Raw genomic sequence first — 57,671 nt, 5'->3', positions numbered from 1 at the left:
TGAGGAGGTCCCAGTTCACGCACTAACTTGTCCATTTGGTTCACCTCATTTAAAAAAGATCGATTACAAACCGTACAAATAGCTGTCAGGCGAAGACGTTTTAGATCAAGTTCCATTTCCTTCATCTTTTTATAAACACCGTCCAACTTTTTTGCCATAGCTGTAAAAGCACCTTCATAGGGACATTCTTCACCACAGGACATAACAATGATGCCGCTTATCCCTTTTTTAAAGCAGTCAAAATAAAAAGATTCAGGGAAAAGCACAGGCGCCCTTACTCTTAAAATATAAGTATTTGAAGGGTAAGTCGAATGGGCTTGTCCCACTGAATCTGCTCCAGGATAGGCACAAGTTTCTGTGGCCAATATCAGAATTTTGTTCTCTTGTTTTTTTGCCTGGGGTGACATAACCACCTGCCTATTTATTTCTAGTTACAAAGTGCCTGTCATAACCGTCAGCTTCAAGATACCCGAGATATTCATGTCCTACTTTCCCAGCCCAGGCAGGGATATCAGTTCTTGTCCCGGAATCATTGGACAGGATTTCAATAATCTGGCCAACCTGAACTTTGCCAATTCCTTTTTTTGCTTCAAGAAGGGGTCCTGGACATGCACTTCCTCTTGCGTCAACCTGATTTGCAGCTTCAATTGAATTTAAATCTGTCATTTTTTTATCCTCCGTTTAGGGTTTGTGATGCATCTTTAATAAAAACATTCAGATGCGGTGTTATTCTTTTATAATCAGCTAAGAGCAAGGTTGGTGCCAAAACCGACAAAGTCGGAAACAAACAGAATGGCAGTGATTCATAATGCCTGTAAATTCAGGAGGTTTTGTTTTTTAATGGATGAAATAAAAGGGCTGGTATTTGTATCAAATCGTTACCAAAACAAAACAGTAACGTTATGGTTGCGCTACTTATTGGGAACGACGTTACTTTGAATGGAATAAAACCGTTTTATAAAAAAAACATTTTCCCAAAACCAGTATGGCTTTAATGATAAGGCGGGGTCACTGATGGTAATGGAACAGGTTGGCATTAAATATGCATTTTAATTTTTCAGTTATCAGATAAAGTAAGCATTTACTTACCTCCAGAATCTGATTAACCACCTCACCGTCATCCGGGGCAGCTTAAATACCGCCAGTAGCTGTCCCGGATTTTTTTCTGTGAACTCATATTTATTCAAGGCTGAAGTGGTATGTCCCACTTTCTCATATACTTCCAGATAGATGCCCGGCTTAATTTTACACGTCTGGCCACCTCAGCCTTATTCCATTCGCTGTCATGGAGAAGTTCAATCAATTTTTCCCTGGTCAAAGGAAAAAGTTGTTGACTTGGTTTTTTATTATCAAAAGCATTTTCTTGTTCAACAGGCTGGAAAATTATATCAGATTCCCTGATTTCAATGGGAAGGTCGGACAGATCAATTTGCCTGCCGGAACATAAAACAAAGGCATGTTCAATGGCATTGGCTAATTCTCTTATATTCCCCGGCCATACATAATCCATAAACGCTTTTAAAGCTGTTTTTGCAATTCCTTTTACTTTAATTGTCGATTTTTTATTGTTTGTTTTAATAAAGTGGTTGACAAGAAGAGGGATATCTTCTTTCCTGTTTCTCAAGGGTGGCAGGTAAATGGGAAAAACTTTAAGCCGGTAATAAAGATCCTCTCTAAAGTGTCCGGCATCTACCCGGGATTTAAGATCTTTGTTTGTGGCAGTGATGATGCGAATATCAATTTTACGTTTTCTGGATTCACCCACCCGTTCTATCTCTTTTTGCTGCAAAACTCGAAGCAGTTTTACCTGTATGTAAGGCGTAATCTCTCCTATTTCATCTAAAAATATAGTGCCGCCGTCCGCCTGTTCAAATCGTCCGATACGGTCCTGGCTGGCACCGGTAAAGGCACCTTTTACATGACCGAAAAGCTCACTTTCAAGCAGTGATTCCGAAAGGGCACTGCAATTTATGGTTATTAAAGGCTTATCCCTTCGTTCTCCGATGGAATGAATCGCGCCTGCTACAAGTTCTTTCCCGGTTCCGCTTTCTCCCTGAACGAGTATGGTTGCATCACTTGCTGCCGAGGCTTTAATAAAGGTAAATACATTTTGCATGACCTGACTTTTTGCAATAATACCCCCCAGACGATTTAATTCTCCGAGACGGCGAGTGGCCTCTTCCATTTTTAAGCGGGCATTTTTCAATTCTGTTAAATCGGTAACCGCTTCAACAATTCCAATAATTTTATTTTGCTTATTTTTTATCACTCTGGCATTTTTAGTTACACAGAGAGCATGCCCTTCTTTATGGCTCAATAAACATTCTGTGGGTTCTACCTTTCCATATGTTAAAATACCACAATCTTTCATGTCTGTTGGACAATCCTTATCAAAGCACTGATTGAAATTCAGAATTTTACAGGGCTGTCCTTTTATTTCGTCGGCAGAATAACCGGTTATTTTTTCCATGGCCGGATTCCAGGCAATGATCATTCCATGGGTATCAAGCACAAAAATACCATCCCCAATGGATTCTAGCAGTAATTTGACAAATTCATTATTTTTTATTTCAAATTCTATATCTTTCATGGAGGGTCTCCTGTTTACTCGATCTCGGCGCCACTGGTGGCGCCACTTTGTCTGGGTGTCATCATAAGTAACAGGGCAACCCTTTGTCAATATTTAATATTTTTGTGAAAAAAATTGGGTAAATATAAAATTTTTATCTGCAATTATAGGTGGTTATAAACTTGAAAATAATTTTGTCCAATATCTGGCATAGTTATTGAAATAATAGTTTTCAACTCAGTTTTAGAATGCGCATTCGCTGGGAAAATAAAAACAATAAAAAATTAATAAAAAGGAGAATGACAATGAGTAAACTCAATAAATATATGATGGTTCATAACACCCCTGGTGTCGATTGCAACGAAGTGCAGGCCAATTGGAGGAAACTGGCCGAAGTTGAAGCCGGTACATGGATAAGAACATATTTCAATGAAGGCAAAGGGGTTCGTTATTGTATCTGGATGGCACAAAGCGAAGAAGATCTTAAAAATATTTTTACAGAAATCGGCATCAGCTGGGATTCCATTATTCAAGTTGAAGAGACTGTTCCTGACCTTTGGGGAGAAAAATGGAATGAGCATCTTAAAGAAGAAGCAACCGCTGATACTCTTGGTAACTGATGTTGAATATATGAAGTGTAGGCTGCAATTATTGGGGCCTGCACTTTAACCCATCGATTTTCAAGACAACGCACCATGCAAAAATAAGGAGGCCACTTATGTATGCATTAATATATGATGATCATAATTTGGATCAAATCAAAAAAAAAGTTATTTCAGTTCATGGAACCAGGGATGGATCAGACAAGGCTCTGATACAAAGACAAAACAAACTTGGAAGAAAAGTCTATGAGTGTAATACTCGCATTGTCTGGACAGATAAAGCTGTGGCTGTCGATGATGTGCTTGAAACAGGCGAATTTGTAACCTGGCATCCCGATGAAGATATCCCTGAAGGTGAATTAAACAGTGATTCAGATTAATTATGTTATTTAGGAGGTTATCGTGGGAGAGCAATCATTTAAAGATACTGCAATAGTGGCCTGTGGAACCATGAGCCCTGAAATCAACCATCTTGTAAAAGAAGGTTTTCTTGATACCCGGCACATTTTTTATACAACACCCGGACTTCATCAGGATATTCCTGAACTTGAAACTCAACTTATAAAATTTATAGAAAAAGCCAAGACCGTTTCCAATGGGGTGGTTGTTGTCTATGGTGGAAAGTATTGCTATGTCAATCCAGATAACCCAACCCGGTTAATGCAGACAATTATCGAGGAACAAGGGTTGAAAGTTGCCAGAGTTGAGGCCACTCACTGCATGGGAATGCTTGCCAGTGATGATGAGATGAAACAGATAACAAATGAACTTGCCGGCGGCGAACCAGTCTGGTTTATGACACCAGGCTGGGTAAAATATCAAAAACAAGTCTTCAAGGGCTGGGATAAAGCAATCGCCAATGAAAATTTTCCGAGACATACAGGGGGCGCCGTTGTTCTCGATGGTATCGGATATCTGGATCAATATATGGAGGAAGACCCAGAGGGATTTCTTGAGTATTGTGACTGGATGGGGATTCCCATGCAACCCTATCCCATAACCCTGGACCGGTTTAAGGGTCTGCTTATGGATCAATTGAAAGTATTGAAAAATAAAACAATATAATTTACCATGCCATTACATATACACCTGTTCTATTTAAAACAGGGATACAAATAAAAATGGAGACGGTATGAAATTTGTGATTATTGGTGGTGATGCCGCAGGCATGAGTGCTGCAAGCAGGGCAAAAAGAAAAAATCCAGATATTGATATTATTGTATTAGAGCAAACCCATGATGTTTCTTACAGTGCTTGTGGTATGCCCTATAATATTGCTGATCCAGAAAGGGATATGGAAAAACTGGTTGTAAGAAGGGCTGAAGTGTTTATTGAAAAAAATAAAATAAATCTTCTGACAGGCCATAGAGCCACGGCCATCGACCGTTCAGCAAAAAAGGTGTCCGGAAAAATCATTGGAGGGGAGTCGTTCAGTTTTGATTATGATAAGCTGTTTATTGCAACGGGTGCCTCTCCTGTGATTCCTGAACTGCCGGGATTTGATCTGCCCCAGGTGATGTCCTTAAAAAGCCTTGAGCAGGGCAAACAGATAAAATCTTATATCCGGGAGAACAGAATCAAAAAAGCGGTGATCATCGGGATGGGATACATCGCTCTTGAAATGTGTGAAGCCTTTGAGAAAAGAGGTGTAAAAGTGAGTATGGTTAAACCGGGACCTGTTTTTCTGCCCTGGCTGTCTCCCGGCCTTTCAGATGTCATTTACGATGAGCTAATTCATAAGGGTGTCGATATCTATTCAGGGCATGCCATTCAGAAAATTGAGTCCCTGGATAACGGCGTTCAAGTTGTATGTGCAAATTTGACCTTAGAGGCAGATATGGTCCTTGTGGCAATGGGGGTAAAACCCTGTAGCAAAATGGCGGACGAAGCCGGTCTTGACCTGGGAATTTCTCATTCCATAGCTGTGGACAGGTATTTGAAAACATCAGATAAGGATATTTATGCGGCAGGAGACTGCGCTGATACATATCATGTAGTGACAGATCAAAAATGCTGGATTCCTTTGGCATTGATAGCCAACAGGGCAGGGTGGGCCGTTGCTGATAATGTTACCGGAACTCAAACCCGTCTTCAAGGTATTGCAGGCACATCTGTCTTCAAAGTTTTTTCCCTTGAGGTTGCCAGATCCGGGTTGAATCTTAAAGAAGCAACAGATGCAGGATTTGAGCCTGTGGAAAACAGCGTTAAAACAAGATCCCGAGCCCATGGACAGCCGGGGTCAACGCCGATTCACATCAATATGACGGCAGACAAAAAGACCGGCCGCCTGCTGGGGGCTCAGATGGTGGGAAAAGAAGGGGTGGCCCACAGGATTAATTCCATTGCCGTGGCTTTGCATAATAAAATGACGGTTGAGGATTTTTCCCAAACGGATCTGGCCTATGCGCCCCCGTTTGGACCGGTTTGGGACCCTTTGTTAACAGCAGCCAACCAACTGGTGAAAAAAATATAATTTTCTAATTGTTTTTAAAAAAATAGGGCTATCCAAATGCATCCCTGCATTGGTCTGCCCAGGCAAACAGTTCAGGGGTGCCGCCGGTATGCCAGAACAATACGGTCTGGTCTTTTGTAAAATAATCTTTTTGAATCAGGTCCAGAAAACCACCCATGGCCCGGGCCGTGTACACCGGCCCTAAAAGGATTCCTTCATGGAGTGCGAGATCTCGAATCGCATTGAATTCCAGATCCCCGGGCATAGCATAGCCTGCTCCCAGGTAGTCACAATTAAGAGAAAAATCCGATTCCGTCATCCAGATGTTTGATCCGATCCTTTCAGCAGTGGCGTTCGCAATTTGGGTCAGAACAGGAGGGAAAGGATCAGGGCCAGTCTTTGTCTGGTCAATGCTTATTCCCAGGATATCACCGTTGAATCCGGTGATTTTTGCTCCCAGGGTCAAACCTGTCTGGGTGCCTCCGGAACTGGTTGCAAATACAATGGCATCGGGTGTGATATCCATATCATCCAGCTGCCTGGAAAGTTCCAGCATGGCACTAACATAGCCTACAGACCCAGTGCTGTTTGAACCACCCACAGGAATAACATAGGGTTTCTTTCCAGCTGTTTTCAATTCGTCCGCCACCTGGAACAGTCTTTTATCTCTATCTTTTCTGTCGCAGAAATAAACCTTGGCCTTGAAAATTTTATCCAGCAGAAGATTGCCGTTGGGAATCTCCGGCGGGGTGCCGTTTAACACCAGATGACAGTCAAGACCGGCCTTTCTTGCGGCAGCAGCCGTCAGGCGACAATGATTGGACTGAATCCCGCCGGCAGTGACCAGAGTGTCTTTCTTCTGTTCCAGGGCTTCTCCAATAAGAAATTCCAGTTTCCGGGTTTTGTTTCCCCCCATGCCAAGGGATGTAAGATCATCCCTTTTCATGTAGATCTCAGGCCCGTTGTACGCCTTAGAAAGAGTTTCAAGGTGATGAATCGGTGTTGGAAATTCAGCCAGACGAAAACGGGGCAGACTTTCTAATTTCATGAGGCTCCTCCTTTTTTAAGTTGTTCAGTATTATACTTATGAGATTAGCAGTTTCTAATCCCTTGGTATATAAAATTCGTCAATGTCACAAAATCAAAGACAGGTCGACCGGTAGCTTTTCGAACAGCATTGGAAAAAGGAGGAAGATCAGTACATTCCAATACAAATGCTCCGATATCTGACAATTCCATCATTGAGCATGCCCTGGAGACAATATCATTTTCTACCATAGAAATATCTATATCTTCATCAGGTGAAGAAAAAATTTTATTCCATTCTGTGCAGGCTTCCATGCCTTGGATCTGGATTGGCATCTGTTTATTAACTCCAGCATTTTTCAAATGTTGTTCAGAAAGAGCAGATTTTTTGGCAGTAATAACGCCGATAGCCTGTTGTTTTCCCAGCATATTCTGCACAAGCGGGATTTGCATTAGACTGGATGTAAACACGGGTATATTAATGGAGTCAGCCCGTTCTCTCTGAAAAATAGAGTTAAAACCACAGCTCGTTGTAATTGCCTCAATTCCTTGTTCTTCCATTTTGTGGGCTTCAGTGATCATGGATTGCAGGACTTCTTGGCAGGGATTTTCAAGAATTGTATGGATATTTGCTCCCTTTACTCTTGAATATTTTACGGGGAACTCAAAAGTTTCCGGATTAGTACTGTTACCTGGAAGTTCTTCAAGTTGTACCAGGCCGCGAGGGCTGCAGCCTTCTTCCCAGCATAAAATACCTATCAATGGAGTTTTCATTCTCGTATTAATGGGTCAGAATCATGCTAATAAAATTGGCTGCCCGATCGGTTTTCGGGTTGTCAAAAAATTTATCAGGTGTACCGGTTTCAACAATCGCTCCTTCATCCATAAAAAGAACCCGGTTTGCCACTTTTTTAGCAAATCCCATTTCATGGGTGACCACACACATGGTCATGCCCTCGGATACCAGATTGACCATAACATCTAGGACCTCACCAATCATTTCCGGATCCAGTGCAGAGGTGGGCTCATCAAACAACATGATTTTAGGAGACATGGCAAGCCCCCTGGCAATGGCTACACGCTGCTGCTGACCACCGGACAACTGGGCCGGGTGCACACCAGATTTCTCAGTCAGGCCCACCTGTTCCAGCTTTTTCATGGCAATTTTTTCAGCTTTAGACTTGGCAATTTTTTTCACATTCACCGGTGCCAGCATGACATTCTCTAATACTGTCATATGGGGATAAAGGTGAAATTGCTGAAAGACAAATCCAATGTCGGCCCGAAGTTTTGTCAGGTTGGTGGCTTTATCATGGACAGGAACATCGTTGACAATAATCTTACCTTTCTGGATGGGCTCGAGCCGGTTGATGCACCGGATCAGGGTAGATTTTCCAGAGCCACTGGGGCCACAGATGACCAACACCTCGCCTTTGGGTATTGTAAGGTTGATATCATTCAATACATGGAGCTTTCCAAACCATTTGTTCACATTTTTAAATTCAATCATGTTTCTTTAAGTCCTTCCATATTATTAAACCGCCATTCTTCGTTCCAGATAATTGGAGAGCAGAATCAGGGGATATGAGATCATAAAATAGAGTGCACCGACCAGTGTAAATACCATAAGTCCCTCGGGAATCCTCACAACGGTCACCCACCCCACCCGGGTCAGGTCCATGACACCTATTACCGATACAACAGAGGTGTCTTTAATCAGCAGGACATACTGGCCCACTAACGGGGGTAAAATTATTTTCATGGCCTGGGGGATGACGATCAGGCGAAGCTGCTGAAGATTGGTAAGCCCGGAGGAAGCTGCCGCCTCCCATTGGCCCTTGGGAATGGCAGCTATCCCGCCGGCCACAATTTCGCAGATAAAGGCAGAGCCCATGATGGCCATAGCAAGAAGGGCTGCAGAGAAAGCTTCCAATTGAATTCCCCATTCCGGGAAAATAAAAAAGATAATAAAAATCTGAACCACAAAAGGAGTTCCTCTTACAAAAGCGACATAGACTCCTACGAGATGTCTTAAAATAATACTATTACTGGATCTGAAAATTCCCAGGACCAAACCAATCAGGGTACATGAAACAAGGCTGATAAAGGCGATCTTACTGGTCATCCATAACCCTTTTAAAAAGAATGGGAAGATTTCAACGAGTTGGCCAAAATAAAATGCCATCATATCAATATACCTCCCTGAAAATCAGTTTTCGCTGGGACCAGTCTGCGAAAGTCTTTAAGCAGAAATAAATGCACATATAGAAAAAAGCCACTGTTAAAAATGCTTCTGCGGGCATGAACCGCTCGGATGTCATTGTCTGACCAGATCGGGTTAATTCCACGACAGATATCAGGGATAGCAGGGCTGAATCTTTGACCAGGACAATATTTTGGCCTAACAGCGGTGGAATGGTAACTCCCAGCGCCTGGGGTAAAATGATAAATCGCATCCTTTGGACATAGTTCAAGCCGGAGGAAATCCCAGCCTCGATATGCCCCTCATCCACAGAATTGATTCCTGCCCGGATAATTTCTGCAATATAAGCACCTGAATTGAGCATCAAAGCCAGGATTCCGGTCTGCAGTTCAGGAACTCTTACGCCCAAAGTGGGAAGCCCGAAATAGAGAAAATAAATCTGGACCAGAAGGGGGGTGGACCGGATAAGCTCAATATAGGCTATGGCAGGATACTTTAAAATCTTGATGCCCGAAATCCTGCATGCACAGGCAATGATTCCGGTTATAAGGGCAAGGGTGATGGATACAGCGGCAATGAAAGCAGTGGCTCTGACCCCGGTTAGAAACAGGGGCATATACTCCCATATAACTCTGAAATTAAAATCAGTCAGCATGGTATTATCCATTCTTTATTATGGGTGCGCACCCATAATAAAAGATGCACACCATTATTTGATTTTATTTACACTCTAATAATCTTTTTTCCACTCAGTGCCTTTAAGCCAGTATGAAATAGTTTTATCATAGTCGCCACTGGATCGGATGGTTCCAAAGTACAGGTTGACCCACTGTAAAAGATTTACAGAATCATGACGGACGGCAAAGGCAAGAGGATCTTTACCCTGGCCCAAACGTTTGTCTAAAAGACGAACAGAGTTGGGTGGATAATCCGGGAGAACAGTGAGAACCGCCAAGTCATCATTAACGCCGGCATCTACATGTCCGGCCAACAGCGCCTGAACAATCATCCTGCCACCGCCCTTATAGGATTTAATCTTGGCTTTGGGCAGGTATTTTTTAGCAATGGTTTCACCGGTGGATCCTAAAAGAACGCCCACGGTTACCTCGGGTTTATTCACATCTTCAAGTACCTTATAGCTGGCGCCGTTTTTGGTAAAGACGCAAGGTTGTACTTCAATCCAGGGGTCAGCAAAAGAAATTTTTAACGCCCGTTTCAAAGTAGGTGTCATGTCGGCAGCCAGGATGTCGGCTTTGCCGGACAACAGAGCAGGGATCAGGCCGTCCCAGTCAAAATCCAGAACCTTTAGTTTAACACCCATACCCTCTGCCATTCCCTTGGTAAAATCGACCATGGCACCGGCATGTCCGTCTTTACCAATGAAAGCATAGGGTGGCGCACCAGACTGTACTGCCACACGAAGTTCTCCCCTTTTCACAATTTCGCTCAGGGTTCCGGCAGAACAGATTCCGGTAAAAAAGACGGCCAAAGACACGGCAAAAAGCATTAATACAAGTTTTTTCATTTTTTTCTCCTCATTATACGATTATTAATATTAAACCACGGCCTTTTTATTTATTCTTCAAGAATTGTGGTTTCCTCTTTAATCTGTATTCCTCTTTTCTTTAACTCGTTCATGAATTTTTCAACAGGGATATGATTCATTGGAGACAGGACTCCTTTTTCTTTGATATCGCCTCTGACAATCATCCTGGCGGCAATGGCTGCGGTATAGCCCACACCTTTACTCATAGCCATGATTCCTGTTTCAAGATCGCGCTCAATGAGCATGCTGGAGGTAAAGCGAATTTTTTTATTGTCTTTTATACCTTCAAAAATATTGATCATGGCGACAAGATCTTTTTCGTCATCCTGATAGGCCAGTTGGGGGCCTAAATGTTTGTCCATGAAATCCATTGGTGATACGGTGCCGTCAAGGCCCTTAACCGGGTCTTCACTTAAAAATCCCAATGCCTTGAGAGGCCGCCAGAAAGCACTCCATCCGGGCCATCTAAGGGAATACCTGCCCGTGTTAACAATCGTTTTTGTCAGGCCCATGCGATCAGTGAAGAAAACCGCATCCCCGTTGGGAATAGCCTCCAGGGTACCAAGGTCCGGGAATTCGATTTCATGGACAAAGGATTCATCATGTTGTCTGGCACTGGGGATTGCAATAATCTGCCGATCCTTGATGATCCTTCCATCCCGCATGGTGGAGCTCAAGACCCCCCGCCAGATCCAGGACAGCTTGTAATTCATGGGATTGGTGCAGGCCTTTCTTTCCGGGAATCCACCGCAATAGGATTTAATCGATGACAGGCTGTCAAACCGGGTTTGCGCATCTCCATAAATCACAAGGTCTATTCCAGGGTCCAGACCGCACTCGGGCATGATGGCAATTCCGGCTTCTTTTGCCGCTTTGTCCAGAACTTTTGTGTCATACATATAATTGGTGTTCACCACAGGAACCTTCGCTTCCAGTGCTGCCTCATTGACATGGGTCTTAAAGTCTTTTGGCAGAAGGTCAATGACCACATCCACTTTTTTATACAGGTTCAAGAGATCTGATCTGTTTTGGGCATCAATTCTGGCAGTGGTAATTTTTTCCATATCCATAAAGTCGCTAATCTTTGATAATTCGTCAAACCGGATATCTGCGCAGATAATTTGTGAAACATGCGAATCTGATGCCAGATCGCATAAGGCGGTTCTTCCCTGAATGCCGCATCCGCCAAGAACAAGAATTTTCATGGTTTCCTCTTTTTGGATTTTTTTATTTTATACGCTGTAGGGCAAAGTCTGTATGCGTTACTGTATACATTGATAATTGTTATTTTTTTGTCAAGCATTTTTTATCTAAACTGGCGAATACTGAAAGGGATGATATTTTTCCCATACTTTCCTTGACAAGACAAGAAAAAAGTTCTTATTCTAAATTCACAGTTTTGCTTATTAACTTAAAAAAAGGGGGCGATAATTTGAAAAAATTAATGGTTATTACGGCTTTATCATTTATTATGATGGTTTCTACAGTCTGGTCCGGTACGCTTGAAGATATCCAGAAAAAAGGATTTCTAACTTGTGGTATCAGTGAAGGTGTTCCGGGTTTTTCAATTCCCGATTCCACAGGACAGTGGAAAGGGTTTGATGTTGATATGGCAAGGGCTGTGGCCGCCGCTGTTTTGTCAGATCCACAAAAAATAAAATTTGTTTCTTTGGCATCCAAACAAAAAATTATTGCCGTATCTTCCGGCCAGGTAGACTTAACTTCCAGAACAACCACATGGACTTTGAAAAGAGATGCAAAACAAGGTGTTGATTTCACTAAAATTGTTTTTTATGACGGCCAGGGATTCATGATTTCCAAATCTTTAGGTGTGGACTCGGCAACAAAAATTGATGGTGCTACCGTATGTGTGACAGCCGGCACCACATCCGAACTCAATCTTGCTGATTTTGCAAGGGCCAATGGGCTTAAAATCGAAGCCCTTGTTTTTGATGGTAAAAAAGAGGCTCTCAATGCCTATGCCACAGGCCGATGTGATTGTTTTACAACAGACGTAAGCCAGCTTGCTTCTCTGAGAACCACTCTTGCCAAACCCGAAGACCACCAGATCATGCCGGAAGTCATTTCAAAGGAACCCCTGGCGCCTCTGGTTCGACATGGAGACAATCAGTGGAAAGATATTGTCACCTGGGTCATCAATGGACTCATCGCGGCTGAAGAGAATGGCATTACCGCTGCCAATGTTCTGGAAAAGAAAGAAACATCCAACAATCCTGTAGTTCAGCGCATGCTTGGCAAATCAGGCGATACCGGCAGCTATCTCGGGCTTGACGCAGACTGGCTGGTTCGGGCAATTCAGGCTGTAGGCAACTATGGTGAAATTTATGACCGTCATTTCGGGCCCTCAACTAAGCTGAACATTCCCCGGGGTGTCAATAAATTATGGACCCAGGGTGGACTTCAATACGCATTGCCTATCCGATAATTTTTTACGTTTAACACATTACAGGGGGGCTGATATGCCCCCCTGTTTCATAACTAAAACTATCTAAAACAGGCTTGTATCAGATATAAAAAATTTTGGGTAAGGCAGCGCTTTGAAACTACCGGTATTTTTATTTTCAAAATCCACAATGACAACCTTGACGCTTCAAGCAGCTGTCATCGGCATAATTTTTTATGCCGCACACGGACTGCTTGTCAACACACAGGCAAATCTTGAAGCCCGTAACATCGCTTCCGGCTTTGGTTTTTTATCTTTGGAATCCGGGATGCCCATCAGCAACTCTCTATTGCCATACTCTCCGGCAGACTCTTATGGTTTTGCTTTTTTTATCGGAATTATCAATACTCTTTATGTTGCTTTTTTGGGTATTATACTTGCCACATTGTTAGGAATTTTAATCGGTGTTGCCAGGGTTTCCGGTAACTGGCTTATATCAAAACTTGCAGAGATATATGTTGAAGTATTAAGAAATGTTCCTTTACTTCTCGTCTTGTTTTTCACCTATTCCATTGCCCTTGCCGCACTGCCGATTCCCAAAAAAAGTCTGATGCCCTTCCAAGGTTTTTTTTTGAACAACAGGGGAATCTACCTTCCCAGACCCATACCTGAATCAGGTTTTTTAATTGTTTGCCTGGCGGTTCTGACAGGCATTGTTGCGGCATTTTTAATTCACTGGTATGCAACCCGGCTTCACCGGGAGACGGGTCGGATTATTCCTTCATTTACCATAGGCGTGACTGCCATGGTAACAATTCCTGCCATTGCATGGTGGGTGACCGGCGGCCCCCTGGCATGGGAATTTGCTGTGTTAAAAGGGTTTAATTTTACAGGCGGCTTAGTCATCCGTCCTGAATTTTCAGCCCTGATGACAGGACTGGTATTATACACAGCCGCCTTTATTGGTGAAAATGTCAGAAGCGGCATTCAGTCGGTGGCCACAGGCCAGATTAATTCATCCAAGGCCCTTGGATTGCCGGCCGGTCTTACCATGAGAAAGGTCATTTTACCCCAGGCGCTGCGGGTGATTATTCCTGCCACTACCAATGATTATACAAGCCTGGTTAAAAACAGCTCTCTTGCAGTTGCTATCGGCTATCCTGACATGGTCTCCATCGGCGGTACCATTATTGGTCAGAATGACCAGGCAATAGAAGTCATTGCCATGTGGATGGGGGTTTATATGACGATCAACCTGATCGTATCAATAATCATGAACTGGCTGAATGCAAGAGTTCAGCACATTGGCAGGTAAACATGACAATATCACCTGATGCCAGCAAAGAATTGCATGTTTTTAAACCCATGCCTGACCTTCCTGCACCCCTGGAATCTGTCGGTATTATCGGCTGGCTTAAAGGTAATCTTTTTAGTAGTAAAATTAATTCTTTGCTCACATTTGCAGCACTTCTCTTTTTATGGAAAGCCGTTCCCCCGCTGATCTCCTGGACAATTATCGATGCCACCTGGTCACTTTCTTCTACGCCAGATCCCACCCCAAAAACAGGTGCCTGCTGGACCTTTATTTTTGTAAAATTCAGGGTGCTGATGGTTGGGCTATACCCTCAAGAATTATTGTGGCGCCCGATCCTGGCCTTTGTCATCTTTGGTGTCGTCTGTGTGTTAACCGCCCTTAGAAGACTTCAGACCAGACTTTTGATTGCGCTCTGGTTCTTTTTGCCCTTGCCGTTATTTTTTCTGATCAATGGCGGGATAGGCCTTGAAATCGTAGAACAATCCTTATGGGGCGGCCTGATGTTGAGTACAGGGCTTGCTGCCATTGGTATTATCATGTCCATACCCCTTGGCATACTGCTGGCCCTTGGCCGACGATCAAACATGGTCATCGTAAAATCCCTGTGTATCGGTATTATTGAATCCATACGAGGCGTTCCCCTGATTACCATCCTATTCATGGCCTCTGTCATGCTGCCTATTTTTCTGCCCCGGGGAATGAACATCAACAACCTCTTACGAGTGCAGATCGGTATCATATTATTTTCATCCGCCTATATTGCGGAAGTGGTAAGGGGAGGACTCCAGGCCATTTCTCAAGGGCAGATCGAAGCTGCCGCTTCTATAGGGCTTAAAAACTGGACAATCACTTATTTTATTGTTCTGCCCCAGGCCCTTCGTCATGTTATCCCATCTCTCATCGGTCGCTGTGTTGCGCTCTTCAAAGATACATCTCTTGTAATCATCGTCGGACTGCTTGATTTTTTAGGAATGATCAAAGCCTCTGCACAAGACCCTGAATGGCTTGGATATGATGCAGAAGCCTATGTTTTTTGCGCGCTAATTTACTGGATTATCTGTTTTTCCATGAGCCAGTATGGCAAATCCATTGAGCATCGCAATCAATGGTCATAATTGGAGAAATTAAATGAATCAACAGAACATTCCCATTATTGAAATTACAAATTTAAACAAATGGTTTGATAATTTTCATGTCCTCAAGAATATAAATATGACGGTACACAAGGGTGAAATTATTGTCATATGCGGCCCCTCAGGATCAGGAAAATCAACGCTTATCCGTTGCATAAACAGAATTGAAGAACATCAAAAAGGAAAAATTATTGTAGCAGGAACAGAGCTGACAGGCAAAATGAAAAATATTGCCAGTGTCCGCAAAGAAGTGGGAATGGTGTTTCAGGATTTTGATCTTTTCCCCCATCTGACGGTTCTTGAAAACCTTACACTGGCCCCTGCCTGGATTCTCAAAATGCCCAGGAAAAAGGCAGAAGAAACTGCCATGGCACTTCTTAAGCGGGTACAAATTCACGACCAGGCATTTAAAATGCCGGGCCAGCTTTCCGGTGGCCAGCAGCAGCGGGTGGCAATTGCAAGAGCCCTGTGCATGAATCCTAAAATTATGCTGTTTGATGAACCCACATCTGCGCTGGACCCGGAAATGGTAAAAGAAGTGCTTGATGTCATCAGGCAGCTTGCCCATGACGGCATGACCATGATCTGTGTTACCCATGAGATGGGATTTGCAAAACAGGTTGCCAATAGAATACTCTTCATGGATCAAGGTGAAATCGTGGAAGAAAACAATCCCGAAACATTTTTCACCAGCCCGAAATATGACAGAACTCAAAAATTTTTAAGTCAAATTATTTAAACAAGAAGACAGATTAAGGAATCCAAATGTCAAATAAGAAATGCTATATTCACCTCTTCCCTCATGGCAGGCGAATTGAAGCAAGACCCGAAAGAACTCTGATGGAATCACTCATGAATAAAAGCATTTTTTTGAGATCTGATTGCGGCGGTAAAGGTGTCTGCAAAAAATGCCAGGTCAAGGTTGTTGCAGAAAACGGGGATAGTGAATTTAAAGAAGCCTGTCAAGTCATCATTTCAGATGATATTTCAATTGAGATCCCGGAATCATCCATGCTGTCATCCCATATTATCAGTAAAGCGGCAGTCTCCTTTCCTGAAGCATTCAAGGACAGGTTTAAAAATGTGAACGGTAAAGATAGCTATGGCATTGCCGTGGATCTTGGTACAACAACCATTGCCGTATACTTTTGCAACACAACTAAAGGCAGGGTGCTTTCTTCGCTGGCCGTAAAAAATCCCCAGGCTCTGTATGGGGATGATGTTATGAGTCGGATCAGTGCTATCGGCCAGGAAGAAAAAAATCTTGGACATTTGCAGAAACTGGTTGTCAAGGCAATAGAGTGGGGGATCAAAGAACTTTTAGCATCCCTTGATCTTAAAGAGGAGATGATTTCTCAAATGGTGACGGTGGGTAATCCAACCATGATCCATATATTTGCAGGTGTGGATCCAAAATCCATTGGAGTTTCTCCTTACCAGCCGGCTTTTTATAAAGCAAAAAAAATCCAATCCAATGATCTGGGCTTTAAAATAAAAGATTTTTCAATTCAACTGCTGCCCCAGGTATCCGGTTTTATCGGAGGAGATATCCTTAGTGCAACCCTGGCAGTTGATCTTGAAAATCAACCGGATGGAACCCTGCTTGTGGATCTGGGTACCAACGGGGAATTGATGCTGAAAGGAAAAGACCAATTTTTTGCGACATCCTGTGCAACCGGCCCGGCATTTGAAGGTGCAACCCTGTCCTGTGGGATGCAGGCAATCCCGGGTGCCATCAATACGGTTCAAATAAAAAACCTGGAAGACTTGCCCCAATACACCATTATCAACCCGTCGAATTCTTCCGGCTTGAAGCCGTCTGGAATTTGTGGAACCGGTGTTATCAGTGCTGTGACCCAGTTTTGTCAAAAAAAGATCATAGACCCGGGCGGTGCGTTCCAAAATAAGAATAAGCAATATATTATCGTTCCGGAAGATTCTTCTCAGGATGGCTCTGCAATCTTTATCAGTCAGAAGGATATCCGCTCTGTCCAGTTGGGTAAAGGGGCATTGATTACAGGGATTGAATTTCTTCTAAAGGAAGCAGGGCTTGATGAACCTGAAAAAATTATTATTGCCGGAGCTTTTGGATCATTTCTTGATAAAAAGGATATGATGACCCTGGGAATGATCCCGGCCATGGATCTGAACAGGGTAGAAGTTGCAGGGAACTCAGCCGGAGCCGGAGCCATTATGGCTCTGTGTGATAATGCTTTTCTTGATAAAGCGATACAGATAGCAAATAAGGTTATAGTTGTGGATCTTGCCTGTAACCAAAATTTTCAAGATGTTTTTGTTAAAAAGCTAAGTTTTCCTAGTGTACCGACAAGATTTTTTTAAGATCAAGACCGTATTTTCTCATACGGTTCCAAACGGTTACCCTGTTGATATTAAGAATTTTTGCCGCCTTTGTCTGGTTGCCGTTTGTCTGTTTGAGTGCTTCGATTAATTGTAATTTTTCACTGGGCAAGGCCTCGTCTGCAGTTAATTGAAGGACGGGAGAAAGGGGTGCTTTTTGTGCCGTACCGATCTTCTTGGGCAAATGGTCTAATTGGATAAGGGGCCCCTCAGTGGTAACAAAAGAATACTCCATTGCATTTTTAAGTTCTCTGATATTGCCCGGCCAGTGGTAATCCATGAACGCTTCCATGGTATCATGGGCTAAACCATTTATTGTTTTACCGGTTTGCATATTTAAACGATGAATAAAAGAATTAATTAATAAAGGGATATCTTCTTTTCTGTCTCTTAAAGGCGGCAGGTGTATCGGGATGACGTTAATTCTGAAAAGCAAATCCTGTCGAAATTCATTTTTATCTATCAACTCATCAAGATCTCTGTTTGTGGCTGTGATGATTCGTACATCAACTTTGATCGGTGAAATATCTCCCACTCTTTCAAATTGGCCCGACTCAAGGACCCTTAAAAGTTTTGTCTGAATAGACAATGGAATATCACCGATTTCATCCAGAAAGAAATCTCCATGATTGGCGGCTTCAAATCGGCCGATCCGGTTGCTGTAAGCCCCTGTAAATGCGCCCTTGGCATGGCCGAACAATTCGCTTTCCAGGACCGCTTCATTCAATGCAGCACAATTGAGTTGAATAAAAGCCCCATTTTTTCTTGAACCACACAGGTGGATGGCATTGGCCACCAATTCTTTACCGGTTCCGCTTTCGCCGAGAATAATAACAGGGGCATTGCTTTGAGCAGCTTTTCTTATCATTTCAAACATATTCTGCATTTCAGGGGATTTGCCCACCAAGCCCCAAAAGTCATTTTCCTTGTCGCATTGCCTGGAAAGAATATGAACTTTTTCATCCAGTTTGGTAAGTTCAGAAATATCGGTTAAAGTTTCCACAACACCAAGTGCTGTCTGGTCTTCATCCCATAGTACGGATGCATTTTTTAAAATCGGCAAGAAAGTTCCATCTTTGCATTTGATAAGACAGCGGCATTTTTTCATGTCCTGCTGGCCTTCTTCAAACAACTTACACCATGCAGTTTTTTTATCTGTCTGCATGATTTTTTCACAGGCGTCACAATCTAATATTTCGCAGGACATGCCGATGGCTTCTTTTGACGTATACCCGGTAAGCGTTTCAAAGGCTTTATTAACCATTAAAAGGGAACCTTCGGGGCCGATAAACATCAGTCCATCGTTAATGGTATTCACTATTTTTTTCCAGAAGATATTCATTTCATGTTCATTCATACGCTTTCCTCTCAAATGTCTGTTTAATCGTTTAAACAACTATTAAAATAATGTTGATGTTTAAACGATTGTTTAAATACTATTTAATTTCTAAACAGTCAACCCAAAGTTGAAAATTAATTATTTTATGTAAAACCAGTGAGTTATATACATTTTTATTTTTATGATATCTCCGGCACACCTGTTGCAAACATTATTACCTATAATTTTATAATTTAATAACGGGAGGCTGAATGGCATCAAAAATTGTATTAGATCTTAAGGGAGTGATTTCACCTCTTAATCTTTTCAAATGCAAAAGCTGCCTTAAATCTATGGAAAAAGGGGATGTTTTGGAAGTTATGCTGGCGGATGTTGATGTGGTACAGGATCTGATTATGATTATCAGGCGGTCCCGTGATGAAGTGGTCTACAAAAAGAAGATGGCGGGTTGTATCTGCCTTGGGATTAAAAAAGGGTCAAGACTTTAAATCAGTTAGATGTTGAATATAAAAAGGAGGTAAAATGCAACTTAGTAGACGGAATTTTTTTAAATTCATGGGAGCAGCCGGTGCATCTGCCGCAGCACTGCCCTCATCTGCCAGTGCATGGGAGTCAAAGGCGCCGCCAGATCCTTTAGGATGCCTTGTGGATCTGACCCGGTGTGTTGGCTGCCGTAAATGTGAACATGCCTGTAGTGAGGTGAACAGCCTTCCGGCTCCGGAAAGGCCCAATTGTAATTGTACTATTTTTGAAAAAAACAGAAGGCCGGATCATAAAGCTTTTACAGTGGTAAACCGGTACTTTACAGGTAAAATCGATGAGTGTAACAAACCGGCTCCGGCCTATGCCAAAGTTCAATGCATGCATTGTCAGGATCCGGCCTGTGTGTCCGCCTGCATTGTGGGGGCATTAACCAAGGAAGAGAATGGTAGTGTCAAATATGATGTCACCAAATGTATTGGCTGTCGATATTGCATGGTAGCCTGTCCGTTTGAAATACCCGCCTATGAGTACCATGATCCGATTACTCCCCGGGTGATGAAATGTACATTCTGCTATGACAGGATATCCGAGAAAGGCGGTCTTCCAGGGTGTGCAACTATTTGTCCAACGGAAGCCCTGACCTTTGGAAAAAGAGAGACAATTTTAAAACTGGCTAAAAAAAGACTCAAGGAAAACCCCGGCAAGTATATTGATCATGTGTATGGTGAAAAAGAGGTGGGGGGAACCTCATGGCTATATATTGCATCTGTGCCATTTGAAAAAGTAAACCTGCCCGTGTTGCCGGAGAACCCTTTACCCAAACTTTCTGAAACCATACAGCATTCGCTGTTCAGTTATCTGTGGTCACCGATTGCACTTTTCAGCGTTCTGGGAGCATTCATGTATAAATCAAATAAAACTGGGGAAACACCAGAAGATAAAGGAGGTGCCTGATGGAACATAAAGCAAGTCCTTTAAATAAAAAATTCTGGACTCCTGGAGTCCTTGTACTGCTGGTCTTTATGATAGCTGGCGCTGTTTCCATTATTGCCAGATTTACCGGCGGTATTGGCTATGTCACCAACCTGAGCAATGCCAGACCCTGGGGGCTCTGGGTGGGTGTGGATGTGGCAACTGGTGTTGCTCTAGCTGCAGGCGGGTTTACCACTGCTGCTCTGGCCCATATTGCAGGTAAACATTATTATGAACCCATTACACGGCCGGCTCTTTTAACGGCTGTCTTAGGGTATACCTTTGTTGTCTTAGGTCTTCTGGTGGATATCGGACGTTCCTGGGCCATCTGGAAACCTATATTTAACTGGAATACAAATTCAGTACTTTTTGAGGTGGCCATGTGTGTCATGGTTTATCTTCATGTACTTTATTTTGAATTTTTTCCCATTGTTGCGGAACAATTCAAAGGCAGGGTGAACCTTCCGGGTATATTATCCGCATTCAATGGTCTGGTAGACATGATTTTAAAAGTTGGTGATGCCATTATCGGTAAAATCATGTGGATATTCATTATATTAGGGGTTGTGTTGTCCTGCATGCATCAATCCAGCCTGGGATCGCTCATGCTGGTAGCTCCGACTAAATTGCATCCATTATGGTATACTCCCATACTGCCTCTTTTGTTTTTGACATCCGCCTTTGCCGTAGGCTATCCCATGGTAGTTTTTGAAACGACCATTGCCACTTCTTCTTTCAAGCTTGATTCCGAGATGAGCTTTCTTACCCCCTTAACACGGATTACCATTTTTCTTTTGGGAACCTACATGTTTCTCAAACTCGGAGACATGTTTTTCAGGGGAACCTATGTGTATCTTCTGGATGGAACCCACCAGACCAATTCGTTTATCGTAGAAATGCTTTTGGGTATAATTGTACCATGGGTGATGCTGCTTTTTCAAAAAATAAGAGAGTCAAGAAAAGGCATTTTTACAGCGGCAGCTTTGATTGTTTTTGGTGTGATTTTAAACAGGGTTAATGTGTTCATTGTAGGGTACAAACCGCCGTTGACTGAAAATGGATATTTCCCTGCACCCGGCGAAATTTTTGTCACTTTAGGACTGATCGCAACGTTGATGTTTGTGTATAGAGTCGCTGTGACCTATCTGCCTGTTTTACAGGAATCTAAGGAGGTATCGTCATGATAAAGAAGATTATTTTCTTCGCAGGTCTGGTGATCCTGACGACTGCCCTGTGCGGGGCAGAGGTCTGGAAAGCGCCGGATCAGGAGAAAGCAAAGGAAAGGGCAAAACAGGTAGTTCCGTTTATTAAAGAATACAATGATGTCAGCCAAATTCATCGAAGGATATCTTTAATGGATGCCGGCATATCTTTAAAGGATGTGACAGAGGCCTATTTCCTTTTAGACAGCCCCATTATTAAAAAAAGAGAAGACCATTACGAGCCTGTCAGGTTCTCCCATAAACGGCATGCAAATCTTACCAATGACTGTAGCAAGTGCCATCATTTTCGGCCAAAAGATGAAAATGAGCTGGAAACGACAAGATGTTCAGCCTGTCACCAGGACTCCTTTAATCCGGATCATCCAGAGAGAATCGGCCTTAAAGCGGCCTACCATCAGCAGTGTATGGAATGCCACCAGCAAAAAGCCAAAGGTCCAACAGATTGCAAGGGATGTCATTTGCAAAACGTGCCGGATCATAAAGAGCTGGTCAAACTGCCGGATAATGCCGATGTGTTTCAGGTGACTGCCGAATGTCTGCGGTGTCATGATACCCAGGCAGAAGATATGCTGACCACAGCCCACTGGTTGTGGAAAGGCCCATCACCCTATACAACGGGTCATCGAAAGGATATCATGCACGGTAAGGGCACGACAGCCCTGAACAACTACTGAATTAGCCCCATAAGCAACGAGGCTCGTTGCACAAGCTGTCATGCAGGATATGGATGGAAAGATGATTCTTTTGATTTTACCGATAAGACAAAAATGGACTGTTTAGTCTGCCATGATACCACTGGCAAGTATAAGAAAGACCCTCCGGGAGCAGGAATGCCCAAAAAAGATGTTGACCTGAAACTGGTTGCAGAAAATGTAGGCCATTCAAGCCGTGCCAGCTGCGGTTCATGCCATTTTAATGGCGGTGGCGGGGATGCGGTGAAGCATGCGGATATGTCAAGGCAATTGCTGGAACCCAACCGGAACTGTGATGTTCACATGGGGGGATATGATTTTACCTGTACAGAATGTCATACAACAAGGAACCACAAGATAGCAGGAAGAAGTTCATCCGTACCGGTTGCCGAGGGTGAGGTAACCTGCCAGCAATGTCATTCAGATGAACCCCATTATTGCGGCAGTCTTTTGGATCACCATTTAAACAAGCATGCCAAAACCCTTGACTGTAATGTCTGTCACGCACCAGTCTATGGAAAATGCAAACCCACCAAGACATGGTGGGACTGGTCCAAGGCAGGGGATAAGAAACGCAAGCCCAAAAAAGATAAATACGGCAAGCCCGATTATAACAAGAAAAAGGGTGAGTTTAAATGGGAAGAATCGGCAGTTCCCAATTATGCATGGAGTTCAGGCTATATGAATCGCATTTTCATTGGTGACAAGGTTAATATTAATGCAGATACTATTAACCTTACAGAACCGGTAGGATCCATAAATGATCCGGGTTCCAAAATTACCCCCTTTAAAATGATGGGTGGAATCCAGGCGGTTGATGCGGACCATGATTATTTCCTTGTTCCCCATCTCTGGCCACGCAATAAGGAAGACAGCACTGCCTACTGGAAACACTTTGACTGGGAGAAAGCCTTTCAGGATGGTATGGATGCGGTCGGTCTTGACTACAGCGGCTCATATAAATGGAAAGAGACCTGGATGTACTGGCGTCTGGATCATGAGGTAATGCCAAAGGAGATGTCCTTGTCCTGTGTCCAGTGCCATGAAAGCCTTAAAGGGGATAAAACCTGTAATCGTTGTCATCAAGATAATCGCAATGTTGATTTCAAAAATATTGCCCATAAGGGGACAGATTTTTCCTATATGAAATCTCAAGGAAGAGATGTCGAGCATTTGATCAATAAAACCGATTATATTAATTTTAAAAAACTGGGATATAAGGGTGATCCCGTTATTCACGGCGGTCGTTTTACTAAACTGCCCATGGGATATGAAAAACACGAATAAATAATTAATTTGTTTGTTTTGCCTTAAGCCTGATATACCAGCAATTTTTACCTGGTATATCAGGTCTCCACAAGACAGCCGCATTATTCTCCTTCCTTGACTCTAAAAATATATGGAAATTCCAATAATTTTGCTATAGAATGCCATATGTGATTGGGTAGTTTGTATACAGATGGATATAAAATTTTGTATAGAAAGTATCCAGTTATTATAAATTTAAAATTTTACTTCTTATAATAGAATAAATATTATTTTTTATTTCAATATCTTATGATATTGTTATCTTGAATGGCATATCTTTTGCTTTAGTTTAAAATATTAATCAACACATAAAATTAAGTTAGAAAAAAGGGTATTATAACGGATTTTATATTTCAAAGGAGACGGTTATGCCTCTAGTTCAAATCGAAAATGTTTCAAAAATATACCAGACAGGTGAAGTTGAGGTTAAGGCTTTAAGTGATATTAACCTGTCCATAGAAAAATCAGCCTTTGTTTCTTTTGTGGGCCCGTCAGGGAGTGGTAAGACGACCATGTTAAATATGATTGGGTGTCTTGATATGCCTACCTGGGGAAAGATTCTTGTTGACGGTAAACAGGTTGACAGCTTTAACCGTCAAAAGCGGGCCGCATTTCGGGGAGATGTAATCGGATTTATTTTCCAGTCCTTCAACCTTTTCCCGGTATTGACGGCTTACGAGAATATAGAATACCCTCTTGTTATGATTAAAAACGAACCTCAGGAAAAAAGAAAAGAAATGATTCTCACTGTTCTTGATTCTGTGGGTATGCTGAATCAAAAAGATAAATTTCCCGATCAATTGTCCGGGGGACAAAAACAGAGGATTGCTGTGGCAAGGGCTCTGATCACGCAACCCAAACTGGTAATGGCTGATGAACCCACGGCAAACCTTGACAAGACATCTTCCATCAATGTGATTCGTTTGATGCGGGAGATGAAAGACAAGCTTGGAACCACTTTTATATTTTCCACCCATGATCCCCGAATTATGGAAGAGGCCGAAATTACACATACACTTGTTGACGGGAAGCTTTCATAAGCAAAAGGAGAAATAAAATGACTCGAATATTTAAAATCGCGCTTCGTAATCTTTTAAGATATAAACGAAGAACCCTGTTAACCTCTCTTTTGATTACCCTTGGTATTGTGCTTGTAATTTTATTTTCCGGTCTTGCTGGTTCTTTTAAAACCATGATGATAGGACAAATCACGGATTCAAACCTGTCACAAATGCAAATCCATAAAAAAGGATATGTTTCTTCAATTGATACCATGCCGTTAAATCTGACGTTGGATACTAAACGATACAAGAAAATTGAACAATTGCTTTCAAGTCATAGTGAAATATCAGCCTGGGCCCCCCGAATCAAACTCAATGCCATGTTAAGCAACTTTACCGATACGACCAATATCCGATTGAATGCCATAAGCCCTGAAAAAGAAGTGCTGGTCTGTCCGGATGTGGGGAGCCGGATGACATTTGCTAAAAATAGAGACCCCGGGGTATTGTTAAATCCGGGTGAGGTGATTATCCCGGAAAAGCTGGCCAAAGGGATGAAACTCAAAATCGGCGATCCAATAGTTCTGGTTGCAAACAACAAAGACGGCAGTGTGAACGGGTTGAACTTTACCATTGCCGGTATTATTGAGAGTATCTTGGGCCCCCAGGGAAAAGAAGGGTATATGCATATAAAAGATGCCCAGGAACTGTTGCGGATGGATAAGCCCGAAATAATTGAGGTGGCCATTCGATTACATGATTTTGACAAACTTGATAACGTATATGCAGCGGTCTCTTCAAAATTAGCAGGCGTTATAAATAAAAAAGGAATGCCGGAATTTGAAATTCATACATGGGATAAGCTTTCTCCGTTTTCTAATATCGCTAAAATGATAGATTTTATGACCATTACAATGAAAATTATCATGATTGCCATCGTATTAATCAGTATTCTAAATGTTATGATGATGTCTGTTTATGAGCGTGTCAGAGAAATTGGAACCATGTCGGCAATCGGGACGTCTCCCGGCAGGATCATGAGCCTTTTTCTTGCAGAAGGTCTTTTATTAGGGCTTATCAGTACAATTGTCGGCAATGTCATTGGATTATCCGGTATATTTTTATTAAATATTTATAAAATCAGCTTTGCCTTTGGCCGCCAGGATAATTTGCTACTGGCTCCCTCAGTGAATATAACCGAGCTTTTATGGGTTTCCTGCATTGTTCTGTTTATTTCTGTTTTTGCCAGTTTGCAGCCCGCCTATAAAGCCTCAAGAATGGAGCCGGTTGATGCATTGGGACATGTTTAACTTAATTGATGCCGACGGAAAACCGCCAATTTTCAGGTTTTCGTCCAGGCATAAGAAAGGTATAAAAAAATGAAAAAAATATTTATAATTATTTTGCTGGGTCTGTTTTCGGCAATACCGGCATTTGCCCTGGATGGAAATGAAATTCTCAAACAAGTCGATCGAAATTTAAACCCTGAAAGTTTTGAAATGTACAGAAAGCTGATAAATATAGAGCCGGATGGCACTAAAAAAGAATTTGTCATGTTTTCCATAAAAAAAGGTAAAGACAAAATAGCATCGGTTTTCCTTTCACCTGCCAGTGAAAAGGGAAGAAGTACCCTGCGTATCGGGGACAACATGTGGTTATATATTCCAAATGTTGGAAAACCAATCAGAATAACAAGCCTTCAATCTGTAACAGGCGGGGTTTTTAATAATTCTGATATTATGCGGGTGGATTACAGTGCTGAATACAATTGTGAAAAAATAGAAACAATAGATAACGGATACACACTCTATTTAAAGGCGAAATTAAAGAATGTTGCATATGAAACTGTTACCATGTCCATTGATTCTGAGAAACTGCTTCCCTATAAGATTGAGTGTTATGCCGCATCAGGAATGTTAATAAAAAACCTTTATTTTAAAAACATTAAAGACTTTGGTAATGGCGTTGTCCGGCCCTCACTTATTGAAACTGACAGTCCTTTATATAAGGATTATAAATCTTATATTGTATTTGCAAATGTTAAAAAAAGAGACCTTGCCGATGAAATATTCAGCTTGAATTATATGCATAAAATTGATGGGCTGCGATAATAATGAGACATGTTTTTGTCCTTTTAACCGCCTGGTTTATGATAGTTTTGTTCTATGGAACAGCATTTTCACAAAATACTGATAACAGCCTGATTGATCTGGATCTTGAGTTTAAAATTGAGGAAGTTAAAAAAAAACCATATTCGATAAATGCTGATATTGAAATAAAAGAAACCATAAGATTTTTTGATAGAAACGCACTCTTATTTAAACAAAAATATCTGGATGAAAAAAAGGAAGACACAGCCTGGCAGACAGATCTTGATTTAACAATTGAGGGCCAGTACCAGAAGGACTTTATTAAATTATATGGCCGTTTCAACGGCCTTTTCTATTATAACGACGATGAAAATTTTGAATCTGAAAGAAAGGTTGAAGAGACTTATATCTCTTTTCAGCCTTCTTTTTCGTGGGCTTTTGATGCAGGCAAAAAAGTGCATAAATGGGGAAAGGGATATGCCTTCAGCCCTTCTGCATTCTTTTCCAGGCCCAAAGATCTTGATGATCCTGATGCAACATTGGAAGGCTATTATTCCTTGAGCGCTGATTATATCAAGAGCATGGAAGGTGTTTTGCAGACAATTGCTATAACACCTGTTTTCATGCCGGTTAACAGGGATATTAATCATGAGATAGGTCCAAAAGATGAGCTCATCTGGGGGGCGAAATTTTATTTTTTTGCCTTTGATACGGATGTTGATTTCATGTTTTTACTCAGTGATAATATGGATGACCGCGTTGGGATTGATTTTTCTAAAAATCTTACCCCCTCGCTTGAAATTCATGGGGATGCGGCTTTGGTTAAAGACTATCATCAATATATTATTGATGCTGATGGAAATACCAGTGTGCAGGAATACACGGCCTTTAATTTTCTATTAGGTCTGCGGTACCTTTCCAGTCAAGACACAACCTATATATTAGAATATTATCGGAACGGACAAGGATATTCGCCCCGGGAATATGAAAATTATTTCTCATTGATTGAAAGAGGGTTTGAGCAGTTTTCAAATACATCAGACAAAACATTAATTTCCACGAGCAAAACATACTCACCTTATTATAATCAACAGGCTGCCATGAGAGACTACCTGTATTTAAAAATTTCTCAAAAAGATCCCTTTGATATTTTATATTTTGTGCCGGCAATCACTTTTATTTATAACATGAACGATCAAAGCGCTTCCATAACACCCCAGATGACGTATTCTCCACTGACCAACTTAACTTTGGAATTTAAAACTGCATTTCTTCTAGGTGAAAGCAAAACCGAATATGGTGAGAAAATAAACAAAGCCAAGATCATCCTATCCGTTCAATATTATTTTTAAACAAAGTTTGTGGTTTTTTAGTGATTAAAGTTATTATTGGTATATATTTTGCTCCTCTATACTTTCTGGGATTTTCCCAAACGATAATAACTAAAATGGAGAAAAATAAATGAAATCATTGATTGTTTATTCCAGTCAGACAAAAAATACGAAAAAACTTGCAGAAGCAATTTATGAAAGCCTGGAGGGAGAAAAGGATATCTTCCCTGTTGATGAGGCGCCTTCTACTGAAGGGTACGATTTAACCGCAGTGGGGTTCTGGCTGATGGCGGGCAAACCCGATCCGAAAATCAGTGAGTATTTGGCAAAAAAAGTGATAAAGGACAATAGTCTTTTCCTGTTTGCGACACATGGTGCGGCAGCAGGATCCAACCATGTTAAAAATGCAATAGATCACGCCATTGGTCTTAAAAATGATGTCAAGATAAAAGGTGTTTTTACCTGTCAGGGAGAGGTCAATCCAAAAGTATTGGAAAAAGTGAAACAAAAACCTGAACCCCCTGTATGGATTGGTGATGCAGCTCATGCTGTCGGACATCCCAATGAAGAGGACTTATCCGCTTTAAGGAAAATGATTACTGAATTGTAAAAATGGAAGAAGGAGCTGATTATTAAGCGTCACCTTATTATTCAGCTCCTTTTTAAATGGTCTTTTCTTGAATTATTTTCCGGATTCAGATAGGTCTTGCAACTTTTTTTTAACTGCCGCAAGTTCCGCTTTCAGCATATCCACGCTATTTTGCAATGTGTTCTGATTGACAGACTCGGTTTGGCCATAGCCTTTCCCGAAGCCGGGTGTCTGACAGCCTCTCCTGCCGCGTTGTCTGCCCATTCCCATACCGTATCCTCTATCGTTTCTTCCTGTAAATCCCTGATCGGGATCGACAGCACCAGTACAGTTTCCTCTTCCTCTTCCTGTCATGGCTCCTTCATTCATAGGGCCTCTTTGATTAAATCCTGGCATAATTTTGCCTCCTTTTGTTTATAGTACTGTGGCAGCATATTGGTAAAATAGTTTTACTGCCATAATTAAAAATCCTGATTTACTTATTTTCCTTTATCAAGCCCGTTACCTTGGCCTTTTCCTCTGCCTGTGCCCGGCCCCCTGCCTCTTCTTCCATATCCCCTTCCACGACCATGGCGTCCATAATCGGATCCATTGCCGGTAATCAAATAACAGCCGCCTTCCACTTTGAGACGATATGCGTTCACAAGGGCGTTTGACAGGTTGAACCGGCCGGCTTTAAGAATCCTTCCAAATGTTTGCCGGGATACGTTCATGATTTCTGCTGCTCGGCTCTGATCCAGTCCTTCAAAATCAATATGGCGGATGGCCTCAAACTCTTCAAGGGAGAGGGTGACTTCTCCTCTTTCTTCAACACCCTCAGGTCTGAATTCTTTGATAATCGGATGGGATCTGATACATCTTGGTCTTTTAGGTCGGGTCATGTTATTTCCTTTATTTAAATTTGCTCCATCCATTTAGCCGAAGGTAATTATTTATTATTTTGGTCATTTGACCATAATAATAATACTGATAAGAAAACATGTCAAGCAGAATTATGGTCAAATGACCAAAAAAATGCTGTAAGGAATAAATTATTCCTTACAGCATTTTTTTACCGCTTTATTTGTATTATCAGTTTAGTATTATCTGGCGGTTTTCCTAGGATGGCCGTGCCACAAGCACCGGCACTTTTGATTTAAGAATAACACCGCTGGCAGTACTTCCCAACACCACCTCTTCAAATTTACCATGTCCGTGGGTTCCCATGATAATCATATCGAAATTGTTATTTTGTGCAGTTTTTACGATTTCATTAACCGGGTTGCCTGCTGTAACAATCGTTCGATTTTCTGAGAGTGGACAATGGGGCATTTGTTCAAGAACTTTTTGTGATGTTAGTTTCATTCTTTCCTGGATAATTTTCTTTGCAGTGTCAATATTTTTCCGGTTAAATTCATCCCATTAATCCCTGTCCCGGAAGAGTATTCATCCAGCACATCCGGAACAACATGGATGACATGAACCTGGGCGTTATATTTATTTCCAATGCTACAGGCATATTTAACAGCATGTCGGGCAGTTTCAGATAGATCCGTTGCAAAAAGTATCTTTTTTATATCAATTGTCATGGAAACATTTTTTTCAAATTCAGGATTTTTTATTTTTTCATCTATTCTAAATTCAGCGGTTTTTTTCTCTTTTGCCCTGGGCGCGCCAAACATATAATTTACAAATTTTACATACCATGCCGCACTCTGAATCTGGATGATATAGGCAAGGGCAATCAAAAGTGCAATGGTCATTCCCTGTTTTCCAAAGGCTGTCATGGCAATGGCAAGGGCGATGGATAAATCACGCATAACAACCCCGAAAACCATGGCAACAGCATCTTCTCTTGAAAAGAAAAACCTGCCGACTATTGTTAATAAAATATATGATATGAGATAAAAGACAGTCAAAGGGATTAGAATAATGATGATATCACCGGGATTGGCAATGATATGTTTTGCTTTAAGCGACATGGCAAGAAATGCTATTAAGACGACTCCAAGGGCAGAAAATGGAGGAAATTTGGGTTTAATTTTTTCATTCCATAGTTTTTTGCCATATTTTTTCATTCCAACAGCCTGGGTTAAAAGGCCCACAAATAAAGGAAAAAATACGAAAATAGCAATCTGTTTGAACATATGAAGCATGTTTACTTCTATGGTCGCACCCATAAACACTTTGGTAAAAATCGGAGCCGCAAGAGAGCCGATCACGAGTCCGAATACAACCATTTTAATGGCAGCTTCCTTATTGCCTTTGGCAAATCCGGTCCAGGAAATGGTCATTCCTGATGTTGGCAGAACACCTATCAAAAAGAGTCCAACAGCCCAGAGAGCAAACTTGGGTGCTTCACCCGATAAAAATATTTTTCCAATAAAAAATACAAGCAAAGGAACAAATATGAAATTGATGATCTGGGTTACCAGTTGAAGTTTAAAGTCATGTCCTTTAAAGATGGTTTTCACATTTAATGTCACCATCATGGGGTAGACCATGATAAATGTTACCGGAATAATGAATTGTTTCAAAGGCGTTGCGTTAAACAGATATCCGTAGATTAATCCGACTATCATGGAGGTCGGGATGGCCCATACAAGATTCTTTTGTATGAGTGACAAAAATTTGAGCATCACATCAATTCCTTTGTTGGTTTATTTTGTGTGAACGCTTGGAAATAAGTCTGCATCGGTATGAGGTAGGAACTGGGCTCTTGTGAACTCTTCCATAAAGTCATTATTACTTGAAAAATCAAGATATGTCATTGTATTTGAAATAGCGATGGCCTGTTGGCGATAAGTATTGGAAAGAAGTGCCATATAGGCACCTGCAATGGAGCTGTTTCCCATATATTTGAATTTTTTTCTTTCAATATCCGGGAGCAATCCTATGGTTATTGCCTTTTCAATGTCGAGGAATTGCCCAAATCCCCCGGTGATAATCATCTGGCCGATAGAAGAAAAATCCATCCCAACCTGTTCAAGAAGGATGCTGAATCCTGCATATACGGCAGCTTTGCTTAGAATCAGACTCTTTATATCTGACTGAGTAAAAATAATATCTTCTTCTGAGTCAATATTGTCTGCAGATTCAATAATAAAAGCGGGTTCTTCGTTGAACAGGGTAAATCTTGGGTGATTGAGTTCAATCTGGAATTTTCCATCCTGACCAATGACTTTTTTTAAAAGCATTTCAGACAAGAGATCTATCATGCCAGACCCGCAAATTCCCCGGGCCGGCTTATTTTCTACGGTTAAATAGTCAGGGTCAAACGTTTCAGGGTCAAGGGTAATCTTTTCAATAGCCCCATCCTCTGCACGCATGCCCCACCTGATACCTCCGCCTTCAAAAGCAGGACCTGCAGAACAGGCTGCGGTCATAAGAAATTCATTATTACCCAGGACAATTTCTCCATTTGTTCCAATATCAATGAAAAGGGTAATATCTTCAAACTGATGGAACCCTGTATATAGTACACCCGACACAATATCCCCACCCACATAGCTGGCAGGTCCCGGCATCACAAAAACACCCGCATAAAATGCAGCCTTTAATCCGATTTCACTGGCTTTAATAATCGGGAATTCAGAAACAGTTGGAATATACGGCTCTCTTCTAATATATTTTGCTTCGATTCCAAGCAGCAGGTGGGTCATGGTTGTATTGCCGGATATAACAATACTTTCAATCTGTTTATGGTTTGCATCGGTTGAGTCCAAGGCCTGTTTTGTTAAATTATTGATAGTGGAAATCGCCATTTTTTTTAGTTTTTTTACACCGTCTTTTTCAGAGCACACAATACGGTTGATGACGTCATCACCACATGCGGCCTGTCTGTTATGACCCGATGCAGCACTTAGTACGGCACCATCAGCCATATCCACAATATAGACAACAATTGAGGTTGTTCCCAGATCCACAGCCATGCCAAGAGATTTTTTTCGATCATGGGCCGGGCTGACATCAACGATTTCCGAAGAGCATTTTTTCCATAGTAAGGAAGCCACGACCTTCCAGTCATCGTCCCTGACCGACTCTGTCAGTTGACGCATTACCCTGATATTAATATTCATTTTGGAGGTGTCATATCCAAGTTTTTTAAGCTGTCGTTTCAACCGGTCAAGATCACTGACAGTATCCTCCAGTGTCGGCAAATCAAGCTGAAAGGGGATTTTTTCTACAATCGGTTCTATTTTTTCTACAAGCCCTGAAAGTTTTTTGGTGGCTGCCTCTCCCATTCCGGCCGCTTTTAATTTTTTTTCGATTGTCTCTTCCGGAATTTTGACTATGATATCTTCAGAAATTTTTGATTGGCAGGCAAGGACATATCCCTTTTCTTTTTCTTTGTCACTTAAAAGCAATGTTTTTTCAGAATCAATTTTCCCGGATTGTATGACCAGTTTGCATTTCCCACAGGACCCCTTACCATTGCAGGAAGCATTGATGTAAATATCTGCTTTTTGGGAGGCTTCCAATAAATTTGTCCCTGGGGTGACGGCAACTTTTTTCCCCCCTGGTTCGAAGGTGACGATACATTCTTCTTTAACAGGTTCTTCCTTAACAGCTTCTTCTTTTGAAGAGTCAAACCCTTTTTTCGTAATAAAATGAATCGGGCAGGAGGGTCTGAACTTGCAATAGATATCGGGATCACGACACTCCAGACATTCCTCGCAGAGATAAATATTATGCTTCATACAGATATAACTGGTTTCTCGATCAGGATGATTGATACATTTGCCCATTTAGAACCTCCGGTTTTTTTAATTGCTCAAGTTCTATATCACGTCATCCAGGCTTTTCGCAATGGTGATTTCGGATTGAAGACCCACAAACCTCTTAATCTCTTTGCCATCCTTGAAAAGAATTAGTGTAGGGATACTTTGGACACTGTATTTTGTAGCCAATGTTCTGTGTTCGTCGATATTGATTTCAATGATAGATGCACGGTTTTGATATGTATTCATCAGTTTTTTGATGATAGGTTCCTGTGCTTTACAAGGAGCGCACCAGGTTGCATTAAAATCCATGAGCGTAACACCATTTTTTAAAGTTTCCTGGAATTGATCTATACCCATTTTTAGTTAATCTCCATAGATGATTTGATAAAATAACTATTATGAAAATTTATTATAATCAAAAAGTATGCCACGCATTACTTTCTTCCCTATAAAAAACATGCTAACTCATTGAAAATTAAAGGTAAAATAATATAAATCTTCAAAATATATTAATGCTATATGATTGTAATTAAAAAAGGGAACGTTACTTTATTGAAACGGTTTCGGTTTGTAACGATTTTTTGACAAAACTCATATCATATATAGTATATAGACAATGGAAATATATAGATGGCACAACCCTTGCTATAATAAAAATTTGATAAATTTTGTAAATTTGGATAAAATCAGCAAAATTGTGCAATTGTCGTATTTTCAATTATAAAATTAAACTAAAACGAATGAGGTACACATGAAAGAAATGATTTACGTTTTTATTTTCATAGGTATTTATATCCTGGTACAGGTTTATATCCTGCCTAAAATGGGGATATCTACCTGAATGAGAGATGCCTGTCAGGTGACAGACAAGAAAAAAATTCAAAAAAAGATGCCTAAGGATAACTCATAGTGTTTAAAAATTTTCCTGGTATTGATTATAATAGTAACGTTACCTATTCTTTGTGGTTAGGGCAAAATGCGTTACACAAAAGGATAAGATATGGAAACCCATCAATTATGGAATGTTAATTTTTTAAACCAGATTCTTGATACGATGGCAGAAGGTCTTTTCACTTTGGATGACCAGGGCATCATTACATCCTGGAACAAGTCAATGGAAAAAATCACAGGCTATTCTGAACAGGAAGCTGTTGGCGATACCTGTAGTTTGATTGAATGCAGCCGGTGTTTCGGTAAAGAGTGTCCGGCCAATATTAATAAATGCGGTGTAATGAAGCATGGAAAAACAGAAGCCAAAGAATGTTTTGTCAAGCACAAGAACGGACACAATATTGCCGTAATAAAAAATGCAAGGCTTGCCCGTGATGATAATGATCAGATTTTAGGAATTGTTGAAACGATTACAGACCTGACTGAATTAAAAAAAATTAAAAAAACGGCTGATGAGGCTCAAAGGGAACTTAAAAAAACTTACCGGCTTGGGAGTATTATCGGGAAAAGTGCTGTAATGCAGAATGTGTTTGATGCTATACAGGCTGTAGCAAACAGTCGGGCCACAGTGCTGATCCAGGGTGAAAGCGGGACGGGAAAAGAACTGGTTGCCAAGGCCATTCATTATATAGGTGCCGGTTCCTCAAGCCCTTTGATTACGGTGAATTGTTCCGCCCTTTCTGAAACCTTGCTTGAAAGTGAACTCTTCGGCCATGTTAAAGGGGCCTTTACAGGGGCTCACAAAGATCGAAAAGGCAGATTTGAGGAGGCTGACGGCGGGACTGTTTTTCTTGATGAAATTGGAGAATTGACCCCATATATGCAGATAAAACTGCTAAGAGTCCTCCAGGAAAGAGAGATTGAAAGGGTAGGGGACTCAAAGAAAAGAAAGATAGATATCAGAATTATTGCCGCGACCCATAAAAATCTTTATGACCTGACTCAGCAGGGTAATTTCAGAGAAGATCTGTTTTATCGATTAAAGGTTTTCCCCATTAATGTTCCATCCTTAAGAAAACGCCGTGGAGACATCCCAATACTTGTCAGTCATTTTATTAAAAAAGGAAATAAAAGAGAGAATAAATCCATAGAGAAGGTTGATACACAAGGGATGAAGCGATTGATGGAACATTTATGGCCCGGGAATATAAGGGAACTTGAAAATGCCATTGAACATGCATTTGTGATCTGTAATTCTAACCAGATTGAACTCAAAGACCTGCCAATGGAGATCAGAGAAAACCATGTGACCCTGGAAGGTGTTCCTCCTGTTACTAATTTGATTTCAACCAATTCGTACACTACTGAAAAAGTTGCGAAGCTAACAAAATTGGATCTTTTAAAATTGCTCGAAGAGTGTAATTGGAATAAGGCAGAAGTGGGTCGACGAATTCAAAAAAGCCGAACCTCAGTGTGGAAATACATGAAAAAATGGGGCATCCCATTGCAAAAGCCCTAAAATGAAAAAAGAGCAAAAGCCTTGATGGAAAGTTTTGGCAAGGCTTTTTATCGGTTTGGTTTAAGCCCCCAGGTACGCCTTTTTAACATCCGGGTTATTGAGCAATTCATCTGAAGGCCCTTTAAGGACAAGAGAACCATTCTCTATTACATAACCCCTCTGGGCGAATTTCAAGGCAAGCCGGGCGTTCTGTTCAACCAGTAAAATTGTGGTACCTAGCTTATTGATTTCTCTTAACGCATCAAACATTTCCATCATGAGAATCGGGGCCAACCCCATGGAGGGCTCATCTAAGAGCATGATTTTGCGACCGCTCATGTAACCTCTTCCAACAGCCAGCATCTGCTGCTCACCACCGGACAGAGTCCCTGCAAGCTGGTCTTTTCGCTCATTAAGCCTTGGAAATAGATCAAACACCCATTTTTTGTCCCTGTTGATCTGATCAGTGTCTTTTCTGGCAAAGCAGGCAAGGGCAAGATTTTCTGTTACCGTAAGGTTTCCAAAGACTCTCCTTCCTTCGGGTACATGAGATATGCCTAATTTTGAGACAACTTTATCCGTACTGTATTTAAGAAGATCTTCTCCTTCAAACTCAAGAACAGATCCAGGCTCAGCTGGAATCATCCTGGAAATTGCCCTTAAAGTAGTGCTTTTCCCGGCACCATTGGCACCGATAATGGTTAGAATTTCACCCGCTTCAACACTAAAGTCAATTCCGTGAAGCGCCTTGATATTTCCGTAAGAAACCTTTAAATTTTTAACTTTTAGCTGCATCAGGTAAGATCCTCCTTGCCAAGATAAGCCTCAATAACCTGGGGATTATTCTGAATTTCTTCGGGTGGTCCCTCTGCAATGAGTTCTCCAAATACCAGGGTTTGAATATACTGGCACAATTCCATTACAAATTTCATCCTGTGTTCAATCAGAAAGATGGCCACTTTAAAATCCTGGTGGACCCGGCGGATAATTTTAATCATTTGGCCCAGTTCGTCAGGTGTCATGCCTGCGGTGGGTTCATCAAGGAAAAGAATTTTCGGGTTGGTTGCCATGGCCCTTGCCATTTCTACCCGTCGTTGTGCCCCATAAGGCAAGTTAGTAACTATTTGATCTGCATGCTGTTTGATATCAAATAATTCAAGCAGGTGATAGGAGTTTTCTTCAATCCGGGTTTCCTGCTGCCTGCATTTGGGAGTATTAAAAAATGCTCCGATCAGCCCATAGTTTAATTGTGAATAATGGGCCATTTTAATATGATCCAGAACATTCATATGTCGCCACAACGCAAGGTTTTGAAATGTTCTGCCCAATCCTTTGGCAGCAATTTCATTGGTTTCAAGCCCTTTGATATTCTCGTTTTCAAGGGTAATGGAGCCTTCTGTCGGCGTATACACGCCTGTAATCAGATTAAATATGGTTGTCTTTCCTGCACCGTTAGGGCCGATAAGTCCTGTGATCTGTCGGGGTTCGATATTTAAATTATAATTATGTACCGCTCTAAGGCCGCCAAAATAATGTGTCATTTTATTTACATTGAGCAATGCAGACATGGGTTTTAAGCTCCTTGTTCTCTTTTATGTTTAGCTCTCAATAATCTTTTGGCGTTGATCTCTTTAAAGGAAATCAGGCCGTATGGACGGAAAATCATCACCAAAATTAAAATTAAAGGAATAATAATCCATTTAAAGAGTTCAAGCGGCCTTAAGGCTTCGCCCAAAACATTGATACTGACAGCCCCGACAATGGAACCAATAATAGAATTAAGACCGCCAAAATAAACCATGGCAAGTATTTCGGCAAGTCTGTTTATGCTGAACATACCCGGATTGATATAGGCCAGTACATGGGCAAACAATCCCCCTGCAATGCCTGCCCAGAATGCACCGAACATAAAAGCGGTCATTTTTGTTTTCCGGGTTTTAACTGTCATGGATTCCGAAGCGGCTTCATCATCCCTGACAGCATTTAATGCTTTTCCCATGATAGAGGTGACAAAATTGTGGACCACCCAGATGCACAGCATGGTCCAGATAAAGATGATGGGCAGGGGCGCATAATCGGGCTGCCCTCCCATTCCCCTGGCCCCGCCAATGACATTGAGGTTTTCAATAGCACTCTTTATAATAAACATAAATGCAAGGGAGATAATGGCCAGATAATCCCCCCTGGTTCTAAAAGAAGGGATCGCTACCAGCAGCGAAGCAAGTGATGCTCCAATGCCACCTAATATAAGAGCAAAGGGAAATAGCCATGGACCCAGACCCTGGGATAAAACAGCGGCACCAAAGGTTTTGTCATTAACAAAAAAATATAGTGTTATGATTGAGGAAATATAGGCTCCTATAGCCATGAATCCGGGATGGGAACAGGAAAATTCTCCCTGGTACCCATTAATCACATTGATACTGATGGTTAAGATGATGGAAATCAGAGTCAGCTTAACAACAAGTACCCTGTAATCATTGATTCCAGCCCATAGATGAAGCACGCCATAGAAAAAAATCAGATGAATAATGGCTGACATCCACAGAGGTGTTTTTTCCAGGATGGCTGCTATAGGATTGGTGAAAAAAATGCTTGCTTTTGCAATCAAAAGAATCGGAATAACATAAACGATAAGATCATACCCAATCACACCGGGTATCATCATTGGATCCTTAAGCACAATCAGAGCGCCGAATAAAACCGGTATTTTGGGTAATCCCAGATAATATGAGATATAATCATAACCCCAGTAATATTCTATGAGTACAGCGGTAAATATACCCAGCAGCCATCCCAGCATCGGCACTGTAGAAAACATATTTTTAAATTTTCTTGCTATTTCCATGTAACTTTCCTGTATCTATTGAAGTTAAAAAATTAAAGCCTTAATTTTGTGCTGTGTTCCATTCCAAAGAATCCCCTGGGTCTGAATGTCAGGATAAGAAGAATAATGGAATAGGCAATAAGATCTCTTAGGGTTGATGGAAAAATAGTGGCAACAAATATCTCGATAAATCCTATAAGGTATCCGGCAAGGGCTGCGCCCTTAATGGAGCCCCTACCACCAAGAATAGCCGCAACAAATGCCTTCCATCCAAGGATGACACCCATATAAGGATCCAGAATCGGATAGGCTTGTCCATAAAGAATTCCGGCAACTGCGGCCAGGCCTGCACCCACTGCAAAAGTTAAGGGTGCAATAATATTTATGGATACCCCCATCAATGGAACGGCAAGAAAATCATATGACATTGCCCTCATGGCCATTCCCCATTTTGTTTTCTGGATGAATGTATGAAGGGCAACCATTAAAAGAAGTGATATGATAATAATCATCACTTTTACATTTGTAAAATAGATACCACCGACATTGTAGGAAATAGATTCCATCAATGGTGGAAAATTCAATCTTTTAGCACCCAGCAAGATTAAAATACCGGTCTCAAAGATAATGCCGATCATCAAACCTGTAATGGCTGCTGATGCACGGGGTGCGGATCTTAAAGGTCTGTATCCTGCAACTTCAACAAAAACGCCGACCCAGGATGCCAGAAACATGGTAACAACGACTGTGGCAAGGAAGATAAGGGGACCGGGTAGAAACCCTGTAAACAATGCAAGGAAGAGTGTTGCAATCCCAAAGCCGATATATGTGGCCACCATAAAAATATCGCCATGGGCAAAATTAAAGAGCATTAAAACACCGTATACCATTGAATAACCAATGGATATCACTGCATAAAAACTGCCTCTCTGGAGTGCATTTATCAGGTTTTGAAGAATAAATTGACCTAATTCTATCAAAGCTTCCATTCACCAGCTCCTGTTCTATAGAGTTATGACTGCCATGCACACAAGTTGCATGGCAGTCATATGATTACTTAAACGATACCATTTGACCGATTAAGGACAACTGGATTTGTAAAATTCATATTCACCGTTATCATTGATTTTCACAATAACAGCGCATTTGATGGGATCACCTTCCGGGGTAAAGGTCATGTTCCCTGTAATGCCTGCAAAATTTTTGATTTTTGTAAGGGCATCTTTAACTGCTGTCCTGTCTTTTTCAATTTTCCCGGTAATTTTACCAGCATCCTGAATGGCCTGCTGGGCAAGCTGAAGTGCATCCCATGTAAGGGCGGCTACATCGTCGGGAATATATCCGTAATTGTCAGTATATCTGTCGATAAATGCTTTTGTTGCGCCTTTGGCGCCGGCTGCTGCATAGTGGGATGAAAAATAAAGCCCATAACAGGGTTCACCACAAAGTTCTACTGTTTCAGCAGATCCCCAGGAGTCAGATCCGACGATGGGACCTTTCCATCCAAGTTCTTTTGCCTGTCGAACGATAAGAGGAACTTCATTATAATACTGGGGGGTAAAAAGAACTTCGGCACCTGATTTAACAATCTGAGTTAACTGAGAAGAAAAATCCGTGTCTTTTGTTGTAAAGCTTTGGTAAGCAACAACAGAGCCTGCACCATGTTTTTTCTCCCATGCGGCTTTAAACACTTCAGCCAGTCCTTTGGGATAATCAGAGGCAACATCATAAAGAACAGCCGCTTTTGTAAACGCGAATTCATCCGTAATAAAGTTGGCTACAACAGGACCCTGGAACGGATCAAGGAAACAGCCGCGAAATACATAGGGTCTGTCAAGAGTGGTTGCAGGATTGGTGGACCAGGGGCTGATCATAACGGTTTTATACTTGTTGGCAACTTCACCGGCAGGAACTGCCTGTTTGGAGGACTGAGGACCAATAATGGCAAGAACATCATCCTGGGTGATCATTTTGGTATTTGCTTTGACAGCTGATTCTGCTTTGGATTCATTATCTTCAATAACAAGTTCAACTTCAAATTTTTTGCCGCCGACTTCAAGTCCACCGGCTTTTTCAATGTCCTCAAGCCATAACAGTGCGGCATATTTGGAACCTTCCCCAACCTTTGGGATATCTCCGGTCATAGGGGCATTAATACCAATTTTGATAATCGTTTTTCTTGCACTGAATGCCGATGGTGAAAATACCATGGCAAAGGCAAAGGCTACAACCACTAAACAAGCAAGCTTTTTCATGTTACCTCCTTTAAATATTAATTTATTTTTTAAAAGCCTCATGGAATACGCTTTTAAAACACACACGAGCTTAATTTATATTTAAAAATACAGGTTAAGTAAAGGATAATTACACAAAATTAATAACTATAATATCCATGTCGTTTTTTAATTTTATTCAAGGCTCTTGCCTAATTAAAAAATTAATATTATAAACAGGCATAATACAGCAGGACAGGACATATTATCAATCTGATAATTCTTAATTAAGGAAAACTCAATGAAGAAAAGCATCATAAAAAGCAGTGGGATGTTTGTACCGCCTAACGTCATTACCAACCATGATCTTGAAAAAATATTAGATACCTCGGATGAATGGATAAAACAAAGGACGGGGATCGAGCAAAGATACTGGATTGATGAGGAGGGTGTAACCGGTTCGTCTGATTTGGGATTTGAAGCATCTAAAACAGCCCTGGACAATGCCGGATGGGAGCCTGAAGATCTTGATTTTATCATTTTTGCAACACTGAGCCCTGATATCATGTTTCCGGGTTCAGGATGTCTGCTACAGGCAAAGCTGGGGCTCAACTCTACGCCTGCATTAGATATCCGGCAGCAGTGTACGGGATTTCTTTACGGTCTTGCCACAGCAGATGCCTATATAAAAACAGGCTTGGCCAATAAAATTCTTCTGGTGGGTGCAGAGGTACACTCTTCAGGCCTTGACAAATCCACCAGAGGGCGGGATGTTACGGTTATATTCGGTGATGGGGCAGCAGCAGTTTGCATTGAAGGCGTTGAAACTGAAAAAAAGGCTGGTGTGCTTGCTTCTGCACTTCATGCAGATGGCAATTTTGCCGAGGCCTTAACGGTTGAACTTCCTGCATCAAGACTTCCTGTGCGACTGCCGCCAGATGTGCCAATCAATGATGCAAGATACTATCCTGTCATGGATGGTCCGGCCATATTTAAAAAAGCTGTCAGGATGATGCCAAGGGTTATAAAAGAATCTCTTGAAAAAGCACAAATGGGTCTTGATGAAATTGATTTGATTGTCCCGCACCAGGCCAATATGAGAATTAATCAAGCCATGGGACAATTTTTAAAATTAGATAATGATAAAATATTCCATAATATTCAAAAATATGGAAATACCACCGCAGCAAGTATTCCGCTTGCATTTCATGAAGCAATGGAACAGGGACGTATTGGCAAATCCGGTGATGTCGTTATTTTCACGGGTCTTGGTGCCGGTCTTACCTGGGGCAGTGTGATTTATAAGTTTTTATAATGATCCTTTAAATAAGGTATCAAGATAAAATTTTGTTGCGGGATCAAGGGAATTAAAATCAGTCGTTTCATCATCATTTTTTTTTCTGATTTGATCCCGGATATCAGAAGCAAGCACTTTTCCCAGTTCAACACCGAATTGATCAAACGGATTCACGCCGAGTATAAATCCTTCATATATGGTTTTTGCCTCATAGAAAGCCAGGAGCAACCCCATACTTTCAGGTGTCAGCTCATTGATGAGGAGGGTGGAAGAAGGTCTGTTCCCTGTGAAATATTTTGCTTTGTTATCATCATCCTTTCCAATGGCCAGGGCCTGAGCCTGTGCAATCATATTGGCCCATAATTCCTGGTGATTATAAACCCCTTCTAATTTAGCCTGATCCTTATTATAAACCGGTTTTACAACCCCGACAAATTCTATGGGAAACGGACTTCCCTGATGGGCAAACTGGAAAAATGAATGCTGTGCGTTGGTCCCGGGCTCGCCAAAAACAATAACCCCGGTTTGATGATCAGTCATTTTGCCGTCAGATGTTACTCCCTTACCAAGACTTTCCATATACAGCTGCTGTACATGAGGTGCAAGTTTGGACAAGGCACTGCAATAGGGAATAATTGCCTGAGCCGGATAGTGTAAAAAATTGGAATTCCATATGCTGATCAAAGCTGCTGTCAAAGGAATGTTTTTTTCCTCCGGGGCGTTTAAGGCATGTAAATCCATATCATGACAGCCTTTCAGAAAACGGGTGAAAACATCAAATCCAAAGGCAAGACTTAACGGAAGTCCTCCGACTGCAGAGGTCACAGAATACCTGCCACCAATAAAATCAAACAGATGAAAAGCACCTAAACCAGAGTTTGAGGAATCATCACCAGGGCTGTCCTTGGCTGTAATAGTCACAAGATGGTTTAAAGGATCAAGGTGATTATTCTTTAAAAATAACAGGGCCTGGTTAAGGTTGGCCATGGTTTCGGTTGTGGTATATGATTTTGAAATAACAATCCAAAGACAGGTTTCAGGGTCAATGCCTTTAATGACCTGCCCAAAATTATCAATATCCACATTGGGTAAAAAATGAAGATTAATAACCGGGTCAATACTATGTTTTAATGCAGTGTAAACAAATTCGCACCCAAGATAAGAGCCGCCGATTCCTATGACAACCGCATCGGTAAAAGATTTTCCCGTAGACCCTTTCAGGTCGTTATCATGAACTTTTTTGGAAAAAGAGTCTATCTGTTTATTCACACGCTTGATTTCCGAAATGACATCCAGATCATCCAATACGATAGAGTCATGGGTAAAGTCTCTTGCGGCAGTATGAAGGGCAGCTCTATTTTCAGTTACATTAACGATTTTGCCGGACACCATTTTTGAAAATGACTCTTTTGCCCTGGTTTCTCTGGCAAGGTCAAATAATTCATTGAGCAACGTATCATCTACTCTTTGTTTGGAAAAATCATAGAAAAATCCTTCCAGTTTTAATGAGAAATTTTCAAGTCTGTCCTTATCTTGAATCAGATTTTTTAAATGAAATTTTTTGTCCTCAAAGGTTTTTGAAAGACGGTTTAGATTTTGACAGGCGTTACAGGCGCTAAATATTTTCCGGCCCATTATAATCTCCCATTTTAATTTCTTGTGTCATACATTCAGATAATTGGCCGGGGGTTATATCAAGGCGGCAAAAAATTTTATTTTCCAGATCCACTGTGGTTGCCCACATGTTCTGAAGACGGTCCTTAAACTCTTTCCCGGTTCCGTATCGTAATTTGATGTATTCAAGTCTTTTTTTCAACGGCACCACCTTGTCATGCAATACCCTTTTATCGGAATAATTGACTATTTCCTGCTCTGAAACCGGAGAATCGGTTTCATAAGAATCCAGAATGACATGTTGTCGTACGATGTCTCCTACTTCGGGATATCCCAGTTCAGTTAACATCAGGCCCCCGGTTTCGGAATGGCTCTCTTTTGTATCAAAGCTTCTGGTTTTTGTTATATCGTGAAGCAGCGCTGCAGACGTTACCAGCCGGATATTAAGATCAGGAGAATGTTTTTTAAGCTTTAGACAGATAAACAGTGCAATATTGGAAACCATGATAGAGTGGTCGATAATATGACCCATCATTTTCATTTTTTTTATCAGTTTAAAACACTCTCTTTTAGACGGTATGTTCATAGACCCCTGGTCAAATTATGCTAAATGATAAAATAGTATTGAAGTTATACCCCTTACTGTTATGATATAAAAGGATTTTTTTTTTAGGTGATGATACGATTAAAATGTTGAAAAAAATAATTTCAGGCGGACAGACCGGTGCAGACAGGGCAGCACTTGACGTTGCCATTAAATTCAATATTGAACATGGCGGATGGCTTCCAAAAGGTCGCAAAACGGAAAAAGGACCCTTGCCGGCAAAATATCAATTAAATGAAATGGATACGGCAGATTACAAAGCCAGAACAGAGCAGAATATCCTTGATTCCCATGGTACCGTGATTATTTCCCGCGGCAGACTTACCGGGGGATCAAAGCTTACCCAGAGTTTTGCAGAATTTATCGACAGGCCGAATTGTTATATTGATCTGTTAAATACAGAAGAATTTGAAGCATCCATGATTTTAAAATCTTTTATAATGGAAAATAATATCCAAACCTTGAATGTGGCAGGCCCCAGATTGAGCCATCATCCCGGGATTTACATGGATGTTAAAACGGTTCTCGAAATCATGCTCTATCTTCTCTTTTTAGATACGCGGAAGGATAGGGGGTTGAAAAAATATATACCTTCCTGTCCTGTTAAAGAGGACTTTCCTCAAACCCTGGAAGAATCCATTGGTTTGCTGTGTGACGATTTGCCGCTGAAAACCAGAATATTTATTGCAAAACTTGAACGCGACAATATTCATATGCTCTATTTTACACTGCTGGAATATGTCAGGCAGCGTGTGGGGTTTGACAGAGGGAATCAATCCCTTTTAAAAGAGTGTTCCATTAAAATGAAAGATGACAAGTGTACCATTGAAGATGCGGTTATGGAGATTTTAAAACAGTTTAAACAATATCTTGAAACAGATCATCTATTGAGGATGATTAAATGATACCCATTCGAGACAACCAGCCATCTAATTGTTTTCCTGTTGTGACTTATCTCCTCATGGGAATTAATCTGCTGGTATTTATTCTGCAGATTCAAACCGGATTAAATAATGAAGTCTTTTTTTACTATTACGGGTTGGTTCCGGCCAAATATACAGTCCATGAAATGTCCAGGCATTTTTCAACAGGCAATCACCTGTTTTCCATTTTCTCCTATATGTTTTTGCATGGCGGGTTTTTACATTTCATTGGAAACATGTGGACACTGTATATTTTTGGAGACAATGTTGAAGACCATTTCGGTTCCTTAAGATTCTTAGGGTTTTATTTGATTTGCGGCATTATTTCAGGCCTGTTCCACTTTTTTTTGAATCCCGTCTCCATGGTGCCGACCATTGGTGCCAGTGGGGCCATTGCCGGTGTTATGGGCGCCTATTTTCTGCTGTATCCGAAATCACGGATTTTAACCATTATTCCCATTATTATCATACCCTTGTTTGTTGAAATCCCCGCGTTTATTTTTCTCGGGGTCTGGTTTTTAATCCAGTTTTTTAATGCGGCCGGCGCAAATGCCGGGTCGGGTATTGCCTGGTGGGCACATATTGGCGGATTTATAGCAGGGCTTGTGTTGGTCAAGCTGAACAAAAAACTGCCAAAAACAGGCACAAAACAGAAGATCAGTCAATTTACCGCTAAAAAGCACACCCCAAGGCTTCAAATGATTGTTGCATCCGGCAGTCCGGACAGTCCGGATCTTTATGGAAATATTGATATTACATCCATGGAGGCCATTGCCGGTACAAATAAAATGGTGACGATCCCCTGGGGATTTTATAAACCCCTGTACAAGGTTAAAATTCCTTCAGGGGTGAAACATGGAACCCGATTAAGGCTTTCCGGAATGGGCAAATCCGTTCCAGATGGAATAAAAGGGGACATGTATCTTACGGTGAATGTTAAAAATAAGATTTTATGACAACCAGGGGGTTGTCCCGATTGATTTTCCCGACATCCTTTTATATAGATGAAGGGATATAAAAAATTGCTTTCTCACAGATATCTTGACTAGTGATATAGTAATCGACAGAGCGGAGCTGTGTCCGAGCCCTGGAAATCAAGAGGTGTTTTTTTTCATCGGGGTCTCTGTATGTTAATATTTTCCAGAATGAATCATATGCGGACAACCGCATAATTACTTGTTAGAAAGCACGGACTACTGAGGATCACAACATGGAACCAATCATAAACTGCTCAAACTGCAAAACAGAATTTTTTCGAAGAAGGCTTCAATGCCCTTCCTGTGGTCAAGTCGGGATTTCCAAGCTCTACAAGTACGTATCTTATAGTGAGCGTTCGTTATCAATCCTGATAAACAAACAGATTTGGTGCCCAAAAGCCAAATCGTTGAATGACCCTTTCGAATTCCACTTTGATTTAACACAAGATTCTATTGGAGGAATACCAATTGATCGAACATCTCTCGAAAATGCAAAAAACGACGTAAAAGAAATGCCTGTCATTTGTTTTAGCGAAGTTAATGACGATATTCTGATGTGGTCACATTATAGTCAGGGCCACACTGGATTTTGTATTGAATTTGAACGCAAAGAGGATAATTATTTAGGCATGTGGGACTCCTGTGCGCCAGTAATCTATAATTTCGACAATCAGGTACTATCTTTTACTCCTCAACAACTTGAGAACTCTGAATCTTTTACAAAGATTGCAACGTCTAAATCCCCTCATTGGGGATACGAGAAAGAGTGGCGTCTAATCGCTCGTCGTGAGTTTGCTGACATATTAGTTCCACTACCCGCACCAATTTCTTGTATTATTTTTGGTTGTAATATGAGTATTAATGAACGCAAAGCGATCGCACGTATTCTTGGTCCTGATATGAAGTACGTGAAAGCTAAGAAGAAAAAAAAGGAATTTGCATTGAGCAGAATTCCAATTGATTTCAATGACATAATAAATGCTTTTTAACCACCCGGCTGAACTTGATCGAGATTATAGAGTCATTCCAAATAAATTAATGATATAAACAGTTTTTTAGGTTATCGCCCGGCAAGTTATCCGGTTCGTTGAACAAAATAATTGAAAAGGGGGAAGGGATATGAAGGTTGAAAAAACAATTAAAATTTCAGCATCTCCGGAAAAAATTTGGCCATTTTTAATCGATCCCACAAAAATCGTGTTGTGGTTTGATAGTTTTAAAAAATGTGAATACACAAGCGAAACTCATTCAGGAGTAGGGGCGACCTACTACGTTGAGGAGAAAGTACCAGGGTCGCTCAGAAAAATAAATTTCGAAGCTGTAATTTGGAATGAAAACAAAAGATTGACTCTTAGAATGACATCCGGGGTAAATGTAAAAAATTATGAGATCCAATGGAAAATAGAGGCTGATAAATCTGGTACAATATTTTATTTTGTTGAAGATGTTGGAATGCCTTTTGGAATCATTGGTAAAGTTCTGGGTGTATTAGGTCAGCGGACAGCTGAAAAGATGGTCGAGGGGATGTTAATGAAACTGAAAAAATTATCCGAAGCACAAGGGTCCAGCATTTAACAATGATAGAAACCATCGTTATTAAGTTTGATGAGCAATATGCTCCCGGGATTAGGAATATAAGGAATGCCGTATTCACGGATGAGCAGCATATTGACCCGGATATGGATTTTGATGGTCAAGACCGTGATGCTGTTCATGTATTGAGCATCTGCAATGGAAATTATGCGGGTACAGGCCGCATGCTCAAGGACGGGCATATTGGCAGACTGGCAGTGCTGAAGGACTATCGAGGACAGGGACTGGGTGCAAAAATGGTTCTATCGTTAGTCAAAGAGGCAGAAAACAGAGGGATGAAAAGAATCTATCTTGGTGCTCAAAAACATGCTGTGGGGTTTTACAAAAAATTGGGCTTTTCTGTCTATGGTGATCCTTATACGGAAGTAAATATTGAACATATATATATGGAAAAAATCAGCCTGGCTTGAATTCATAGAAAAAGTGGCTCAAACAGCTATAACAAACTCTTAGATAATAAGGATTTACAATGAAGGGTCGAAATATTTCCTGTCAGTTGAATGACACACAACACAAGTATGATCCGTCATTATTTAATTTTGCTAATGACAAGATAGCCATGCGTGTTGTTAATTTTCATAAAAGCCTTCCCAACTATAAGCCGACACCGCTTATCCGGTTATCTTCACTTGCGGATAAACTTGGAATTGATAGATTGTTCGTCAAAGATGAAAGCCACCGCTTTGATTTAAATGCATTTAAGGTTTTGGGCGCCAGTTATGCTATTGCCAAGGTTCTGGGAAATAAATTGAATTTGAGTGACGATGAATTGACTTTTGAGAGAATCGTATCTGAAAAATTTAAATTTCAAAAAATCACATTTGCGACTGCAACAGATGGTAACCATGGCAGGGCGGTCGCCTGGACAGCGGAAAAATTTGGCTGCAAAGCTGTTGTGTATCTGCCTGAGGGTTCCTCTTTGGCACGCTTAAATGCAATAAAGCAGTTCGGAGCTGAGGCATCAATTATAAATCAAAATTACGATGATACGGTTCTTTATGCTGAAAAGATGGCAAAAGATAATGGGTGGATTTTGTTACAGGATACCTCATGGGCCGGATATGAGAAAGTACCGACATATATTATGCAGGGTTATTTCACATTGATAACTGAATGTCTTTACCAGGAACAGGAAATATGGCCAACACATGTTTTTTTACAAGCAGGTGTCGGGTCTTTGGCAGCGGCCATTTTGGCCTGCTTATGCAGTTTCACTGATAAAACAACACCCGTATTTGTCGTGGTTGAACCGCAGGGTGCGCCCTGTCTCTATAAGTCAATAAAATTGTGTGATGGTAAGCCTTTTAAGGTGAAGGGTGATTTGCCAACAATTATGGCCGGTCTTGCCTGTGGTGAGCCCAGCCATATAGGGCTGCGAATACTAAATGCTGAGGCAGGTGCTTTTATTAAATGTTCAGATGATGTGGCTCGGCGGGGAATGAGGGTTCTGGGAAACCCATTGGCGGGTGACCAGGCAATTATATCAGGTGAGTCCGGTGCTGTGACGCTTGGACTGGTTTACGAACTGCTTTCCAAAAAGCAGTATGGCAGCATAAAAGATGACCTGCGCATAACGAGTGATTCTAAAATATTATTGTTTTCGACAGAGGGAGATACGGACCCGGAGGCATATCGTGAGATTGTCTGGTATTGAGGATCTCTATTGGCGTATCCACTTTCTGCCTGCAACAATATAGATAAGAACAGACCCCAGAATCAGATATCCAAACATCTCGGCATTTTTTGTTTTAAAAATAAAAGTAAGTGTAAGAATAATTGACGCACTGATCAGAAAAAACACGGGTTTAGGGATCTGCTTGAGGATTACCCGTCCAAAATGGACAAACCGAATATGACTCACCATTAAGCCGACAGAGACACTGGTCAACCCCCACAATATGCCCGGCGTTGCAATAAGAGATGCACCCAGAACGATCAACGCTCCCGCAGGACTTGGAAGCCCGTTGAATATACCCTCAGGCAGGTCGGTCCGCTTTTTATCTGTTGCGATAAACCGGATGAGGCGAAATGCAACCCCAATAACAAAGATACCACTGACAACCCATGCCAGTGAACCACCTATTTGCACAATCACATAGGCTGGCGCCAGTCCAAAGCTGACAAAATCAGCAATATCATCCAGATAAGGACCATATTTGGTTCCGCCGTGTTTTAGCGCCATACGCCCGTCAAACAAGTCAAACAATTGCCCGGCGATGATAATACAAATTGCCCAGGAAAAATAATAATGATGGGTCAGGATAAGGCTGGTCACACCACAACAAAAATTAAGTACAGAAAGGATATCTGCATAGAGCCGGTTGGGGATAAATTTAAAGACAATAGATGCGGATGAAAGTATAATGCAGGCGACGAGTACGCCGTCGGTAATGTTTAAGAATTCCGGGTTTGTATCCATCATTGCACATAAAATAACAAGGCCAAAGCAGATGATGGCCTTTATCTTTCCAAAATTATTGGCAGCTCCGGAGAATTTGATCCAGGTCAAAATCCGCCGGGCAAAAAACTGGCCCACAAATTCAATGGCCACAAGGACCCATATTAATTCTATTGATATAATTCCTGTATAGGCAAATCCAATCAATGGCGGCAAATAGGTCAATTTGTCACACATGGGATCCAGCCATTCTCCCCACTGGGACGAAAGATTGCATCCTCTTGCCACAACACCGTCAACGCCATCAAGGATGGCTGAAAAGGTAAATATAAAGATAGCAATGGATTGATACGGGGTAAAAAAGTAGAGGATAAATCCAAAAGCAGACATGGCTGTCCGCCAGTAGCAGATTGAGTTCGGGTGTAACAGCCACAGGTGTGACATGACATAGTTTTGCATATACTGCTTTTTAACAGCCCGGGAAAACCAGAAGTAAAAAGCCGTCCCAATAGCAGCGGAAACAACAATAACAAAAAATCTTTCCATTTTTTGGCAACAGCCTCCTTTTTTTTATTCCAGTCTACTTATCATTTTAGCCGGCAATAGTCCATATGATCATTGATACAGATGTCTTTATTTGATATTTAAAAGAAAATGAGAAAGAATTAAACAGTCTTCACAAGACTTACGGTGAATATTAAAAATGCTTTTTAAAAAACTTATAAAAATAATCGTCTGGGTTTGCCTGGGGTTAACACTTGTCTGCCTTTTGGCATTCATCAGTCTTCCTACTATTGTGGAGTCACAGATCGAAAAGCGACTGCCGTTGTTTTTAAATTCAAATGATGTTGAGTTTGATATTCAAAAGATAGGATTTTTCAATACATTTGTTTCCAAAATTCGTGTCGGTAAGGGGATCTCAATTGATTCGATAAATATTGATTATGATATAAAAAAATTGCCTTCCATTCATCTCAGCAAGGTGACCCTGTCAGGATTAACTCTTCATGCGAGCCTTGATGAAAATAATCAAATTAGAATTCAGGGATTGGAATTTCCCAGGACATCAAAAGATCAAACCGGACAATTTAATTTTTCCGGCCTGTCTTTTCTGCCTGAAAAAATTGTCTTGCAGAATAGTAAGATAATTTTACATACAGTGGATGATGAATTTTTAATTCCTTTTGATGTGTTATCTACCATCAGCTCAAAAGATGGGAAAATAGTCGCCCGGACCCTGGTGTATCCTTTTGGAGAAAAAATCAGCACCCTTGTCACGTATGACATAAATAAGGGTATAGAGCTCTTGAAAATCGAAGGAAAATCCTTTGATTTAGGCCATATTGACTCATTTATTTCAAAAACAACTCAAAAAGTACAATTAAAAGGACCGGTTGATTTTGTCCTGGAAACATCCTCACCTCAGAAAAAATGGAACATAACTGTTTCTCAAATCGGGTTTGTTCAACCTGTTGAGACAGCCATTAAAAATTTGTCCGCAAGTCTTTTAATCGATCCTCAGAAGATAAGCGCCAGCGGCACCTTTGGCATATTTCATTCACCGCTGCCGGTAACATTTAATGCCCGGTTCAGTGGCACACCGTCAAAAAGCAAAGGGACCATAAGCCTGCGCTTGAAAAAAGGCCGTATTCAACATCAAAAAGAGGCGCTTGTTTTTGGGAATACAAAAATAATTTCGGATATTGCCGCAGATTTTACCGATACAGGAAAAGGATTGAATTCAAAATGGGCATTAACTGCAAATCATATCCGTATAAAATCAGGATCAATAGCATCATCATTTCCTTTTGCAGGTGTTTCAGGATGGTTCCGTCTGGACAAAAGTAACAGGCCGGCTCTTGGCATGACATTAAAAGCGTCTGACGGAAAAATAATTTCCTCGGAATTTAAGACAAAAGCTGCCGGCATCAACATTGAAATCCCAATCTCTTACCCGAATACCAAAGGCAAATCATACGGAAAGTATTCTGTCCCGAATATTTCATACAATAATCAATACAAGTTCAGTACAAAGGGCAAAATTCTTCAAACAGATTTAAAAGAATTCCAGGTTACCGGGGGTGTAACCTTTAAAACACTGCCGGGTTTAAAAACCCGGTTTAAATCAATTATCGGGTTTGAAAAAGGGCTTCGCGCTTCCCTGGATTTTAAAACAAATCCTGTCAAATTAACTGATGCAGATATTGTAAAACTGATCGGGCAAAAGGTTCAAGCCGCAGATATTGATATGACCGTTTCTGCCAGAGGACAGGCCGGTTATAGTAATCATCAACTGAAAACTTTCATGCGGATTAAGGTAAATGATGGGGAAATCTTAATGCCGGATATGAAGTTCACTGCAACCGGGATCAACACCACAGTCGATTTTAATGATCTGCTGGTGCCGGAAAGTGTTCCGGGGCAGATTTTAACCATTGATGCAATTGAAATGGATAAAATCAAAATCAATGATGCAAAAGTTCGATTCAGCATAGAAGATGCCAGAACCCTTCTTGTCGAAAATATACGATTTAAGTGGTGCAACGGGCTTGTTTCAACGGAATCCATCCGAATCCCCCAGGACAATAAAACGTATTCTCTGAACCTCCATTGCGATCGGTTGGAACTGGCACAACTCTTAAAACAAATGGGGGCGTTCCATGCTGAAGGAACCGGCACATTAAACGGCCGGATTCCCGTGATTTATTCTGATGGCAATATCTCATTTGACAATGGATTCTTATTTTCAACCCCGGGCAGCGGTGGAAAAATTATTATTGAAAATTCAGATATGATAACCGCAGGCATTCCAATGGACAATCCACAGTTTGCACAACTTGATCTTGCCCAGGAAGCATTAAAGGAGTTTGAATACAAATGGGCGAAATTAGTATTCCACACCTTTGAAGACACCCTTTATGTGAATATGGAACTTGATGGAAAACCTTCTAACGTCCTGCCCTTTGAATACCGGAAAGAGCTGGGAGGATTTATCAGGGTGGATGCATCAAGCCCGGGATCACATTTTCAGGGAATAAAACTTGATGTGAATTTAAAACTTCCCTTTAATGAAGTGATGAAATTTGGTAATAAAATAAAATCAGTTTTTAATTAATAAAGGAGAGCGTATGACCAGAAAATTATTTTTCATCGGTTTGTTCCTTATTCTTTTTATTTTTGCAGGCTGCCAGTCCAGCCATCAAGTCGAAGTAAAACCTGTTGAAATAAAACCGATTCATATCACCATTGATGTAAATATCAGGGTTGAAAAAGCCCTTGATGACTTTTTTGATGATCTTGAAGCCGCTGAAGACAAAATAAAAGAATAGGAGGAAGTATGACTATACGCAATATTTTTAAACTATATATTTTGATAATCGTCTGTCTGATTTTTTCATCCCAGTTCGCTCTTGCTGCTGGAATTAAAGAGAGAATGAAACAGCGACTCCCCGTGATTGCCGATTTGAAAGCAAAAGGTATTATTGGTGAAGACAACAAAGGCTATCTTGGATTTGTCACTGGCGCAAGAGCCCAGGAAGCAGTTATCGCTGCTGACAACAAAGATAGAAAAATGATTTACAGTCATTTTGCAAAACAGCAGAACACCTCGCTGGAAGTCGTTGAAAAAGTACAGGCCAAGCGAAAGGCCGAAAGGGCAAAGCCGGGGGAATTTTTTCAAAATCCGGATGGCTCATGGCAGAAAAAGTAACTCTTACAACCTGTTATACTCAAGCCGGATTGTTCAGGATCCGGCTTGAATGGATTAAATCGTTCCGTTGAATCCTTTTATTCCCAAATATATCAAGGCAAAACAGAAGGGCTGGTTATTGAAAAAAATCAAACAATCCTCAGCTCGTCTGGCCTCGTGTACTTTGTGTCCAAGGCAGTGTGAGGTGGACCGGACAAGAGAAGAAAAAGGGTATTGTTCAACAGGGCAAAAAGCGGTTGTATCCAGCTTTGCGCCTCACTTTGGGGAAGAACCGCAACTGGTTGGGGATAAAGGCTCAGGAACCATTTTTTTCTCCCATTGCAATCTGAAATGCATTTTCTGCCAGAATTATGATATCAGTGTTAACGGCATGGGGCAGGAGGCTGATGATGAACAAATCGCATCTATCATGTTGTATCTGCAAAAGAAAGGGTGCCACAATATCAACCTTGTTACCCCCAGTCATGTGGTTCCACAGATTTTAAAAGCATTGGATATTGCAGTCGGTTTTGGATTGAATATTCCTCTGGTTTACAATTGTTCGGGGTATGAAAGCATTGATACCCTGCGTATTTTAGAAGATATCATTGATATTTACATGCCGGATTTCAAATTCTGGGAACCTGAAATTTCCAAATTATGCTGTAATGCACGGGATTACCCTCAGGTGGCAAAAAAAGCCATCAAGGAAATGCAGGATCAGGTAGGGGATTTAAAAGTGGATAAGTCCGGCATTGCCTGTTCAGGACTTTTGGTCAGGCATCTTGTCATGCCGGGAAATTTGGAGGGAACCTATCAGATTTTAAAATTCCTTAAAGAAAAAGTGTCTTCCCATACCCATGTTAATATCATGTCCCAATACCGCCCCATGGGAGATGCCTGCCGAATCAAAGAGCTTTCACGGCCGGTGACGCCTGAAGAATTCAGAAAAGCAGTGCGCATGGCCAAAAATTTTAATCTGGAAATTATCCATTGACATATTGACTATGAAAAGTTAGTTAAAATTTAATTTCAGGCAGAAGCCCGAAGAAAAACAATTTTTTTTTAATAAACAATTTAAACCACGAAGGTTGCAATATCGGTAAAAGAATATCGACACCTTTTGTGGTTTTTTAAATTTTTAGGAGATGTAAAATGAAAAAGTTTAAACTGATTTGTATGGTAAGTCTAATGATTTGTTTTTCCTATGGCCTGTCCTCAGCACATTTTGGCATGGTTATTCCTTCAGATAATATGGTCATGCAGGAGGATTCAAAAAAGATTGAACTTCAACTTTCTTTTTCCCATCCCTTTGAAATGGTTGGGATGCCGCTTGTAAAACCGGAAGGTTTTTATGTGATCAAAGATGGGAAAAAACAGGAGTTAAATGCAGCACTTAAAGAGACAAAAGTGATGGATCACAAAGCCTGGAAAACAGGATACACCATAAAAAGGCCCGGGGCATATACATTTGTAATGGAACCTAAACCCTATTGGGAACCGGCTGAAGATTGTTTTATTGTTCATTATACAAAAACCGTAGTAGCAGCTTTTGGTGATGATGAGGGCTGGGACAGCGAACTGGGACTGAAAACTGAAATTGTTCCATTGTCCAAACCGTTTGGCCTTTATGCCGGAAATGTGTTCCAGGGGATTGTAAAGCTTGACGGTAAGGTTGTGCCCTATGCAGAAGTTGAAGTGGAATTTTTTAATAAAGGCAACAACATCCAGGCACCGTCTGATTATATGATAACTCAGACCATAAAGGCTGATGGAAACGGTGTGTTTACCTATGCTGCACCTGTTGCCGGATGGTGGGGATTTGCCGCCTTAAATACATCTGATAAAAAATTGGTGCATAATAATGTAGAAAAGGATATAGAGTTGGGTGCAGTATTATGGGTAAAATTTGAGGCGTGGCAGGCAAAATAGTATGCATATTTCAGAAGGCGTTCTTTCAGGTCCGGTATTAGCCTCCGGTGCAGTTATCGCCATGGCCGGGACTGCAATAGGGCTAAAAAAAATTGATTATGACCGCATCGTTCATGTGGCCATTCTGGCATCAGCTTTTTTTGTGGCATCATTGATCCATGTAAATATCGGGCCTGCAAGCGTCCATCTGATTTTAAACGGGATTGTGGGATTGCTGCTTGGGTTTGCCGCGATCCCGGCAATTCTGACAGCGCTGCTTTTGCAGTCGATCTTTTTTCAATACGGGGGCCTTACGGCATTGGGGGTTAATGTTATAGTGATGGCAGTTCCGGCAGTGCTTGTACATTATATTTTTTTACCATTGCTGGGGAAATCATCAACCCTTACATTTGCTGCCGGATTTTTGGCCGGTCTGTTTTCTATATTGTTCTCATCCCTGTTATTAGGGCTGGCCTTATGGTTCACTGACGAGAATTTTTTTGAAACCAGTCTTGTCATTATCAGTGCTCACATTCCTGTCATGATCATTGAAGGAATTGTGACAGGCTTTTGCGTCACGTTTCTTTTAAAGGTATACCCTGAAATTATACCGGTGAGAAAAAAATGAAAATAAAACACACGCTTACCTTTGCACTTCTATTAGCTATCATTCCTGCGAGTTATGCCTTTGCTCACAAGGTCATTATTTTTGCATGGGTTGAAGATGGTTACATACATACGGAAAGCAGTTTCGGATCAAAAAGAAAAGCAAAAAACGCCACTATAACGGTCGTTGATGAAAAAGGGTTGATTGTCCATAAAGGAATGACAGACCCGGAAGGAAACTATTCATTTAAAATTCCTGAAAAGGTCGATTCCGATCTTCTATTAAAACTTGATGCAGGGACAGCCCATCAAGCCCAGTGGAGAATTCCTAAAAATGAGCTCGTGACCGTTCATTCAGCCAAAGATACCCAGGCGGCAATGAAGGAAAAAGAAAAACTGGAAGAAAGCCCTTCTGTTTTTAAAATAATTACAGGTATTGTCATAATTTTTCTGCTGGCATTTGCTGTAAAGTTTTTAAAAAGGAAAACAGCCAAAAAATGATTGAAGAAAAATTTGCATCAGGTCAGTCTTTTATCCATCAGCTTGACCCTAAAATACGAATCATTGCTTCGATTATTTTATCCTTTGCTGCGGCACTTTGTGATCATCTTACCATTGCAGGATTCTATTTTATTATATCATCCATTTTAATCACAATGGCTAAATTAAAATGGAGGGCTGTCGTTAACCGGTTAAAACCCCTTTTCTGGTTTCTTTTGATGATCTGGGTTATCCTTCCCTTAACCTTTGACGGGGAAACCATATACCAATATTCTTGGCTAAGAATAACAGGTCCCGGTGTCATGTTATGTTGCAAGATCACCATTAAATCAATCACCATATTACTAATATTCACCGCTCTTATTGCCACTATGACCGTTGCTTCCCTTGGAAATGGGCTTCACAGACTTTATGTGCCCGACAAGATGGTCTTCCTTTTATTGATGTCCTATCGATATATTGCAGTGATTGAGGAAGAATACAAAAGGCTTCTGCGGGCTGCAAAATTCAGGGGATTTACCCCCAGGACCAATCTGCATTCTTATAAAACATTTGCTTATCTTGCCGGTATGCTCTTTGTCCGGGCATCACTCAGAGCCCAAAGAGTTTACCAGGCCATGTTGTGCCGTGGATTCAATCAAAAGTTCCATACCCTTGACGTCTACCCGTCAAATAGATTAAACTCGATTTTTTTAATGGGTATACTTGCGGCAAGCTTAAGCCTTGTCATATTTGAAATTATGTGGGCTTAAAATTATTTAGGGTTAAGAGTGACTGACAATTCCAGTGTA

General features: G+C 41.1%; 60 protein-coding genes (2 of these 60 running past the window's edge). 35 read left to right on the top strand and 25 right to left on the bottom strand.

The genetic code is table 11. The annotated features are described in order from the left end of the window. The 3 genes from HGJ91_RS07940 to HGJ91_RS07930 all read right to left on the bottom strand — a co-directional run. Positions 1 to 407, bottom strand: the 5' portion of a protein-coding gene (locus HGJ91_RS07940) for a hydrogenase iron-sulfur subunit (RefSeq protein ID WP_291347180.1). It extends 13 nt beyond the left edge of the window; the window shows 407 of its 420 coding nt (coding positions 1–407); the start codon lies at positions 405 to 407; its stop codon lies beyond the left edge, outside the window. Between the two features lie 10 nt (positions 408 to 417). Next, positions 418 to 666, bottom strand: coding sequence for a sulfurtransferase TusA family protein (locus HGJ91_RS07935; protein WP_291347179.1), 249 nt, complete (start codon positions 664 to 666; stop codon positions 418 to 420). A 517-nt stretch (positions 667 to 1,183) separates the two neighbouring features. Beyond that, positions 1,184 to 2,590 (bottom strand): sigma 54-interacting transcriptional regulator, encoded by a 1,407-nt coding sequence (locus HGJ91_RS07930; RefSeq protein ID WP_291347178.1) that lies wholly within the window; start codon positions 2,588 to 2,590, stop codon positions 1,184 to 1,186. A 284-nt stretch (positions 2,591 to 2,874) separates the two neighbouring features. Here HGJ91_RS07930 and HGJ91_RS07925 point away from each other — a divergent pair, with 284 nt between their 5' ends. From HGJ91_RS07925 to HGJ91_RS07910, 4 genes are all read left to right on the top strand, one after another. After that, positions 2,875 to 3,189: a DUF4242 domain-containing protein gene (locus tag HGJ91_RS07925; RefSeq protein WP_291347177.1), complete on the top strand. Its 315-nt coding sequence runs from the start codon at positions 2,875 to 2,877 to the stop codon at positions 3,187 to 3,189. 98 nt (positions 3,190 to 3,287) lie between these two features. Further along, complete coding sequence (locus HGJ91_RS07920; RefSeq protein ID WP_291347176.1) at positions 3,288 to 3,551, top strand: hypothetical protein; 264 nt, start codon at positions 3,288 to 3,290, stop codon at positions 3,549 to 3,551. Positions 3,552 to 3,573: 22 nt separating this feature from the next. Continuing rightward, positions 3,574 to 4,236, top strand: a complete 663-nt coding sequence (locus tag HGJ91_RS07915; protein ID WP_291347175.1) for a DUF1638 domain-containing protein — start codon at positions 3,574 to 3,576, stop codon at positions 4,234 to 4,236. Between the two features lie 67 nt (positions 4,237 to 4,303). After that, positions 4,304 to 5,644, top strand: coding sequence for an FAD-dependent oxidoreductase (locus HGJ91_RS07910; protein ID WP_291347174.1), 1,341 nt, complete (start codon positions 4,304 to 4,306; stop codon positions 5,642 to 5,644). A gap of 28 nt (positions 5,645 to 5,672) precedes the next feature. On the opposite strand, the gene HGJ91_RS07905 is transcribed toward HGJ91_RS07910, so the two are convergent. From HGJ91_RS07905 to HGJ91_RS07875, 7 genes are all read right to left on the bottom strand, one after another. Continuing rightward, positions 5,673 to 6,671 carry a D-cysteine desulfhydrase family protein gene (locus tag HGJ91_RS07905; protein ID WP_291347173.1) on the bottom strand — a complete coding sequence of 333 codons (999 nt, stop codon included), beginning with the start codon at positions 6,669 to 6,671 and terminating at the stop codon, positions 5,673 to 5,675. A 44-nt stretch (positions 6,672 to 6,715) separates the two neighbouring features. Next, positions 6,716 to 7,423 (bottom strand): aspartate/glutamate racemase family protein, encoded by a 708-nt coding sequence (locus HGJ91_RS07900; protein ID WP_291347172.1) that lies wholly within the window; start codon positions 7,421 to 7,423, stop codon positions 6,716 to 6,718. 7 nt (positions 7,424 to 7,430) lie between these two features. Next, positions 7,431 to 8,159, bottom strand: coding sequence for an amino acid ABC transporter ATP-binding protein (locus HGJ91_RS07895; RefSeq protein ID WP_291347171.1), 729 nt, complete (start codon positions 8,157 to 8,159; stop codon positions 7,431 to 7,433). Positions 8,160 to 8,183: 24 nt separating this feature from the next. Continuing rightward, positions 8,184 to 8,837 carry an amino acid ABC transporter permease gene (locus HGJ91_RS07890; protein ID WP_291347170.1) on the bottom strand — a complete coding sequence of 218 codons (654 nt, stop codon included), beginning with the start codon at positions 8,835 to 8,837 and terminating at the stop codon, positions 8,184 to 8,186. A 1-nt stretch (position 8,838) separates the two neighbouring features. Beyond that, positions 8,839 to 9,507, bottom strand: coding sequence for an amino acid ABC transporter permease (locus HGJ91_RS07885; protein WP_291347169.1), 669 nt, complete (start codon positions 9,505 to 9,507; stop codon positions 8,839 to 8,841). A gap of 75 nt (positions 9,508 to 9,582) precedes the next feature. Further along, a complete protein-coding gene (locus HGJ91_RS07880) occupies positions 9,583 to 10,377 on the bottom strand; it encodes an ABC transporter substrate-binding protein (protein WP_291347168.1) in 795 nt (264 codons plus the stop codon). Positions 10,378 to 10,427: 50 nt separating this feature from the next. Then, positions 10,428 to 11,603, bottom strand: a complete 1,176-nt coding sequence (locus HGJ91_RS07875; protein WP_291347167.1) for a saccharopine dehydrogenase C-terminal domain-containing protein — start codon at positions 11,601 to 11,603, stop codon at positions 10,428 to 10,430. A 227-nt stretch (positions 11,604 to 11,830) separates the two neighbouring features. On the opposite strand from HGJ91_RS07875, the gene HGJ91_RS07870 reads away from it, so the two are divergent. The 5 genes from HGJ91_RS07870 to HGJ91_RS07850 all read left to right on the top strand — a co-directional run bounded on the left by HGJ91_RS07870 (position 11,831) and on the right by HGJ91_RS07850 (position 17,590). Then, a complete protein-coding gene (locus HGJ91_RS07870) occupies positions 11,831 to 12,844 on the top strand; it encodes an amino acid ABC transporter substrate-binding protein (protein WP_291347166.1) in 1,014 nt (337 codons plus the stop codon). A 112-nt stretch (positions 12,845 to 12,956) separates the two neighbouring features. Beyond that, positions 12,957 to 14,117: an ABC transporter permease subunit gene (locus HGJ91_RS07865; RefSeq protein ID WP_291347165.1), complete on the top strand. Its 1,161-nt coding sequence runs from the start codon at positions 12,957 to 12,959 to the stop codon at positions 14,115 to 14,117. Positions 14,118 to 14,119: 2 nt separating this feature from the next. Further along, positions 14,120 to 15,232 (top strand): amino acid ABC transporter permease, encoded by a 1,113-nt coding sequence (locus tag HGJ91_RS07860; RefSeq protein WP_291347164.1) that lies wholly within the window; start codon positions 14,120 to 14,122, stop codon positions 15,230 to 15,232. A gap of 34 nt (positions 15,233 to 15,266) precedes the next feature. Beyond that, entirely contained in the window at positions 15,267 to 15,989 is a 723-nt protein-coding gene (locus tag HGJ91_RS07855) for an amino acid ABC transporter ATP-binding protein (RefSeq protein WP_367142587.1), read from the top strand. A gap of 26 nt (positions 15,990 to 16,015) precedes the next feature. Further along, on the top strand, positions 16,016 to 17,590 hold the full coding sequence (locus tag HGJ91_RS07850) for an ASKHA domain-containing protein (RefSeq protein ID WP_291347162.1): 1,575 nt from the start codon (positions 16,016 to 16,018) through the stop codon (positions 17,588 to 17,590). Here HGJ91_RS07850 and HGJ91_RS07845 read toward each other — a convergent pair. Continuing rightward, positions 17,565 to 18,965 carry a sigma 54-interacting transcriptional regulator gene (locus HGJ91_RS07845; RefSeq protein ID WP_291347161.1) on the bottom strand — a complete coding sequence of 467 codons (1,401 nt, stop codon included), beginning with the start codon at positions 18,963 to 18,965 and terminating at the stop codon, positions 17,565 to 17,567. The genes HGJ91_RS07850 and HGJ91_RS07845 overlap by 26 nt on opposite strands. 233 nt (positions 18,966 to 19,198) lie before the next feature. Here HGJ91_RS07845 and HGJ91_RS07840 point away from each other — a divergent pair, with 233 nt between their 5' ends. The 9 genes from HGJ91_RS07840 (at position 19,199) to HGJ91_RS07800 (ending at position 28,657) form a co-directional block, all read left to right on the top strand. Beyond that, positions 19,199 to 19,435: a sulfurtransferase TusA family protein gene (locus tag HGJ91_RS07840; RefSeq protein WP_291347160.1), complete on the top strand. Its 237-nt coding sequence runs from the start codon at positions 19,199 to 19,201 to the stop codon at positions 19,433 to 19,435. A 34-nt stretch (positions 19,436 to 19,469) separates the two neighbouring features. After that, complete coding sequence (gene hybA, locus HGJ91_RS07835) at positions 19,470 to 20,384, top strand: hydrogenase 2 operon protein HybA (RefSeq protein WP_291347159.1); 915 nt, start codon at positions 19,470 to 19,472, stop codon at positions 20,382 to 20,384. Continuing rightward, entirely contained in the window at positions 20,384 to 21,586 is a 1,203-nt protein-coding gene (gene nrfD / locus HGJ91_RS07830) for an NrfD/PsrC family molybdoenzyme membrane anchor subunit (protein ID WP_291347158.1), read from the top strand. The genes hybA and nrfD overlap by 1 nt, the downstream gene beginning before the upstream one ends. Then, positions 21,583 to 23,604, top strand: a complete 2,022-nt coding sequence (locus HGJ91_RS07825) for a tetrathionate reductase family octaheme c-type cytochrome (RefSeq protein WP_291347157.1) — start codon at positions 21,583 to 21,585, stop codon at positions 23,602 to 23,604. Before nrfD ends, HGJ91_RS07825 begins: the two co-directional genes overlap by 4 nt. 389 nt (positions 23,605 to 23,993) lie before the next feature. Further along, positions 23,994 to 24,665 (top strand): ABC transporter ATP-binding protein, encoded by a 672-nt coding sequence (locus HGJ91_RS07820; protein ID WP_291347156.1) that lies wholly within the window; start codon positions 23,994 to 23,996, stop codon positions 24,663 to 24,665. A gap of 17 nt (positions 24,666 to 24,682) precedes the next feature. Next, positions 24,683 to 25,936: an FtsX-like permease family protein gene (locus HGJ91_RS07815; RefSeq protein ID WP_291347155.1), complete on the top strand. Its 1,254-nt coding sequence runs from the start codon at positions 24,683 to 24,685 to the stop codon at positions 25,934 to 25,936. 69 nt (positions 25,937 to 26,005) lie between these two features. Then, complete coding sequence (locus tag HGJ91_RS07810; RefSeq protein ID WP_291347154.1) at positions 26,006 to 26,737, top strand: outer membrane lipoprotein-sorting protein; 732 nt, start codon at positions 26,006 to 26,008, stop codon at positions 26,735 to 26,737. 2 nt (positions 26,738 to 26,739) lie between these two features. After that, complete coding sequence (locus HGJ91_RS07805) at positions 26,740 to 28,068, top strand: hypothetical protein (RefSeq protein ID WP_291347153.1); 1,329 nt, start codon at positions 26,740 to 26,742, stop codon at positions 28,066 to 28,068. Between the two features lie 109 nt (positions 28,069 to 28,177). After that, positions 28,178 to 28,657: a flavodoxin family protein gene (locus tag HGJ91_RS07800; protein ID WP_291347152.1), complete on the top strand. Its 480-nt coding sequence runs from the start codon at positions 28,178 to 28,180 to the stop codon at positions 28,655 to 28,657. A 72-nt stretch (positions 28,658 to 28,729) separates the two neighbouring features. Here the strand turns inward: HGJ91_RS07800 and HGJ91_RS07795 are convergent, their stop codons facing one another. The 6 genes from HGJ91_RS07795 to trxA all read right to left on the bottom strand — a co-directional run bounded on the left by HGJ91_RS07795 (position 28,730) and on the right by trxA (position 33,696). Next, on the bottom strand, positions 28,730 to 29,032 hold the full coding sequence (locus tag HGJ91_RS07795; protein ID WP_291347151.1) for a DUF5320 domain-containing protein: 303 nt from the start codon (positions 29,030 to 29,032) through the stop codon (positions 28,730 to 28,732). 83 nt (positions 29,033 to 29,115) lie between these two features. Beyond that, positions 29,116 to 29,517, bottom strand: coding sequence for a DUF134 domain-containing protein (locus tag HGJ91_RS07790; protein ID WP_291347150.1), 402 nt, complete (start codon positions 29,515 to 29,517; stop codon positions 29,116 to 29,118). A gap of 217 nt (positions 29,518 to 29,734) precedes the next feature. Further along, positions 29,735 to 29,980: a universal stress protein gene (locus tag HGJ91_RS07785; RefSeq protein WP_291347149.1), complete on the bottom strand. Its 246-nt coding sequence runs from the start codon at positions 29,978 to 29,980 to the stop codon at positions 29,735 to 29,737. Further along, positions 29,977 to 31,254, bottom strand: a complete 1,278-nt coding sequence (locus HGJ91_RS07780; protein ID WP_291347148.1) for a bile acid:sodium symporter — start codon at positions 31,252 to 31,254, stop codon at positions 29,977 to 29,979. Before HGJ91_RS07780 ends, HGJ91_RS07785 begins: the two co-directional genes overlap by 4 nt. A 21-nt stretch (positions 31,255 to 31,275) precedes the next feature. Beyond that, on the bottom strand, positions 31,276 to 33,363 hold the full coding sequence (locus HGJ91_RS07775; RefSeq protein ID WP_291347147.1) for an ASKHA domain-containing protein: 2,088 nt from the start codon (positions 33,361 to 33,363) through the stop codon (positions 31,276 to 31,278). A gap of 33 nt (positions 33,364 to 33,396) precedes the next feature. Continuing rightward, the gene (trxA, locus tag HGJ91_RS07770) at positions 33,397 to 33,696 is read right to left on the bottom strand and encodes a thioredoxin (protein WP_291347146.1); all 300 of its coding nucleotides are present in this window, start codon (positions 33,694 to 33,696) and stop codon (positions 33,397 to 33,399) included. A gap of 643 nt (positions 33,697 to 34,339) precedes the next feature. Here trxA and HGJ91_RS07765 point away from each other — a divergent pair. After that, positions 34,340 to 35,749, top strand: coding sequence for a sigma 54-interacting transcriptional regulator (locus HGJ91_RS07765; protein ID WP_291347145.1), 1,410 nt, complete (start codon positions 34,340 to 34,342; stop codon positions 35,747 to 35,749). A 60-nt stretch (positions 35,750 to 35,809) separates the two neighbouring features. On the opposite strand, the gene HGJ91_RS07760 is transcribed toward HGJ91_RS07765, so the two are convergent. The 5 genes from HGJ91_RS07760 to HGJ91_RS07740 all read right to left on the bottom strand — a co-directional run bounded on the left by HGJ91_RS07760 (position 35,810) and on the right by HGJ91_RS07740 (position 40,810). Beyond that, positions 35,810 to 36,523 (bottom strand): ABC transporter ATP-binding protein, encoded by a 714-nt coding sequence (locus tag HGJ91_RS07760; RefSeq protein ID WP_291347144.1) that lies wholly within the window; start codon positions 36,521 to 36,523, stop codon positions 35,810 to 35,812. Continuing rightward, a complete protein-coding gene (locus HGJ91_RS07755; protein ID WP_291347143.1) occupies positions 36,523 to 37,296 on the bottom strand; it encodes an ABC transporter ATP-binding protein in 774 nt (257 codons plus the stop codon). Before HGJ91_RS07755 ends, HGJ91_RS07760 begins: the two co-directional genes overlap by 1 nt. A gap of 5 nt (positions 37,297 to 37,301) precedes the next feature. After that, complete coding sequence (locus tag HGJ91_RS07750) at positions 37,302 to 38,576, bottom strand: branched-chain amino acid ABC transporter permease (protein ID WP_291347142.1); 1,275 nt, start codon at positions 38,574 to 38,576, stop codon at positions 37,302 to 37,304. Positions 38,577 to 38,608: 32 nt separating this feature from the next. Continuing rightward, complete coding sequence (locus tag HGJ91_RS07745) at positions 38,609 to 39,544, bottom strand: branched-chain amino acid ABC transporter permease (RefSeq protein WP_291347141.1); 936 nt, start codon at positions 39,542 to 39,544, stop codon at positions 38,609 to 38,611. A 90-nt stretch (positions 39,545 to 39,634) separates the two neighbouring features. Further along, positions 39,635 to 40,810: an ABC transporter substrate-binding protein gene (locus tag HGJ91_RS07740; RefSeq protein ID WP_291347140.1), complete on the bottom strand. Its 1,176-nt coding sequence runs from the start codon at positions 40,808 to 40,810 to the stop codon at positions 39,635 to 39,637. A 259-nt stretch (positions 40,811 to 41,069) separates the two neighbouring features. Here HGJ91_RS07740 and HGJ91_RS07735 point away from each other — a divergent pair, with 259 nt between their 5' ends. Next, entirely contained in the window at positions 41,070 to 42,083 is a 1,014-nt protein-coding gene (locus tag HGJ91_RS07735) for a 3-oxoacyl-ACP synthase III family protein (RefSeq protein WP_291347139.1), read from the top strand. On the opposite strand, the gene pgi is transcribed toward HGJ91_RS07735, so the two are convergent. Both pgi and HGJ91_RS07725 read right to left on the bottom strand, forming a co-directional pair. Next, a complete protein-coding gene (pgi, locus tag HGJ91_RS07730; RefSeq protein WP_291347138.1) occupies positions 42,078 to 43,700 on the bottom strand; it encodes a glucose-6-phosphate isomerase in 1,623 nt (540 codons plus the stop codon). The two genes, HGJ91_RS07735 and pgi, sit on opposite strands and share 6 nt — an antisense overlap. Continuing rightward, positions 43,681 to 44,265: an HDIG domain-containing metalloprotein gene (locus HGJ91_RS07725; protein WP_291347137.1), complete on the bottom strand. Its 585-nt coding sequence runs from the start codon at positions 44,263 to 44,265 to the stop codon at positions 43,681 to 43,683. The genes pgi and HGJ91_RS07725 overlap by 20 nt, the downstream gene beginning before the upstream one ends. A 104-nt stretch (positions 44,266 to 44,369) precedes the next feature. On the opposite strand from HGJ91_RS07725, the gene HGJ91_RS07720 reads away from it, so the two are divergent. From HGJ91_RS07720 to HGJ91_RS07695, 6 genes are all read left to right on the top strand, one after another. Beyond that, positions 44,370 to 45,188, top strand: a complete 819-nt coding sequence (locus tag HGJ91_RS07720) for a putative molybdenum carrier protein (protein WP_291347136.1) — start codon at positions 44,370 to 44,372, stop codon at positions 45,186 to 45,188. Beyond that, complete coding sequence (locus HGJ91_RS07715) at positions 45,185 to 46,162, top strand: rhomboid family intramembrane serine protease (RefSeq protein ID WP_291347135.1); 978 nt, start codon at positions 45,185 to 45,187, stop codon at positions 46,160 to 46,162. Before HGJ91_RS07720 ends, HGJ91_RS07715 begins: the two co-directional genes overlap by 4 nt. Before the next feature lie 254 nt (positions 46,163 to 46,416). Further along, positions 46,417 to 47,172 carry a DUF2971 domain-containing protein gene (locus HGJ91_RS07710; RefSeq protein WP_291347134.1) on the top strand — a complete coding sequence of 252 codons (756 nt, stop codon included), beginning with the start codon at positions 46,417 to 46,419 and terminating at the stop codon, positions 47,170 to 47,172. Positions 47,173 to 47,302: 130 nt separating this feature from the next. Continuing rightward, a complete protein-coding gene (locus HGJ91_RS07705; protein WP_291347133.1) occupies positions 47,303 to 47,758 on the top strand; it encodes an SRPBCC family protein in 456 nt (151 codons plus the stop codon). Between the two features lie 2 nt (positions 47,759 to 47,760). Next, entirely contained in the window at positions 47,761 to 48,186 is a 426-nt protein-coding gene (locus tag HGJ91_RS07700) for a GNAT family N-acetyltransferase (protein WP_291347132.1), read from the top strand. Between the two features lie 59 nt (positions 48,187 to 48,245). Then, positions 48,246 to 49,430: a diaminopropionate ammonia-lyase gene (locus HGJ91_RS07695; RefSeq protein ID WP_291347131.1), complete on the top strand. Its 1,185-nt coding sequence runs from the start codon at positions 48,246 to 48,248 to the stop codon at positions 49,428 to 49,430. A 6-nt stretch (positions 49,431 to 49,436) separates the two neighbouring features. Here the strand turns inward: HGJ91_RS07695 and HGJ91_RS07690 are convergent, their stop codons facing one another. After that, complete coding sequence (locus tag HGJ91_RS07690; RefSeq protein ID WP_291347130.1) at positions 49,437 to 50,720, bottom strand: CDP-alcohol phosphatidyltransferase family protein; 1,284 nt, start codon at positions 50,718 to 50,720, stop codon at positions 49,437 to 49,439. A 157-nt stretch (positions 50,721 to 50,877) separates the two neighbouring features. Here HGJ91_RS07690 and HGJ91_RS07685 point away from each other — a divergent pair, with 157 nt between their 5' ends. From HGJ91_RS07685 to HGJ91_RS07645, 9 genes are all read left to right on the top strand, one after another. Beyond that, entirely contained in the window at positions 50,878 to 53,289 is a 2,412-nt protein-coding gene (locus HGJ91_RS07685; protein ID WP_291347129.1) for a YdbH domain-containing protein, read from the top strand. Between the two features lie 13 nt (positions 53,290 to 53,302). After that, positions 53,303 to 53,503, top strand: coding sequence for a YnbE family lipoprotein (locus tag HGJ91_RS07680; RefSeq protein ID WP_291347128.1), 201 nt, complete (start codon positions 53,303 to 53,305; stop codon positions 53,501 to 53,503). 8 nt (positions 53,504 to 53,511) lie between these two features. Continuing rightward, entirely contained in the window at positions 53,512 to 53,883 is a 372-nt protein-coding gene (locus tag HGJ91_RS07675) for a YdbL family protein (protein ID WP_291347127.1), read from the top strand. Positions 53,884 to 54,001: 118 nt separating this feature from the next. Next, complete coding sequence (locus HGJ91_RS07670; RefSeq protein ID WP_291347126.1) at positions 54,002 to 54,859, top strand: radical SAM protein; 858 nt, start codon at positions 54,002 to 54,004, stop codon at positions 54,857 to 54,859. A 158-nt stretch (positions 54,860 to 55,017) separates the two neighbouring features. Continuing rightward, complete coding sequence (locus HGJ91_RS07665) at positions 55,018 to 55,794, top strand: DUF4198 domain-containing protein (RefSeq protein WP_291347125.1); 777 nt, start codon at positions 55,018 to 55,020, stop codon at positions 55,792 to 55,794. A 1-nt stretch (position 55,795) separates the two neighbouring features. Further along, positions 55,796 to 56,401 (top strand): cobalt transporter CbiM, encoded by a 606-nt coding sequence (gene cbiM, locus HGJ91_RS07660; protein ID WP_291347124.1) that lies wholly within the window; start codon positions 55,796 to 55,798, stop codon positions 56,399 to 56,401. Beyond that, positions 56,398 to 56,880 (top strand): hypothetical protein, encoded by a 483-nt coding sequence (locus tag HGJ91_RS07655; protein ID WP_291347123.1) that lies wholly within the window; start codon positions 56,398 to 56,400, stop codon positions 56,878 to 56,880. Before cbiM ends, HGJ91_RS07655 begins: the two co-directional genes overlap by 4 nt. Further along, positions 56,877 to 57,632, top strand: a complete 756-nt coding sequence (cbiQ, locus tag HGJ91_RS07650) for a cobalt ECF transporter T component CbiQ (RefSeq protein ID WP_291347122.1) — start codon at positions 56,877 to 56,879, stop codon at positions 57,630 to 57,632. The genes HGJ91_RS07655 and cbiQ overlap by 4 nt, the downstream gene beginning before the upstream one ends. 18 nt (positions 57,633 to 57,650) lie before the next feature. Then, positions 57,651 to 57,671, top strand: partial view of an energy-coupling factor ABC transporter ATP-binding protein gene (locus HGJ91_RS07645; protein WP_291347121.1) — the start only. It continues 711 nt past the right edge of the window; the window shows 21 of its 732 coding nt (coding positions 1–21); the start codon lies at positions 57,651 to 57,653; the stop codon falls past the right edge of the window.

This window comes from Desulfobacula sp. (assembly GCF_014237455.1).
In the GTDB taxonomy this organism is placed as follows: Bacteria; Desulfobacterota; Desulfobacteria; order Desulfobacterales; family Desulfobacteraceae; genus Desulfobacula.
The sequence above is the reverse complement of the archived record's forward strand: the minus strand, read 5'-3'. Positions and strand labels throughout refer to the sequence as shown.

Bases quoted from the DNA above. Each gene is read 5' to 3' on its own strand.
- HGJ91_RS07880 (WP_291347168.1), bottom strand. From the start codon at position 10,377: ATGAAAAAACTTGTATTAATGCTTTTTGCCGTGTCTTTGGCCGTCTTT.
- HGJ91_RS07925 (WP_291347177.1), top strand. From the start codon at position 2,875: ATGAGTAAACTCAATAAATATATGATGGTTCATAACACCCCTGGTGTC.
- HGJ91_RS07820 (WP_291347156.1), top strand. From the start codon at position 23,994: ATGCCTCTAGTTCAAATCGAAAATGTTTCAAAAATATACCAGACAGGT.
- HGJ91_RS07910 (WP_291347174.1), top strand. From the start codon at position 4,304: ATGAAATTTGTGATTATTGGTGGTGATGCCGCAGGCATGAGTGCTGCA.
- HGJ91_RS07765 (WP_291347145.1), top strand. From the start codon at position 34,340: ATGGAAACCCATCAATTATGGAATGTTAATTTTTTAAACCAGATTCTT.
- HGJ91_RS07890 (WP_291347170.1), bottom strand. From the start codon at position 8,837: ATGATGGCATTTTATTTTGGCCAACTCGTTGAAATCTTCCCATTCTTT.
- HGJ91_RS07780 (WP_291347148.1), bottom strand. From the start codon at position 31,254: ATGCTCAAATTTTTGTCACTCATACAAAAGAATCTTGTATGGGCCATC.
- pgi (WP_291347138.1), bottom strand. From the start codon at position 43,700: ATGGGCCGGAAAATATTTAGCGCCTGTAACGCCTGTCAAAATCTAAAC.
- HGJ91_RS07810 (WP_291347154.1), top strand. From the start codon at position 26,006: ATGAAAAAAATATTTATAATTATTTTGCTGGGTCTGTTTTCGGCAATA.
- HGJ91_RS07930 (WP_291347178.1), bottom strand. From the start codon at position 2,590: ATGAAAGATATAGAATTTGAAATAAAAAATAATGAATTTGTCAAATTA.
- HGJ91_RS07785 (WP_291347149.1), bottom strand. From the start codon at position 29,980: ATGAAACTAACATCACAAAAAGTTCTTGAACAAATGCCCCATTGTCCA.
- HGJ91_RS07905 (WP_291347173.1), bottom strand. From the start codon at position 6,671: ATGAAATTAGAAAGTCTGCCCCGTTTTCGTCTGGCTGAATTTCCAACA.
- HGJ91_RS07695 (WP_291347131.1), top strand. From the start codon at position 48,246: ATGAAGGGTCGAAATATTTCCTGTCAGTTGAATGACACACAACACAAG.
- HGJ91_RS07795 (WP_291347151.1), bottom strand. From the start codon at position 29,032: ATGCCAGGATTTAATCAAAGAGGCCCTATGAATGAAGGAGCCATGACA.
- HGJ91_RS07750 (WP_291347142.1), bottom strand. From the start codon at position 38,576: ATGGAAATAGCAAGAAAATTTAAAAATATGTTTTCTACAGTGCCGATG.
- HGJ91_RS07875 (WP_291347167.1), bottom strand. From the start codon at position 11,603: ATGAAAATTCTTGTTCTTGGCGGATGCGGCATTCAGGGAAGAACCGCC.
- HGJ91_RS07700 (WP_291347132.1), top strand. From the start codon at position 47,761: ATGATAGAAACCATCGTTATTAAGTTTGATGAGCAATATGCTCCCGGG.
- HGJ91_RS07715 (WP_291347135.1), top strand. From the start codon at position 45,185: ATGATACCCATTCGAGACAACCAGCCATCTAATTGTTTTCCTGTTGTG.
- cbiQ (WP_291347122.1), top strand. From the start codon at position 56,877: ATGATTGAAGAAAAATTTGCATCAGGTCAGTCTTTTATCCATCAGCTT.
- HGJ91_RS07760 (WP_291347144.1), bottom strand. From the start codon at position 36,523: ATGCAGCTAAAAGTTAAAAATTTAAAGGTTTCTTACGGAAATATCAAG.
- HGJ91_RS07840 (WP_291347160.1), top strand. From the start codon at position 19,199: ATGGCATCAAAAATTGTATTAGATCTTAAGGGAGTGATTTCACCTCTT.
- HGJ91_RS07685 (WP_291347129.1), top strand. From the start codon at position 50,878: ATGCTTTTTAAAAAACTTATAAAAATAATCGTCTGGGTTTGCCTGGGG.
- HGJ91_RS07775 (WP_291347147.1), bottom strand. From the start codon at position 33,363: ATGGGCAAATGTATCAATCATCCTGATCGAGAAACCAGTTATATCTGT.
- HGJ91_RS07805 (WP_291347153.1), top strand. From the start codon at position 26,740: ATGAGACATGTTTTTGTCCTTTTAACCGCCTGGTTTATGATAGTTTTG.
- HGJ91_RS07745 (WP_291347141.1), bottom strand. From the start codon at position 39,544: ATGGAAGCTTTGATAGAATTAGGTCAATTTATTCTTCAAAACCTGATA.
- trxA (WP_291347146.1), bottom strand. From the start codon at position 33,696: ATGGGTATAGATCAATTCCAGGAAACTTTAAAAAATGGTGTTACGCTC.
- HGJ91_RS07665 (WP_291347125.1), top strand. From the start codon at position 55,018: ATGAAAAAGTTTAAACTGATTTGTATGGTAAGTCTAATGATTTGTTTT.
- HGJ91_RS07755 (WP_291347143.1), bottom strand. From the start codon at position 37,296: ATGTCTGCATTGCTCAATGTAAATAAAATGACACATTATTTTGGCGGC.
- HGJ91_RS07680 (WP_291347128.1), top strand. From the start codon at position 53,303: ATGACCAGAAAATTATTTTTCATCGGTTTGTTCCTTATTCTTTTTATT.
- HGJ91_RS07710 (WP_291347134.1), top strand. From the start codon at position 46,417: ATGGAACCAATCATAAACTGCTCAAACTGCAAAACAGAATTTTTTCGA.
- HGJ91_RS07845 (WP_291347161.1), bottom strand. From the start codon at position 18,965: ATGAATGAACATGAAATGAATATCTTCTGGAAAAAAATAGTGAATACC.
- HGJ91_RS07705 (WP_291347133.1), top strand. From the start codon at position 47,303: ATGAAGGTTGAAAAAACAATTAAAATTTCAGCATCTCCGGAAAAAATT.
- HGJ91_RS07675 (WP_291347127.1), top strand. From the start codon at position 53,512: ATGACTATACGCAATATTTTTAAACTATATATTTTGATAATCGTCTGT.
- HGJ91_RS07740 (WP_291347140.1), bottom strand. From the start codon at position 40,810: ATGAAAAAGCTTGCTTGTTTAGTGGTTGTAGCCTTTGCCTTTGCCATG.
- HGJ91_RS07935 (WP_291347179.1), bottom strand. From the start codon at position 666: ATGACAGATTTAAATTCAATTGAAGCTGCAAATCAGGTTGACGCAAGA.
- HGJ91_RS07815 (WP_291347155.1), top strand. From the start codon at position 24,683: ATGACTCGAATATTTAAAATCGCGCTTCGTAATCTTTTAAGATATAAA.
- HGJ91_RS07920 (WP_291347176.1), top strand. From the start codon at position 3,288: ATGTATGCATTAATATATGATGATCATAATTTGGATCAAATCAAAAAA.
- hybA (WP_291347159.1), top strand. From the start codon at position 19,470: ATGCAACTTAGTAGACGGAATTTTTTTAAATTCATGGGAGCAGCCGGT.
- HGJ91_RS07725 (WP_291347137.1), bottom strand. From the start codon at position 44,265: ATGAACATACCGTCTAAAAGAGAGTGTTTTAAACTGATAAAAAAAATG.
- HGJ91_RS07690 (WP_291347130.1), bottom strand. From the start codon at position 50,720: ATGGAAAGATTTTTTGTTATTGTTGTTTCCGCTGCTATTGGGACGGCT.
- HGJ91_RS07850 (WP_291347162.1), top strand. From the start codon at position 16,016: ATGTCAAATAAGAAATGCTATATTCACCTCTTCCCTCATGGCAGGCGA.
- HGJ91_RS07800 (WP_291347152.1), top strand. From the start codon at position 28,178: ATGAAATCATTGATTGTTTATTCCAGTCAGACAAAAAATACGAAAAAA.
- HGJ91_RS07790 (WP_291347150.1), bottom strand. From the start codon at position 29,517: ATGACCCGACCTAAAAGACCAAGATGTATCAGATCCCATCCGATTATC.
- HGJ91_RS07860 (WP_291347164.1), top strand. From the start codon at position 14,120: ATGACAATATCACCTGATGCCAGCAAAGAATTGCATGTTTTTAAACCC.
- HGJ91_RS07735 (WP_291347139.1), top strand. From the start codon at position 41,070: ATGAAGAAAAGCATCATAAAAAGCAGTGGGATGTTTGTACCGCCTAAC.
- HGJ91_RS07900 (WP_291347172.1), bottom strand. From the start codon at position 7,423: ATGAAAACTCCATTGATAGGTATTTTATGCTGGGAAGAAGGCTGCAGC.
- HGJ91_RS07885 (WP_291347169.1), bottom strand. From the start codon at position 9,507: ATGCTGACTGATTTTAATTTCAGAGTTATATGGGAGTATATGCCCCTG.
- HGJ91_RS07895 (WP_291347171.1), bottom strand. From the start codon at position 8,159: ATGATTGAATTTAAAAATGTGAACAAATGGTTTGGAAAGCTCCATGTA.
- cbiM (WP_291347124.1), top strand. From the start codon at position 55,796: ATGCATATTTCAGAAGGCGTTCTTTCAGGTCCGGTATTAGCCTCCGGT.
- HGJ91_RS07655 (WP_291347123.1), top strand. From the start codon at position 56,398: ATGAAAATAAAACACACGCTTACCTTTGCACTTCTATTAGCTATCATT.
- HGJ91_RS07720 (WP_291347136.1), top strand. From the start codon at position 44,370: ATGTTGAAAAAAATAATTTCAGGCGGACAGACCGGTGCAGACAGGGCA.
- nrfD (WP_291347158.1), top strand. From the start codon at position 20,384: ATGGAACATAAAGCAAGTCCTTTAAATAAAAAATTCTGGACTCCTGGA.